57 protein-coding genes, 1 other RNA gene and 1 riboswitch (1 of these 59 cut by a window edge) are annotated in these 57,671 nt (G+C 32.6%); of the genes, 9 read left to right on the top strand and 49 right to left on the bottom strand.

Features of this window, described 5'->3' with window-relative positions; translation table 11 throughout:
- On the top strand, positions 1-676 hold the 3' portion of the coding sequence (locus JVU85_RS02190; RefSeq protein ID WP_021458789.1) for a queuosine precursor transporter. The gene continues 29 nt to the left of window position 1, outside the view; the window shows 676 of its 705 coding nt (coding positions 30-705); its start codon lies beyond the left edge, outside the window; it ends in the stop codon at positions 674-676.
- Positions 677-709: 33 nt separating this feature from the next.
- Here JVU85_RS02190 and JVU85_RS02185 read toward each other — a convergent pair whose 3' ends face one another.
- Positions 710-1,273 carry an RBBP9/YdeN family alpha/beta hydrolase gene (locus JVU85_RS02185; protein ID WP_021458788.1) on the bottom strand — a complete coding sequence of 188 codons (564 nt, stop codon included), beginning with the start codon at positions 1,271-1,273 and terminating at the stop codon, positions 710-712.
- 354 nt (positions 1,274-1,627) lie between these two features.
- Between JVU85_RS02185 and JVU85_RS02180 the strand changes: the two genes are divergently transcribed.
- Positions 1,628-2,044, top strand: a complete 417-nt coding sequence (locus JVU85_RS02180) for a ribonuclease HI family protein (RefSeq protein ID WP_021458787.1) — start codon at positions 1,628-1,630, stop codon at positions 2,042-2,044.
- An 18-nt stretch (positions 2,045-2,062) separates the two neighbouring features.
- On the opposite strand, the gene JVU85_RS02175 is transcribed toward JVU85_RS02180, so the two are convergent.
- From JVU85_RS02175 to JVU85_RS02135, 9 genes are all read right to left on the bottom strand, one after another.
- Positions 2,063-2,944, bottom strand: coding sequence for a 5'-3' exonuclease (locus JVU85_RS02175; RefSeq protein ID WP_021458786.1), 882 nt, complete (start codon positions 2,942-2,944; stop codon positions 2,063-2,065).
- 17 nt (positions 2,945-2,961) lie between these two features.
- Complete coding sequence (locus tag JVU85_RS02170) at positions 2,962-6,408, bottom strand: dynamin family protein (protein WP_204172064.1); 3,447 nt, start codon at positions 6,406-6,408, stop codon at positions 2,962-2,964.
- 192 nt (positions 6,409-6,600) lie between these two features.
- The gene (locus JVU85_RS02165) at positions 6,601-7,236 is read right to left on the bottom strand and encodes an NAD(P)H-binding protein (RefSeq protein ID WP_021458784.1); all 636 of its coding nucleotides are present in this window, start codon (positions 7,234-7,236) and stop codon (positions 6,601-6,603) included.
- Positions 7,237-7,548: 312 nt separating this feature from the next.
- A complete protein-coding gene (gene rarD / locus JVU85_RS02160; RefSeq protein ID WP_021458783.1) occupies positions 7,549-8,454 on the bottom strand; it encodes an EamA family transporter RarD in 906 nt (301 codons plus the stop codon).
- A 27-nt stretch (positions 8,455-8,481) separates the two neighbouring features.
- Entirely contained in the window at positions 8,482-9,618 is a 1,137-nt protein-coding gene (locus tag JVU85_RS02155) for a THUMP domain-containing class I SAM-dependent RNA methyltransferase (RefSeq protein ID WP_021458782.1), read from the bottom strand.
- Positions 9,619-9,761: 143 nt separating this feature from the next.
- Positions 9,762-10,144, bottom strand: an RNA gene (rnpB, locus tag JVU85_RS02150) — RNase P RNA component class B.
- 114 nt (positions 10,145-10,258) lie between these two features.
- Positions 10,259-10,594 carry a cell division regulator GpsB gene (gpsB, locus tag JVU85_RS02145; RefSeq protein ID WP_002511162.1) on the bottom strand — a complete coding sequence of 112 codons (336 nt, stop codon included), beginning with the start codon at positions 10,592-10,594 and terminating at the stop codon, positions 10,259-10,261.
- A gap of 13 nt (positions 10,595-10,607) precedes the next feature.
- Positions 10,608-11,174: an SLOG family protein gene (locus JVU85_RS02140; protein WP_204172063.1), complete on the bottom strand. Its 567-nt coding sequence runs from the start codon at positions 11,172-11,174 to the stop codon at positions 10,608-10,610.
- Positions 11,171-11,506 (bottom strand): DUF1798 family protein, encoded by a 336-nt coding sequence (locus JVU85_RS02135; RefSeq protein WP_002511164.1) that lies wholly within the window; start codon positions 11,504-11,506, stop codon positions 11,171-11,173. The genes JVU85_RS02140 and JVU85_RS02135 overlap by 4 nt, the downstream gene beginning before the upstream one ends.
- A 253-nt stretch (positions 11,507-11,759) precedes the next feature.
- Here JVU85_RS02135 and recU point away from each other — a divergent pair, with 253 nt between their 5' ends.
- A complete protein-coding gene (gene recU / locus JVU85_RS02130) occupies positions 11,760-12,386 on the top strand; it encodes a Holliday junction resolvase RecU (RefSeq protein ID WP_021458780.1) in 627 nt (208 codons plus the stop codon).
- On the top strand, positions 12,383-14,632 hold the full coding sequence (locus JVU85_RS02125) for a transglycosylase domain-containing protein (protein WP_021458779.1): 2,250 nt from the start codon (positions 12,383-12,385) through the stop codon (positions 14,630-14,632). Before recU ends, JVU85_RS02125 begins: the two co-directional genes overlap by 4 nt.
- A 29-nt stretch (positions 14,633-14,661) precedes the next feature.
- Here JVU85_RS02125 and JVU85_RS02120 read toward each other — a convergent pair whose 3' ends face one another.
- From JVU85_RS02120 to cmk, 25 genes are all read right to left on the bottom strand, one after another.
- A complete protein-coding gene (locus tag JVU85_RS02120) occupies positions 14,662-14,997 on the bottom strand; it encodes a YpoC family protein (protein ID WP_204172062.1) in 336 nt (111 codons plus the stop codon).
- A 3-nt stretch (positions 14,998-15,000) separates the two neighbouring features.
- On the bottom strand, positions 15,001-15,660 hold the full coding sequence (gene nth, locus JVU85_RS02115) for an endonuclease III (RefSeq protein ID WP_021458777.1): 660 nt from the start codon (positions 15,658-15,660) through the stop codon (positions 15,001-15,003).
- Positions 15,650-16,336, bottom strand: coding sequence for a DnaD domain-containing protein (locus JVU85_RS02110; protein ID WP_021458776.1), 687 nt, complete (start codon positions 16,334-16,336; stop codon positions 15,650-15,652). Before JVU85_RS02110 ends, nth begins: the two co-directional genes overlap by 11 nt.
- 87 nt (positions 16,337-16,423) lie before the next feature.
- Complete coding sequence (asnS, locus tag JVU85_RS02105; RefSeq protein ID WP_002511170.1) at positions 16,424-17,716, bottom strand: asparagine--tRNA ligase; 1,293 nt, start codon at positions 17,714-17,716, stop codon at positions 16,424-16,426.
- A gap of 95 nt (positions 17,717-17,811) precedes the next feature.
- Positions 17,812-20,496 carry a helicase C-terminal domain-containing protein gene (locus tag JVU85_RS02100; protein WP_002511171.1) on the bottom strand — a complete coding sequence of 895 codons (2,685 nt, stop codon included), beginning with the start codon at positions 20,494-20,496 and terminating at the stop codon, positions 17,812-17,814.
- A gap of 24 nt (positions 20,497-20,520) precedes the next feature.
- On the bottom strand, positions 20,521-21,492 hold the full coding sequence (locus JVU85_RS02095; RefSeq protein ID WP_021458774.1) for a biotin--[acetyl-CoA-carboxylase] ligase: 972 nt from the start codon (positions 21,490-21,492) through the stop codon (positions 20,521-20,523).
- A complete protein-coding gene (locus JVU85_RS02090) occupies positions 21,485-22,681 on the bottom strand; it encodes a CCA tRNA nucleotidyltransferase (protein ID WP_204172061.1) in 1,197 nt (398 codons plus the stop codon). Before JVU85_RS02090 ends, JVU85_RS02095 begins: the two co-directional genes overlap by 8 nt.
- On the bottom strand, positions 22,674-23,804 hold the full coding sequence (gene bshA / locus JVU85_RS02085; RefSeq protein WP_002511174.1) for an N-acetyl-alpha-D-glucosaminyl L-malate synthase BshA: 1,131 nt from the start codon (positions 23,802-23,804) through the stop codon (positions 22,674-22,676). The genes JVU85_RS02090 and bshA overlap by 8 nt, the downstream gene beginning before the upstream one ends.
- Positions 23,805-23,825: 21 nt before the next feature.
- Positions 23,826-24,137 (bottom strand): nucleotide pyrophosphohydrolase, encoded by a 312-nt coding sequence (locus tag JVU85_RS02080; RefSeq protein ID WP_002511175.1) that lies wholly within the window; start codon positions 24,135-24,137, stop codon positions 23,826-23,828.
- Positions 24,138-24,302: 165 nt separating this feature from the next.
- On the bottom strand, positions 24,303-24,998 hold the full coding sequence (locus tag JVU85_RS02075) for a zinc metallopeptidase (RefSeq protein WP_002511176.1): 696 nt from the start codon (positions 24,996-24,998) through the stop codon (positions 24,303-24,305).
- Positions 24,999-25,036: 38 nt separating this feature from the next.
- Positions 25,037-25,633, bottom strand: a complete 597-nt coding sequence (locus JVU85_RS02070) for a DUF1405 domain-containing protein (protein WP_002511177.1) — start codon at positions 25,631-25,633, stop codon at positions 25,037-25,039.
- 4 nt (positions 25,634-25,637) lie between these two features.
- On the bottom strand, positions 25,638-26,198 hold the full coding sequence (locus JVU85_RS02065; protein WP_002511178.1) for a YpiB family protein: 561 nt from the start codon (positions 26,196-26,198) through the stop codon (positions 25,638-25,640).
- A gap of 14 nt (positions 26,199-26,212) precedes the next feature.
- Complete coding sequence (locus tag JVU85_RS02060; RefSeq protein ID WP_021458773.1) at positions 26,213-27,454, bottom strand: tol-pal system YbgF family protein; 1,242 nt, start codon at positions 27,452-27,454, stop codon at positions 26,213-26,215.
- Positions 27,455-27,459: 5 nt separating this feature from the next.
- Positions 27,460-28,758, bottom strand: coding sequence for a 3-phosphoshikimate 1-carboxyvinyltransferase (gene aroA, locus JVU85_RS02055; RefSeq protein WP_204171457.1), 1,299 nt, complete (start codon positions 28,756-28,758; stop codon positions 27,460-27,462).
- A 9-nt stretch (positions 28,759-28,767) separates the two neighbouring features.
- Positions 28,768-29,835, bottom strand: coding sequence for a 3-dehydroquinate synthase (gene aroB / locus JVU85_RS02050; protein ID WP_204171456.1), 1,068 nt, complete (start codon positions 29,833-29,835; stop codon positions 28,768-28,770).
- Positions 29,836-29,896: 61 nt separating this feature from the next.
- Entirely contained in the window at positions 29,897-31,063 is a 1,167-nt protein-coding gene (gene aroC, locus JVU85_RS02045) for a chorismate synthase (protein ID WP_002511181.1), read from the bottom strand.
- Positions 31,064-31,294: 231 nt separating this feature from the next.
- Positions 31,295-31,744, bottom strand: a complete 450-nt coding sequence (gene ndk / locus JVU85_RS02040) for a nucleoside-diphosphate kinase (protein WP_002511182.1) — start codon at positions 31,742-31,744, stop codon at positions 31,295-31,297.
- A gap of 137 nt (positions 31,745-31,881) precedes the next feature.
- Positions 31,882-32,835, bottom strand: a complete 954-nt coding sequence (locus JVU85_RS02035) for a polyprenyl synthetase family protein (RefSeq protein ID WP_204171455.1) — start codon at positions 32,833-32,835, stop codon at positions 31,882-31,884.
- Between the two features lie 25 nt (positions 32,836-32,860).
- Positions 32,861-33,562: a demethylmenaquinone methyltransferase gene (locus tag JVU85_RS02030; RefSeq protein WP_204171454.1), complete on the bottom strand. Its 702-nt coding sequence runs from the start codon at positions 33,560-33,562 to the stop codon at positions 32,861-32,863.
- Positions 33,559-34,137, bottom strand: coding sequence for a heptaprenyl diphosphate synthase component 1 (locus JVU85_RS02025; protein WP_021458769.1), 579 nt, complete (start codon positions 34,135-34,137; stop codon positions 33,559-33,561). The genes JVU85_RS02030 and JVU85_RS02025 overlap by 4 nt, the downstream gene beginning before the upstream one ends.
- A gap of 293 nt (positions 34,138-34,430) precedes the next feature.
- Entirely contained in the window at positions 34,431-34,703 is a 273-nt protein-coding gene (locus JVU85_RS02020; RefSeq protein ID WP_002483248.1) for an HU family DNA-binding protein, read from the bottom strand.
- Between the two features lie 169 nt (positions 34,704-34,872).
- Positions 34,873-35,871 (bottom strand): NAD(P)H-dependent glycerol-3-phosphate dehydrogenase, encoded by a 999-nt coding sequence (locus tag JVU85_RS02015; RefSeq protein WP_002511186.1) that lies wholly within the window; start codon positions 35,869-35,871, stop codon positions 34,873-34,875.
- Positions 35,872-35,888: 17 nt separating this feature from the next.
- Entirely contained in the window at positions 35,889-37,199 is a 1,311-nt protein-coding gene (gene der, locus JVU85_RS02010) for a ribosome biogenesis GTPase Der (protein ID WP_002511187.1), read from the bottom strand.
- 267 nt (positions 37,200-37,466) lie between these two features.
- Positions 37,467-38,648 carry a 30S ribosomal protein S1 gene (gene rpsA / locus JVU85_RS02005; RefSeq protein WP_204171453.1) on the bottom strand — a complete coding sequence of 394 codons (1,182 nt, stop codon included), beginning with the start codon at positions 38,646-38,648 and terminating at the stop codon, positions 37,467-37,469.
- Between the two features lie 303 nt (positions 38,649-38,951).
- A complete protein-coding gene (gene cmk, locus JVU85_RS02000; RefSeq protein WP_002511189.1) occupies positions 38,952-39,611 on the bottom strand; it encodes a (d)CMP kinase in 660 nt (219 codons plus the stop codon).
- Between the two features lie 79 nt (positions 39,612-39,690).
- Here cmk and JVU85_RS01995 point away from each other — a divergent pair, with 79 nt between their 5' ends.
- Entirely contained in the window at positions 39,691-40,665 is a 975-nt protein-coding gene (locus JVU85_RS01995) for an asparaginase (RefSeq protein ID WP_204171452.1), read from the top strand.
- A gap of 42 nt (positions 40,666-40,707) precedes the next feature.
- Here the strand turns inward: JVU85_RS01995 and ypdA are convergent, their stop codons facing one another.
- The 4 genes from ypdA to JVU85_RS01975 form a co-directional block, all read right to left on the bottom strand.
- Positions 40,708-41,694 (bottom strand): bacillithiol disulfide reductase YpdA, encoded by a 987-nt coding sequence (ypdA, locus tag JVU85_RS01990; protein WP_204171451.1) that lies wholly within the window; start codon positions 41,692-41,694, stop codon positions 40,708-40,710.
- A gap of 161 nt (positions 41,695-41,855) precedes the next feature.
- The gene (locus JVU85_RS01985) at positions 41,856-43,454 is read right to left on the bottom strand and encodes a LysM peptidoglycan-binding domain-containing protein (protein WP_239441158.1); all 1,599 of its coding nucleotides are present in this window, start codon (positions 43,452-43,454) and stop codon (positions 41,856-41,858) included.
- A gap of 140 nt (positions 43,455-43,594) precedes the next feature.
- Positions 43,595-44,974, bottom strand: coding sequence for a RecQ family ATP-dependent DNA helicase (locus tag JVU85_RS01980; protein WP_204171449.1), 1,380 nt, complete (start codon positions 44,972-44,974; stop codon positions 43,595-43,597).
- On the bottom strand, positions 44,964-45,923 hold the full coding sequence (locus tag JVU85_RS01975; RefSeq protein WP_204171448.1) for a helix-turn-helix domain-containing protein: 960 nt from the start codon (positions 45,921-45,923) through the stop codon (positions 44,964-44,966). Before JVU85_RS01975 ends, JVU85_RS01980 begins: the two co-directional genes overlap by 11 nt.
- Before the next feature lie 110 nt (positions 45,924-46,033).
- Here JVU85_RS01975 and JVU85_RS01970 point away from each other — a divergent pair, with 110 nt between their 5' ends.
- Complete coding sequence (locus tag JVU85_RS01970; protein ID WP_021458763.1) at positions 46,034-46,282, top strand: ferredoxin; 249 nt, start codon at positions 46,034-46,036, stop codon at positions 46,280-46,282.
- Between the two features lie 391 nt (positions 46,283-46,673).
- On the opposite strand, the gene JVU85_RS01965 is transcribed toward JVU85_RS01970, so the two are convergent.
- The 6 genes from JVU85_RS01965 to JVU85_RS01940 form a co-directional block, all read right to left on the bottom strand.
- Entirely contained in the window at positions 46,674-47,219 is a 546-nt protein-coding gene (locus JVU85_RS01965) for an ECF transporter S component (protein WP_002511196.1), read from the bottom strand.
- A gap of 70 nt (positions 47,220-47,289) precedes the next feature.
- Positions 47,290-47,426, bottom strand: a riboswitch (FMN riboswitch).
- Positions 47,427-47,504: 78 nt separating this feature from the next.
- Positions 47,505-49,253, bottom strand: coding sequence for an ATP-binding protein (locus JVU85_RS01960; RefSeq protein WP_103387881.1), 1,749 nt, complete (start codon positions 49,251-49,253; stop codon positions 47,505-47,507).
- The gene (locus JVU85_RS01955) at positions 49,237-49,962 is read right to left on the bottom strand and encodes a response regulator (RefSeq protein ID WP_021458761.1); all 726 of its coding nucleotides are present in this window, start codon (positions 49,960-49,962) and stop codon (positions 49,237-49,239) included. Before JVU85_RS01955 ends, JVU85_RS01960 begins: the two co-directional genes overlap by 17 nt.
- Positions 49,963-50,101: 139 nt before the next feature.
- On the bottom strand, positions 50,102-50,836 hold the full coding sequence (locus JVU85_RS01950; protein ID WP_002511200.1) for a pseudouridine synthase: 735 nt from the start codon (positions 50,834-50,836) through the stop codon (positions 50,102-50,104).
- Positions 50,829-51,377: an SMC-Scp complex subunit ScpB gene (gene scpB / locus JVU85_RS01945; protein WP_021458759.1), complete on the bottom strand. Its 549-nt coding sequence runs from the start codon at positions 51,375-51,377 to the stop codon at positions 50,829-50,831. The genes JVU85_RS01950 and scpB overlap by 8 nt, the downstream gene beginning before the upstream one ends.
- Entirely contained in the window at positions 51,361-52,095 is a 735-nt protein-coding gene (locus tag JVU85_RS01940) for a segregation and condensation protein A (RefSeq protein WP_204171446.1), read from the bottom strand. Before JVU85_RS01940 ends, scpB begins: the two co-directional genes overlap by 17 nt.
- 92 nt (positions 52,096-52,187) lie before the next feature.
- Here JVU85_RS01940 and JVU85_RS01935 point away from each other — a divergent pair, with 92 nt between their 5' ends.
- Positions 52,188-52,697, top strand: a complete 510-nt coding sequence (locus JVU85_RS01935; RefSeq protein WP_002511203.1) for a DUF309 domain-containing protein — start codon at positions 52,188-52,190, stop codon at positions 52,695-52,697.
- Between the two features lie 43 nt (positions 52,698-52,740).
- Here JVU85_RS01935 and xerD read toward each other — a convergent pair whose 3' ends face one another.
- The 3 genes from xerD to JVU85_RS01920 form a co-directional block, all read right to left on the bottom strand.
- Entirely contained in the window at positions 52,741-53,628 is an 888-nt protein-coding gene (xerD, locus tag JVU85_RS01930) for a site-specific tyrosine recombinase XerD (RefSeq protein WP_204171445.1), read from the bottom strand.
- Positions 53,629-53,659: 31 nt separating this feature from the next.
- Positions 53,660-54,106 carry a ferric iron uptake transcriptional regulator gene (fur, locus tag JVU85_RS01925; protein WP_002511205.1) on the bottom strand — a complete coding sequence of 149 codons (447 nt, stop codon included), beginning with the start codon at positions 54,104-54,106 and terminating at the stop codon, positions 53,660-53,662.
- Between the two features lie 103 nt (positions 54,107-54,209).
- Entirely contained in the window at positions 54,210-54,752 is a 543-nt protein-coding gene (locus JVU85_RS01920) for an NUDIX hydrolase (RefSeq protein ID WP_002511206.1), read from the bottom strand.
- A gap of 182 nt (positions 54,753-54,934) precedes the next feature.
- Between JVU85_RS01920 and JVU85_RS01915 the strand changes: the two genes are divergently transcribed.
- Entirely contained in the window at positions 54,935-55,849 is a 915-nt protein-coding gene (locus tag JVU85_RS01915) for an aldo/keto reductase (protein ID WP_204171444.1), read from the top strand.
- An 89-nt stretch (positions 55,850-55,938) separates the two neighbouring features.
- On the opposite strand, the gene JVU85_RS01910 is transcribed toward JVU85_RS01915, so the two are convergent.
- On the bottom strand, positions 55,939-56,697 hold the full coding sequence (locus JVU85_RS01910) for an SDR family NAD(P)-dependent oxidoreductase (RefSeq protein WP_002511208.1): 759 nt from the start codon (positions 56,695-56,697) through the stop codon (positions 55,939-55,941).
- 138 nt (positions 56,698-56,835) lie between these two features.
- Between JVU85_RS01910 and proC the strand changes: the two genes are divergently transcribed.
- Entirely contained in the window at positions 56,836-57,654 is an 819-nt protein-coding gene (gene proC, locus JVU85_RS01905) for a pyrroline-5-carboxylate reductase (protein ID WP_002511209.1), read from the top strand.
- The last annotated feature ends 17 nt before the right edge of the window (positions 57,655-57,671 follow it).

Below are 57,671 nucleotides of genomic sequence, written 5' to 3'. Positions count from 1 at the left end.
TTTTTTAGTTACTTTCATATTGTTAGTAGCTATGTATCGATTTTTTGGCAAACATGGACTCATAACTTGGGTAGCTATAGGTACGATTATTGCTAATATTCAAGTGATTAAAACAGTAGATTTATTTACTATATCGGCTACATTAGGTAATGTGATGTTCGCTTCTATTTATTTAGCGACAGATATTTTAAATGATATCTATGGCAGAAAAATAGCCAAAAGAGCTGTATGGTTAGGATTTAGTTCGACGTTAGTAATGATTATAGTGATGCAAATGTCATTACATTTCATCCCTTCTTCAGTTGATAGTTCTCAAGATGCACTTGTGACAATTTTTAATGTTGTTCCACGTATTGCATTAGGTTCAATTATTGCGTATATTATCGGCCAACATTTAGATGTAATGATTTTTAATCTAATTAAAAAAGTATTTAGTTCGGATAAAACATTTATAGTGAGAGCTTACGGCAGTACTATTATTAGTAATATTATAGATACAGCATTATTTGTGTCTATCGCATTTCTTGGCACAATGCCTAATAGTGCGGTGTTTGAAATCTTTATCACTACGTATTTATTAAAATTAATTTCTACAATTTTCAATGTTCCATTTGGTTATTGGGCTAAATCTATGTATAGAAAAGGTAAAATTAAGAACCTAGACGAAGGTTATTAAAAAGTAAGACTGAGGTTGAATGTTTATTCGACCTCAGTCTTTTTTGTTATTTAATATATGCTGTAGTTGAGTCCACAGAAATTCAAAAGAAGTATAACCTTCTTCAGCTAAAAAGTGACCGTCATGTTCAATGTTTATAGTATTAATATTTAATAGTTGGGAGAGACGATTAGAAGCGGCGTTATCGACAATAGGATCATTTGTAGCTGCAAGCGCCAAAATATGTTGAGCGTTGATGTTACTTACGATGGTTTGTGAGATAAAAGCATCCAATTCGGGTAAATTGCGTAATTTTTCGTGAAAGCCTGAAATTAAAATTAATGCTTTAATATTTGGTGCTTTTGACAAACGCGCAAGGTAATTAAGCGTTGTAATAACACCTAAACTATGAGCAATTATAATCGTTTGATCATTTAATTCATGATCCATATGATGTTTTAAAGTATCATACCAAGCATGATATTCAGGTTTATGAGGATTTGGTAATTCAATAATATCGGTAGTATAGCCATAGTGTTGTATTTTTTGTGCGATCCAGTTAAACCAATGACTATTAGGATTGGCTTGATAGCCATGTATTATAAATAACTGTTTCATGATTTACCTCCTTAGGTGGATAATCCTACTAAGCATTATACTCCATTTTCCGACGTTATATAGACTATAGTGCCTAATTATAATTTATAACAGTTAGTTCTCATTAAGGAGCATTGGTTAAATTGTAATAAATAAAGTTTTATGATTTCACAAATATTTGATCTACTTATGAGAAATGCCTTGATTAATAAAACTTACAGTCTGTTATTATACACATCAAACTAGTCTAAGTTGTAACGCTTGGAACTATAGTTAAGTGTAATTATTATTCAATACTCAGTTTGTATTTAGCTTTTGAAAAACTTTATGCTAGTCTAGTAATAGATAGATTATAACAGTAAGGTGGCAAGACATTTGGCTAAAATTTATTTTGATGCTGCAACAGCTGGTAATCCAGGTGAAAGTGTTGGAGCAGTAATTATAGTGACTGACGATGAGCATTTAGTATTTGAACAATATTTGGGTGAATTAGATAATCATAGTGCAGAATGGGCAACCTTTGATTTTGCACTATCGTGTGCGCTAGAACATAACGTGTCTAATGCTCTAGTATTTACGGATTCAAAATTAATCGAAGATAGTATGAATCAAGAAGCTGTTAAAAATGAAAAGTTTAAACATTACTATTCACAAATAATGACTAAAGCACCTATGTTTGAGTTAATGTTTGTGAAATGGGTACCAAGAGCGCAAAATAAAGAGGCTAATCATTATGCGCAACAAGCGCTATATAAAATGGTTACGCAAAGCAAAAGAAGGAAGTCAAAATAACTGACTTCCTTCTTTTTATTATTTGAAATGTGTTGCTAAATATTTTTGTGACACATGTAATTCATGTTGCTGACAAATATTTAAAGCATTTGTCAGAGTTGTACCAAATTGCATATCAGTTAACAACTGCTGTAAGTTAAGTGGTACTTCTGTATGAATTGCAGCTAATGATTTGGAAATTTTAAGGTTATCCATATCGTTTTCAATTTTATTACGTTGGCCAACTGTCAATTGGTCTATTGCATTGATAACATTTTCCACTGAGCCATGTTGTTGAATTAACTTAATAGCAGTTTTTTCACCAATGCCTTTTACTCCCGGATATCCATCTGCAGTATCACCCATAAATGCTTTAACATCAATTAATTGTTTAGGTTGAAGTCCATATTCATCTGTAAAACGATCTAACGTATAGCGATTATAAATATTGAACCCTTTTTTAGTTAACCATATTTCAACATTTTGGTTAATACATTGTAAGATATCACGATCACCTGTAATGACAAATACCTCATCTGTTTCAGAATAATGTTGAGCTAACGTACCGATGACATCATCGGCTTCATAATTTGTTACTCCCACATTAACGAAGCCGAACTGATCAGAAATCTCTTTAACAAAATCAAACTGTGGTATTAACTCTTCTGGAGGTGCAGGACGGTTTTGTTTATATCCTGTAAACATATCGTTTCTAAAAGTTTGTTGTCCCATGTCCCAACACACGGCCACGTGCGTTGGCTCAATGTCCTTAAGTGCAGTGAATACATGTCTAACAAAACCTTGAACGCCATTCGTTGGTATACCTGCTGAATTACGCATGAATTGTTTGTGTATACTCGTTGCATAGAAATGACGAAATAATAACGCCATACCGTCAACAAGCAATATTCTATTTGCCATATAAGTGCCTTCTTTCTTTATTGTGCTAACAATGTTTGTAATTTCTTATTGGTGAATTCTAGTTGCTTAATTAAGGAATCATCAATATCGAATGATAGTAGTTCGTTAATTTGAGCTTGAATTTCTAATTCTAATTGTTTTAAATTTGTTTCAGCTATTTCAGCCATTGTCGTCACTGAATCATTTAATGCTTCTCTAAAGTCAGCAATATCGGATGTTAATAAGTTTATTGTTGCAACAGTTATGTCTTCTTGCAACGTTTGTTGCGTATTGGCTTCTAATAGTTTTCTTTTAGTTAAAGATTTCGGTAACGCAGCTAACATATCTTGTAACTCTATTCTTAAATATGGATGGTCAGTTTTTATATGAGTCAAATCGATTTCTGGTGAAATGAAAACATGTAACTGTTCTAATGATTGCTGTATAGGTGCAACTTCTTGATTAAACTGCTCTATAAAGTGTTTTTTGATACGTTCAAATAATAGTGTTTGTTCCAAATAGAAACGCTGATGTATTTGATTTAAATAAATTTTTGTCGCATGTGTTTTTGCTTCGTTAAAGTTTTTATTTTTAGTCATTTGACTATTGTAAACTGATTTCACTTCATCTTTAAGTTGTAATTTTAACCGTTCATTTAAATGGTAAATTTGGTCTTCTACTTCATTATCTGTACGTTGTTCTGTATTTTGAATGATGTTGTGTGGTAAGACCGCTGTATCTTTTAATTGCGCTAATTTTTGTGTTCGTTGTTCAATTTGAGCTTTGTTGTTTTTAAATTCTTCTATAAGTTCAGTGTATGCTTGTGAGACGTGAGTTAATCGTTGTAACATCTGTTGTTGTAAAATATGCTTAGATTCGACTAAGGCAAAGTGTGAAATATCATCGCGTAATTTTTGCATTGATGTGTCATCACCTTGTAATGCCTGTCTACTAGACACTGGATAGATTTTTGATGCCAAATTAACTTGTGCTAAAGCATGATCTACGTATTCGAACACTGCTGATAAATCTTCGTCTGATTCAGCCAAATCAGTAGCATTAATAATCATTTTAAATGCTTGATTTGAGTTTAGTTGATTCATTTCTTTCATATGCTCGATGAATTTTTTATCATTATCTGTGAATGCATGATTAAAGTAACTTACATACAAAATTAAATCTGAAGATGTTAATACTTTCTCAGTTTCATTGGTATGTCTTTGGTTATTAGAATGTAAACCTAAAGAATCTACAATAATTTTATTTTTTAACCATTCTAACGGCAATTTTAAATGTACTGTATTAACGAAGGCTGCATATTCATCAACGGCGCTCCACTTACGAATTTCATCATTTTCTATTTGATGAACTAAACCAGAAGCGGTTTTAGCTTTATAAGCATCGTAATGATTTTCTAGTGCGTTGACAAATGCGAGTTGGTTTTTCTCTAATTGATGTTTTAATTTTTCGATATCGGTATTAAAAAATTCAGAGAATGATTGAAATGACGTTGCATTAATTTCAAACATATTATTAAGTTCTTCTAATAATTGCTCTTCCGATTTAAGTGTTATCGCACTGTCATGTCCATAAGATATTTCTGTCATTGCAGCAGTTGTTGGATTAGGTGAACTAATCAAGTACTGCTTACCTAGTAGTGCATTAATTAAACTGCTTTTGCCGGCGCTAAAAGTACCGAAGACCCCTATTTTAACTATTTTTTGCTCCATGCGTTCAACAGTTGATTGGATATCTTGTTTCGTTTGATCAAACATTGGTACATCACTGATTAACTTTAAGCCTTCTAATATTTTATCGCTTTGATCATCGGTTACAACTTGAGACATTGAAGCATCATGCTGTGCATTGTTTGATAAATTTTGTTCTTGTTGTGGTGTAAATGTAATTTTTGTTCGATCGATTAATTTATCTAAAGAATCATCAATGTGAATATAATAATGACGGTAGTTTTTAGTTTCTAATGATTCCCTTAAATTTCTAAGCTCCATAAATTTTTCATAATCATTGTAATCATCTACTTCATCCGAACCAATATCTTGTGCTTTGGATAATTTGATCGCTTTGTCGAAAAGCGGTTCGGTTTCTTTTTTAATATGTTGCTGTATCGTTTGTATAATTTCATCACAAAATGTAAGTACATACTGATTACTAATATTAATTTGTGGTTTATATAAATCACTAATCATACTCGCAGTTATATCATAGTGCTGATTAAGTATTGCCTCATTTACCGAGGTTGAATTAATAAATCTTGTTAAGAAAGACATATCTTCTCTTAATGGTTGGCGAATTTGTTGATTGACTTTATCTTGTAAATTAGAAATCACTACGGATAATCTTTTATCTTGCTCTTCTTCAGTTTTTTTACGTTTATTAAATAGTCCACCAACTTTAAAATTCTTAGTTCGACTTTCAAGATAGTTACGAATTAATTCACGCATATCATGTGTCATAATATATGCATTATCTAAAATATCTTTACGTTTGTGCGCTAAAAAGTCATAAAGTTTCTCTGGATTATTTAATAATTGAGCTTCCTCGCTTACTTGTTGATGTTGTTGGAAGTTTAAATATGCTTGATCAAAATCCTCTTCGTCAATCGCTAGTTGTTCTAAAGTATCATGTATTTCATGTTGGATATATGATAACTGTTCATCAGTAATAAACTTAACTATTCGATCTACATAAGTATCTAATGCTTCACGGTTATTGTCTTGTTCAACGAGAAAATCAGATAATTGTGAGATTTCATTATGTGGATTGTCGAATTTAGAAACGTAAAAGATTTTTTCTATATCAAGTTGCCAGTCCGCAAGCGATTTATTTATTCTATCTTGGAATGTTTCGAAGGCTAATTCTTCATCGTTATGTTTATCTACTTGGTTGATTACAAAGACAACAGGAATACCAGCTTGATTCAGTTGTTTCATAAATTGAAAATTCAGTGCCGATTGAACATGATTATAATCTACCGTATAAAAAATAATGTTACTAGTATACATAAATTGTTCTGTACTCGTTTGGTGTGTAGAAACATTAGAATCAACGCCAGGCGTATCTTGCAAAGTAAACCCTTTGTTAAATTTCGTTGATGGAAACTTAATTTCTACAGATTCTACATCAATATTGGCTTTGTTCATAGCTTTTACTTCGTCGTAAGTAGTCAGCTCTGTGTACTGTTGATTACTTAAATTAGCAATGATACCTTCACGCTCATCGACAGAAACAATGGCTGTATTACTTGTTGTAGGTACGGGTGAACTTGGCAAAATTTGCTGTTCAAGCAATAAGTTAATTAATGTTGATTTACCTGCAGAAAAGTGCCCAACAAATGTTGTTGTAAATTGATTAAGATACACTTTTTTAATCACTTGATTAATAATATGTGTTAAACGTTCATTTTTAGATTTTGCTACTTCCTTTTTTAATTTATATAAAATGTCGAGTTGCTGTGTGTTTGACATTATTTGCAATCCCCTTTTTAACCTGTTTAATTATCTTCATTGTATAACAAATTACTGTTTGTCAAAAGACAGTGATAACATTATTTTTAATAAACTGTATAAATTTAGTACATACGTTTTATGTATAAGAAAACCTATAATAACTATCCTGTTAAATTGATAGTATTATAGGTTTCATACTTTATATTGTGTTTATGCCCAAGCTGGTTTATCGCCATCCGTATTAGGTTTATTAATACCAATACTTTGTCGTAAATATAAGTTCGGATCTTTTGCGATATTTACTGCTACTTCTGCTACACTTTTGCGTGATACTTCAGTCCCTTTAAATTTTTCTGCTTTGTCTGTAATTTCATAGTCAACTTCGTTTTTCTCAGTTAACCATGCAGGGCGTAATAATGTGTAGTCTAAAGAAGAAGTTTCTATCGTATGAGCAGCTTGTTTATAAATGGACAGTTTATCACCAATTTTTGCTGCACTCCATTCCCCAAAATTGCCTGGGACTTCGTCGTGTATCCCTAGTGCAGTTACAAATATAAGTCTTTTAACTGTGCTAACTTCCATTGCTTGAACGATAGTTTGAGCTTCTTTGTCTAATTCACCTGATAAGCTAGCAAAAACAATATCAACATCTTCCATCGCATGTGTAACATCATCTATATTAGTAGCGTCGCCTTCTCTGACCCTTATACGATCTGACGCATAATCAGGTAAGCGGTTGGCATCTCGTAAAAATAATCGTAAAGTATAATTTGTGTTTTCTAAAAAAGAGTTTATAGCTGCCTTGGATACTGCACCATTGGCACCTATAATTAATACTCTGCTCATATAATCACTCCAATTGTTTTAAATTTTTGTTTATCAATAGCAATGTTTCAGTACTTAAAAGTTAGCAAATATTTATTTATAACAATGATTGTTTGTTAAGACTTATTCGAGTTTTTGTTACTTTATCTCTACCATAATACAGTTAACCGCTTAAGGCTAGTAATAAACGCATAAAAATTACACTTATTGTACGTTTATAATTTGATAGTCAGAGGATAACAAAATAAAAAGTTACTTAACTATCGACTACACAAGTAGTAAATGTTAAATAACTTTTTAATCAATGTTATTAATAATAATACAAGTCAGCTGTTAATTAACAACTGGGTTTTTTGATTTCTTGATTTTTAAATATTGTGAAATGCTATAGACAATAATACCTAACCAGATAAATACAAATGTGATTAGTTGGTCGACATCAAATGGTTCTTTAAATACAAAAATACCTAAAATAAACATAAGTGTAGGACCGACGTATTGTATAAAACCTGTAAGAGATAATGGTATACGTCTTGCTCCAGCTGAAAAGAGAATAAGTGGCACTGCAGTTACAGCTCCTGAAAAAATAAGCCATAACGATGAACTATTTATTCCAAATGACATTTGCTGTTGTTGCCATATATACCATAAATAAATAAACCCAGCTGGTGCTGTTACAATACATTCTATAGTAATACTACTGATGGCATCAATGGGTACTAATTTTTTGATTAGACTATAAATTCCAAATGAAAAAGCTAGCAATAAAGAAACAAATGGAAATTCACCGATTTTAATAGTCATATATAAAACACCAATAAAAGCTAAAATTATTGCTAACCATTCAAATTTATTAAAACGTTCTTTTAAAAAGATGAGCGCAAGTAATATGCTAACTATTGGATTGATATAATAACCTAAACTGGATTGTAGTACATGACCATTAGTTACAGCCCAGATGAATGTTCCCCAGTTTATGGTAATAACATACCCTGCGACTATAATGGCTATGAGTTTGATTGGGCTACCTATTAAGCTTTTTAAATCACGTACAAAGGCCTGCCTATTCTTACCAATAAGTACTATAAAGACCATGAAAATCATTGAAAATATAATTCTAAATGCAAGGATTTCAAAGGCACCAAAGCCTTGAATAAGTTCCCAATATAAAGGTAAAATCCCCCATAAAATATATGCACCGAAGGCAAAAATTATTCCGCGTTTAAATTCGTTATTCATCTCTATCTACCCCCGGTATGTTTTGTGTTAAGACTTCTTTGGAGTTTTCTCTCCCCAATATTGATAATAGGTACATTCGATATAGCCATTAAAGAGCTTACGTCGTTTTGTTGCTTTTTTATCTACTAAGTACTCGAATTCTTTGTTACTTGTTAAAATATATGTGGATAATTGTGCATGTTGTTTCATTAATGTGCCAATATATTTATACATTTCTTCTACTTCTTCACGATCCCCTATACGTTCTCCATAAGGTGGATTACCAATGAGCGCAATTGCTCTATTCGCTTCAACGGTTAATGTATTTACATCTTTAACGCTAAACTTAATAATATCGCCTAAACCTACTTCGTCAGCGTTACGTTTAGCAATTTCAACCATGTCAGGATCAATGTCGGATGCAAGTACTTCTACTTCACGATCATAATCAGCAGCTTGATCTGCTTCGTCACGCATTTGATTGTATAAATCGTTTGGCATAATGTCCCATGATTCCGAAACGAAGTCTCTATTAAATCCTGGTGCGATATTTTGTGCTATTAAACACGCTTCAATTGCGATAGTACCTGACCCGCAAAATGGATCGATAAGTGGTGTGTCTCCGGTCCAGTTCGCTAATTTAATTAAACTTGCCGCTAAAGTTTCTTTTATCGGTGCTTCACCTTGAGCTAAACGATAGCCTCGTTTGTTTAATCCAGAACCAGAAGTATCAATTGTCAGTAATGCTTTATCTTTTAATATAGACACTTCGATAGGATACTTAGCTCCTGTTTCACTTAACCAACCTCGTGTTTGATATGCAACTTTCAAACGCTCAACAATTGCCTTTTTGACAATTGCTTGGCAATCAGGAACGCTATAAAGTACAGATTTCACACTTTTACCTTGAACAGGAAAATTACCATCTTCTGCTATGATTGCTTCCCACGGTAATGCTTTTGTTTGTTCGAATAAATTATCGAATGTTGTTGCAGTAAACTCTCCTACTACAATCTTTACTCGGTCTGCAGTTCGTAACCATAGATTACATTTCACAATAGCTGTTTCATCGCCCTCGAAAAATATCTTACCGTTTTCAACTGTTGTTTCGTAACCTAACTCTTGTACTTCTTTAGCTACAATGGATTCTAATCCCATAGGACATACAGCTAGTATTTTATACATGTTTTTGCTCCTTCACTCAAATATATAGTTATATCGTATCAAAAGTTTATTTAAATAGATATAAGTTGATATGTATCTTTAAATTTAATAAAAACAAGAAAAAGCTCTCCGTGTTAGGAGAGCTTTGGAACTAGGGATGATGCTTTTATAAGCCATGTTCTGTACCGTTGTACTCATAACGTGTACTAGTTACACTGGTACGTCGGTGGTAACCATCTGTCTACACATCTTTTTCTCGCAAAAGTATGTCTCGTTTATACGTTGAATTCCGCTAAACAAGTGCTCCTACCAAATTTGGATTGCTCACTCGAGGGGTTTACCGCGTTCCACCTTTTATATTTCTATAAAAGCTACGTCACTGTGGCACTTTCAAACTAATTTAACCATATTTTATAAACTTAGGTTATTTCGTTGCCGTCAACTTAATGCCTTGACTTATTGTTTCATCAAGCACGAACACTACAATCATCTCAGATTGTGTGAGCATGGACTTTCCTCTATATCACTATAGCGATTACCCAAAACACCATCTGAATGATTATATCATTTTATAGAAATATAAACAAATAAAAAAAGTAAGTTTTGAGAAAATCAAAACTTACTTATTATGTACAAAAAAACAGGCACGTATTAGTAACGGTTATTTACCAAATACAGCTTTTTCTAAATTAGATATACGTTTCAAAATATCAACATTGTTGTTATTGTTGCTACTATTTGAAGAAAAGTTTTTATTTTCTTGTGGTCTTGATGTGGCAACACGTAATCTTAATTCTTCTAGTTCTTTTTTTAATTTGCTATTTTCTTCTGATAACTTCACGACTTCACTATCAAGGTCTGCCATTTTTTGATAATCTGCAATAATATCATCTAAAAAGGCATCTACTTCTTCCCTTCTATAACCACGTGTCATTGTTTTTTCGAAGTCTTTTTCGTAAATATCTTTTGCTGATAATTTTAATGAAACATCTGCCATATTATTCTCCACCTCATTCGAAACTTTGTTCTTGAGACCATTGTATGTCATTAATGAATTCAGTTAATTCATCGAATGTTACTATGTCACAAGTATAGTTTGTTTTTTCCATAAATTCAACTAACATTAGCTTGAAATATTTTGGGCTACCTTCTTGTTCTTCATCATAAATTAGTAAGCTTTGGTCACTATGGTCTAACATAAATTGATCTGTTTGTTTAAATTGATAAGGACCCTGATACGTCGTATGGAATACGCTATCGACAAAATCGGCATGTTCCTCAATGTAACGGTATTTGTTTTGATTAAGCTCATTCCATTTATCTGTATGGCCATAGAATGGTGTTATTATACCCAATTTTAAGTCGGGATAATCTTCTTTTAATGAAATTACTACTTCTGCAGCCCATAATTCAATACCAAGTTGCCCTTGTATTAATACCCATTCTAAGCCTTCGTCAATCAATTGAGTTAATTTATGAGAGATAAACTTTTTCAAATAGCTTACTTCCGGTGCGTCATCTTTAAAAATATTGAGTTCAAATGATTTATAACCTGTAACATATATTGTTTTAATCATAAATTAACACCATTGTCTTGAATATAACTCAAATCGTAATGTACAGCTTTTAATTTTTCTGTAAAAAGTTTGCGACTAGTTCTTTTGAAATGACATTCAACCGAAAGCTCTTCAATGTTAGACACTAAGATATCAAATTTCATTTTATTCATATATGGTAATGCTAAAATATGAGGCTCATAACTCTTCAGCACAGCAATATGTTGATCGACCAAATCAGTGAATGGTTTAACAATTTCATAAAAATCGAATAGTTCTCCTGCTTTAGCTTTTTTGTATTGCTCTTCCATATGTTGTACATCATGGATTAGTTGTTGTATAAATTGCGGCATGAGAATACCTCCTACTCAATAAACTTACCATAAAATGATTTTATAGTCATTGATAATGTTGTGTATAAAAATAACCTTTACAACCAGTTAAATTGGTTACATTTATTGTTTAATTCAAGAAAGAGCGTTAAAATGTATTTGGTGTATTTATGATATAATAAATACACTATTTTGTTTTCGCAATTTGGATTTATTACACTTCATCATGTATAATGAATGAAGTTTTGAAATTAAAACTAAAGTGGTGAAAACAATGAATTATCCAAATGGAAAACCATTTAAAGTAAATAAGGCTCAAGTCGGAAGAACTGGGACACTGAAATCTAGTAAAATTGATTATGGTGGCCGAGGGATGTCACTTGAAAATGATATTGAACATTCAAACAGTTATTATTTAAAACATGGGATAGCTGTCATACATAAAAAGCCTACCCCTGTGCAAATTGTTAATGTTCATTATCCTCAACGAAGTAAAGCTGTAATTAATGAAGCTTATTTTCGTACGCCTTCAACAACTGATTATAATGGACTTTATCAAGGGCATTATATCGACTTTGAAGCAAAAGAAACTAAAAACAAAACATCTTTTCCATTAAGTAACATTCACGAACATCAAGTTACACATATGGATGCATGTTATCAACATCAAGGTATTGTTTTTTTGTTAATTCGTTTTAAATCTTTAGATGAGGTGTATCTTTTACCTTATGCTAAATTCCAAAAATTTTGGAAAAGATTTAAAAATGACGGTAAAAAGTCGATAACGGTTGAAGAATTGAGAAAAAATGGTTACTATATTCCTTATCAGTATCAACCACGATTGAATTATCTCAAAGCAGTTGATAAGTTGATATTAGATGAAAGTGAGGACCGCGTATGACGGAAAAGAAAAGGACTACCGAAGAAAAGAATGGTCAGTCCGAAGGAAAACAGAATAGGAATATTAAGCGAACGATTATTAAAATCATCGGGTTTATAATTATCGCCTTTATCGTATTAGCATTGGTTGGAATTTTATTATTTGCTTACTATGCTTGGAAAGCACCAGCATTTAATGAAGCCAAACTACAGGATCCAATGCCTGCTAAAATTTACGATAAAGATGGTGAATTAGTTAAAACTTTGGATAATGGTCAACGTCGTGCACATGTCGACTTAGAAGATGTGCCAGAAAATATGAAAAATGCAGTATTGGCAACTGAAGATAGTCGATTTTATGATCACGGTGCATTAGATTATAAACGTTTGTTTGGTGCAGTACTTAAAAACTTTACAGGTGGTTTTGGTTCTCAAGGTGCCTCAACATTAACACAACAAGTTGTTAAACGATCATTCTTGACCGACCAAAAGTCAATTGCTCGTAAAGCGCAAGAAGCATACTTATCGTATCGTTTAGAGCAAGAGTATAGTAAGGATGAAATTTTCCAAATATACTTAAATAAGATTTATTACTCTGACGGTGTATACGGTGTTAAGGCTGCTGCTAAGTATTATTTCGATAAAGACTTGAAAGATCTCAGCCTAGCGGAATCAGCTTATTTAGCAGGTTTACCACAAGTACCAAATACTTATAATGTTTATGACCATCCAAAACAAGCTGAATCAAGAAAAGATACTGTGTTGTATTTAATGGAATATCATAATAAGATTTCTAAGAAAGAAAAAGAAGAAGCACAGAAAACATCATTACAGGATACCTTAGTACAACGTTCAGCAGAAGATAGAGAAGTAAGTGATGAAAACAAGAACCCGGAATATGATTCTTACATCAACTTTGTTAAATCAGAACTAATGAACAACCCAGAATATAAAGACAAAGACTTAGCTGAAGTATTAAATAGTGGTATTAAAATTTATACGAATATGGATAAAGATGTTCAATCAACTTTACAAGAGCGTATAAATAATGGAGGTTACTATAAAAACCAAGATCAACAAGTAGGTTCTTCAATCGTTGATAGTGAAAATGGTAGTTTAGTTGCAATTTCTGGTGGACGTGACTATAAAGATATCGTTGATAGAAACCAAGCAACTGATGCACACCCTACTGGTTCATCATTAAAACCATTCTTGGCTTATGGTCCAGCCATAGAAAATATGAATTGGGCAACAAACCATGCAATCCAAGATGAGGAATCTTATCAGGTAGACGGTGTCACATTTAAAAACTATGATACTGAAAGTCACGGTGAAGTTAAGTTATATGATGCTTTAAGACAAAGTTTTAATATTCCAGCATTAAAAGCTTGGCAATCTACAAAAGAAAATGCCGGTAATGATGCACCGAAGAAATTCGCTGAAAAAGTCGGTCTAGACTATGAAGCTGATTTAGGACCTTCTGAAGTACTTGGTGGTTCAGCATCTGAATTCTCACCTACGCAACTTGCTTCTGCATTTGCTGCTATTGCAAATGGTGGTGAATATAACAACGCACATTCAATTAAAAAAGTTGTTAAAGAAGACGGTGAAACAATAGAATTTGACCATTCAAGTAATAAAGCGATGAAAGATTCTACTGCTTATATGCTTGCAGAAACACTAAAAGGTACTTTCGAACCTTATGGTTCTGCATATGGACATAAAGTAGATGGAGTGAATATGGGAGCAAAAACTGGTACTGGTACGTACGGTGCACAAACATATCAACAATACAACTTACCTGACGATGCAGCGAAAGATGTATGGATAAATGGCTTTACACCTAAGTACAGTATGTCAGTGTGGATGGGCTTCAGTGAAGTTAAACAAGGTGGTACAAACTCCTTCGTTGGTCATGAAGAACAAGAATACCCACAATTCTTATTTGAAGATGTTATGAGTGATATTGCACCTAGAGATGGCGAAGACTTCTCTAAACCTGATTCAGTTAATGGCAGCGAGCCAGACGACTTATCAGTTGACGGTCATAAGGATGACAATACGACAGATAAAGATCCTAAAGGCCAAGGTAGCAGTAGTAGCAGTGATGATGATGATGACTCATCATCAAGTAATAGTTCAAGCAGTAGCTCAAACAGTAGTAGCACTTCAAACAACTCTGGTACAAGCAATAATGCAACTACGACAAATAGAAGTGGTACCACTACTCAACAAAATCAACAAAGTCAACAAGCAGTTGCTAACTAAGCAACATTAATAAAAAGCTCCAATCTCAACTATTTGAGATTGGAGCTTTTTTGTCTTATTTGATAAGCAGCGTTCATTTTAATTAACTCTGTTTTTAAAGTTTTCATTTGTCTATAGCCCATAAAATGATGCTTACGAGCAAGAATATATTCATAGCGCTCTTGGAAGTTCATAGGTACAACATTTAAACTAACTAATGTATTAAAATCAATTTCTTCAATTTCGTTGATTTGTTTAAAGTAATCAACAATTAATTGTAAATATTGATCGAGATACTCTTGTGCTTCGGTAGTTTTTAGTTGTTTTTGTTGTGCATAGACATCGATTTTTTGTTCTAATTCTATAAATGTTTCTTTCGTAATCATTAATCACCCTTCTTTCAAGGCTGCTTTATAACGCTTTTGCCCTTCTCGACAATCAGAAAATAACGGACAGACATCACATTTAGGACTGCGCGCTAAACAATGATAGCGTCCAAAAAATATAAGCTGGTGATGTGTTTTATTCCATCTTTCTCTAGGAACAATACTACATAATTTGTCTTCTACTTGTCTGACGTTATCTTTCCAACGACAAATGCCTAAGCGTTTAGAAATTCTTTCTACATGTGTGTCTACTGCTAATGATGGCTCACCAAAAGCAACACTCATAACGACATTAGCTGTTTTTCTTCCTACTCCTGCTAAACTTTCTAATTCTTTGTGCGTTTGTGGGATTTCACCGTTAAACTTTTCTAATAAAGATTGACATAATTTTTGGATATTTTTAGCCTTATTACGATAAAGGCCAATAGTTCTAATGTCATTTTCTAACTCTGTTAGTTCTACTGATAAGTAATCTTCTGGTGTCTTATATTTTTTGAATAGTGAGCGTGTAATTTTATTTACTGATATGTCAGTAGTCTGTGCAGATAATAAGACGGCGATAGTAAGTTCAAATGGATTATCATGGATTAATTCACATTCAGCATTAGGAAACATATCAGCAATTGTGTCGACCATTGCTAATGCTTTTTTATTACTTATCATTGGGTGTACCTCCATTTAGCCAATCAAATTTGGGAATATCTTTGACCGTTTGTTTCATTTTTGGTTGGTTATATTGTCTGCTAATTTGTTTAGAATCTTCTATAGTTTTAACATTGTGTTTTTTCCAATTTAATAAAATTCTATCTAAATATTTAAAGTTTAATTTATCTTGGCTCATTGCCTCATCAAGGGCAGCTTGAATAACTGTTAAATCATGTTGATCAACGTCAATCCATTGATTTAAAGTTTCCATTTCATAAGGTGAAAGTGGTCTACCAAATGCTTGTTCAATTTGTTGGAATAATGTATTAAAAGCAAGTTCATCTGTATCATTCTGGATAGCGATCGTCTCTTGTTCTAGAATTTGACTGAGTTTTTCATAAAATTGCTCTAAATCCATATACTCTGTGAATTTGCCTTCTTCATTTTTGTGTACTTCAAGTGATAGTAAATCACGTTGAATTAAATTTTGAATCACCGCAGTAATTTGTCGTGCTTCTAATGAAGTCCCCTGTTGTAATGATTCTATAGGGGGTTGTTTATTTGAAGTTTCAGCAGCGTATAATAATTTTATTAAAATGACTAATTCAGTTTCATTGATACCTAATTCATTATAATGATCCAGTAATTCTTTTCTAATTACGACAGGTCGTTGTTGCAATTGTCTTTTATTCATTTAGTTACACGCCTCCTTTTATAACATAAACAACTATGAAAAAAGTCCAGTCGTTTACAACATGACTGGACAATGTGTTGTGAAGTTTTATGGGTATAAACGATTTAATAGACGTGGGAATGGAGAAGTTTCTCTAACGTGTTCCACACCAGAAATCCATGCTACTGTACGTTCGAGACCTAAACCAAAACCACTATGAGGAACACTACCATAACGACGTAAGTCTAAATAGTAACTATAACTTTCAGCATCTAGACCGTGTTCTGTAATACGTTGTTCCATTAACTCTAAGTCATTAATACGCTCTGACCCACCAATTATTTCACCGTAACCTTCAGGTGCGATTAAATCTGCACATAATACAGTATTTTCATTCTCAGGGTTAGGCTGCATATAAAACGGTTTGATTTTAGTTGGGTAGTTGATGATAAACACTGGTAAATCATAATGATTTGCGATAGCTGTTTCATGAGGTGCACCAAAATCATCACCCCATTCAATATCATCGAAACCTTGTTCTTTTAAGAATGTCACAGCATCATCGTAAGTAATGCGTGGGAATGGTGCTGTCACTTTTTCTAATTTAGATGTATCTCTATCTAATGCTTTTAATTCAATTTTACAATTTTTGAGTACAGATTGAACAACATGAGACACGTATTGCTCTTGAACTTCTAAACTATCTGCATGATTGTAAAACGCCATTTCTGGTTCAATCATCCAAAATTCAATTAAATGGCGACGTGTTTTTGATTTTTCTGCTCTAAATGTTGGACCAAAAGAGAAAACTTTACCGTGAGCCATTGCTGCAGCTTCCATATAAAGCTGTCCACTTTGTGATAAGAAAGCATCCTCATCGAAGTACTTCGTATGGAACAATTCACTTGTACCTTCAGGTGCACTTGCAGTTAAAATAGGTGGGTCTATTTTGGTGAAATTATTTTCATTGAAAAATTCATATGTTGCACGAATAATTTCATTTCTGATTTTCATTACAGCATGTTGTTTTTTAGAACGTAGCCATAAATGACGGTGATCCATTAAAAATTCTGGGCCGTGATTTTTAGGTGTAATTGGATAGTCATGTGCTTCATCAATTAGTTCAATAGATTGCACTTGCATTTCATAACCTAAATCCGAACGTGTATCTTCTGTGATAGTACCAGTCACATATAAAGATGATTCTTGTGTAATATCTTTAGCAAGTTGGAATGTCTCTTCACTCACTTCTGCCTTGACGACCACACCTTGCATAAAACCTGTGCCATCACGCAATTGTAAAAAGGCAATTTTACCACTTGAGCGTTTATTATGTAACCAACCGCCAATCGTTACTTCTTGGTTAAGGTATTTTTTTGCTTCGTTAATTGTTGTTTTCATAACCAGTCTCCTAATTTGTATTTCATTTATCCTTATATATTTTAACAAAATCGATAGTTAACTTCTAGTTACTAACTTAGGAATTATACAAACTTTTAACGTTTTAGGTGTTTTAAGACATTACGAAATTGTTTAATATCACCTTTGCGTTGTTGATAGTTTTCTAATGATTGTTCAAAGAATTGTTTATAGCTGCTATTTATTAAGCGATCATCAAACGAAACCAAAATACCTTTATCATGTTCATTACGTATTAAACGTCCAATACCTTGTCTAAATCTAGTTACAGCATCTGGTAAAATATAGTCTTTGAAAGTTGATGAGAATTCAGATTCCATTAGCCAAAATTTGGTATTATTTTGATTCATAAATGGAAGCTTAGCAATCATGACACATTTGATGCCGTCAGATTGGAAATCAAAACCTTCAAAAAACGTTCCAGTACCTAATAGTATAGCTTTATTAAAGTTATTAAATTGTTGTACAATTTTGTAATTTTGATTTTGCTGTTGCGTTAAAATGACATAATCGTCAAATTCAGGTAGTTCGTTTAGTAATTCTTGAACCATGTGCATCATTTTATAACTCGTAAATAGTATCAAACATTTAGACCCTACTATAGAGACATATTCAGCAACATAGCTAATAATAGAAGCCACGTAATCATCTATATTTTTATAATTATAAGATACGACATCATTTGGCATAAACACAGTTGTCTTGTTGGCAGAATAGACTTGATTATCTATTTCGTAAGTATTAAAGTCAACATCCTCATTAAACCAATTTTTGAAGTGGTTAAACGAATGATTAAAAGTCAAAGTTCCTGAAATAAACGTTAACGAGTTGAATTTTTGTAATACTTGTTTTGTAAGAACATCTTTAACGTTATAGTCTTTAACATTAAGTTTAATAGTTGATTTTTGATTAATATTTTTAATTGATAAATAACTTGTGTGTCCATGTTTTAAACTGTTTTCAATAGCTCGAAATTGATCATTAATATACAACAATTGCTTGCGTACAGATTTAATAACTTTGTGACTCATACCATTAAAATATTCTAATGTCATATTTAATTTATGCGTTATGGCATGTAATGCACGTAAAATTGGTTCATGGTCAAAATGATAAACAAAATGTAGTTTATGCATTTCGTCATCGTAGATATCTGAAGCTTTAATAATGTCAAAAATAGTAGTGAACAACTGCTCGTTCAACTCATGTATTTCGTTTATTGATGTTTTTAAACCAAAGACATCTATAGGTGGGATATCTAATTTTTCTAAAATACGTTGTTGTTCTAAGTGGTCTATTGATTTTAGTAATTTATCATTTTCAGTTTTACCAATCAGACCTAGTTGATATTTAATATCAGCGTAATTTAGCTCATTGGTTACTTGATTTAACGCATAATCAGGCAAGCGATGTGCTTCATCGATAATACAATCATCAAAAAGTTGATAAATTGAATTATCTTGTGCTGAATGTATAAGATGTGCGTGATTGGTAATACCAATTTGAATATTGTGTGCATTACGTTTTATAAAGTTGTAATAATGCACATCTCCTCGTACTGGAACATAAGTTTCTAACTTTTGTTCAAAGTACATCTTTTGTCCGCCTTTTAAGTTCAACTCTTGTATATCACCTGTATTTGTAGTTGTCACCCAGATAAGTAATTGCATCTTCAAGATGTTGACTTCATAATTATTAGACTCGTCTTTTAAAATTTGACTAATTAGACCTAGTGAAATATAGTCGCGTTTACTTTTAATTAATGTAGCATTGATTTTATAATTTAAAGCACGCTTTAACATAGGTATATCTTTTTCTAATAATTGGTTTTGTAACAGTTTGGTGTTAGTGGAAATCATAACGTGTTTTCCTGTTTCAATATTGTACATTAGTGCAGCGAGTAAGTATGCTATAGATTTACCACTACCTAAAGGTGCTTCAATCATTGCCTTTTCACTTTGCATTAATTGTTCCAAAATTATTTCAGCTAAATAAAGTTGTTGCGGTCTATAAGTTAAGTTTAATTTAGCAGTAATGTCAGAATACAACGTTTTTAATGTGCCAGAATAATTCAACGATGGTGCTTTAAAGTCTTTTTGCTTTTTATAAATGATTTGTTCAAAACGTTCAAAGTCTTTAGGAATTTCTGTTTGATTATGTAGTCTGACCATTTCAAATAAGATATCAAATAAATCGTACTTTAGATTTTTACTTAAGTAATATAATTGCTTTAAAGTATCTAATGGTAATTGCTCAAACTTTTTAAATGCTACAATCATTAATTTAGCTGTTGTTGTAGCGTCTTCATCTGCGCGATGCGCATTATTTAAAGGTATATTATGTGCTTCTGCAAGTTCACTTAGCTGGTAGCTTTTATCTGTCGGAAAAGCTACTTTAAATAACTCTAGTGTATCCATAACTTTACGAGGTTTGAATTTTATACCACATGATTTGAATGATTTTTTGATAAAGTTTAAATCAAACGCAACATTATGTGCTACAAAAATACAATCTTTTAATTGGTTGTATATATCATGTGCGATTTGATGAAAATAAGGTGCCTGACTTAGCATATCTTCTTCAATAGAAGTAAGTGCCTGAATGAATGGAGGAATATCTAAATCTGTTTTTATCATAGAGTGATACGTACCAATTATTTTATTTTCACGAACAAAAGTAATACCTATTTGTATAATTTCATCAAAATCTAATTGGTTACCTGTTGTTTCTAAATCCACAACTGCATAACATGGTTGAGTCATAGTGTTATCCTCCTTTCTTAGATATTAAAAGTCAATGTCTGCGCTCATTAATTTTCTCGTTTGATTGTTTTCATCTGTTACTAGTAAAAAGCCATTATTATCAATATCTATTACTTCACCATAAAACTGTTCTTTATTTTCTGTAAAACGTAAACGTTTATGCCAAATATTCGATGCAGCAATATACTCATCACGAATAGTGTCAAAAGAATTATTAATAAATTGATTGTAGCGATATTCTATATTTTTAATTAGTGATTGTAAAAAGTAATAGCGATTAAGTTGTTCATTTGTGTGCATACCGATACTGGTAGCTTTGTCTGCTAACTCACCAGTGAAATCGTTGTGGTCATGGTGCATGTTGATGCCAATACCACAAATAACCGCTTCAATACCATCACTATTCGCTACCATTTCGGTCAAAAAGCCACATACTTTTTTGTCTTTAATATAAATATCATTGGGCCACTTCACTGATACCTTTTCATTGCTAAATTGTTGAATCGCATCACGTATGCCTAAAGCGATAAACAAATTAAATGTAGTTATCATACTAAACGGGACATTTGGTCTCAAAACGACAGACATCCATAAACCTTTATGTTTTGCAGAATTCCATGGCCGATTAAACCTACCTGTCCCTTGTGTTTGCTCATCACTGAGTATTAAAAAGGTATCTTTATTCCCTACTAATTGTTGTTTCGCTTCTAATTGTGTTGAAGGTAAGGAATCATAAACCGCTACATGATCAAATAGTTGCTGTGCTTCGATAATTGGTAATACAAGTCCACTATACCATTTGTCTGGTAGATTTATTAAGCGATGACCTTTATGGTTTACAGATTCAATTTCACAACCTTCAGTTTTCAATTGATCCATTATTTTTTTCACTGAAGTACGTGAAATTTTTAATTGTTCGGCAATGTATTGACCTGAAACATAATCTAAGTGATGTTGATATAAAATTTGTATCACATCTTTGCTATATTTAGACATTATTATCCACCCATTCTAAAATTTCAGTTTTGCAATTACTCACTTCACCTTGTATCACAGCGAGTTCTATCTTTCTTAATATATCTTTCATCCATGGACCACTAGGTTGTTGTAAATGTGCTAATAGATCTTTGCCAGTAACTGCAAGTGCTTTACGTGTATCAATTGGCAATTGTTTAGCAGTTTCAGCTAATGTGGCTTTATTAAATATAAGTGGCGAAGGTAACTTAATTTGATTCGCTTCAAGTAGTGTTCTATGTGTTACTAATTCTAATAATAATTTCATGTCATAATCATAGACGATACGTTTTAATGTAGCTTTACTTTGTAATTCACCTATTTCTGACATTAACTGGCTAAGAGCGTGAATCGTATGTTTTTCTTGATTACTAATTTTTAATTGTGCTAACGACAGTTCTGTAGATTGTTTAACTTGGATTATCGCGATAAATAAGTTAAAAGATATAGGCTCTATTATTGTAATAGAGTCCATATTTGATTGTTGGAAAAATGGAATATACGTAAAAGCCTTTAGTTGTTTCATATTTTCAAAGCTTACTGAAACGTGTTGACCTTGCACAAGTTTTTTTAATTCTACTACAATACGTTCAATAGATAAAAAGGAAATGTGACTCATTTGCTGTTGCATCGCTCGATATGTGTTTGTTTCAATATGAAATGCTAACTGTGCTTGAAAACGTAATCCTCTAATAATACGTAAAGCATCTTCTTCAAAACGCTCGCTCGCTTCACCTACCGTTGTAATAATACGCTCTGCAATATCTTGCTGCCCATGAAAATAATCAATAACATGATAATTTTCATCCATAGCTATTGCATTCATAGTAAAGTCTCTACGTTTAACATCTTCATATAAATCACGAACAAAGGCAACATCATTAGGACGACGATGATCATCATAGTCACCTTCAGTACGAAACGTCGTTATTTCATAGGCTTCATCCTGATACAATACATTAATTGTGCCATGTGCTTTACCTATAGGAATAGTTTTACTAAAAATAGATTCGATCTCATCAGGCGTCGCACTTGTAGTAATATCTATATCATGGATATCTTTGTTCATTAAATAATCACGCACGGATCCACCTACAAAATAAGCTTCGTAGCCTTGAGATTTAATATGTTGAAGAATGGGTTTGGCTTGTTCAAATAATAAGTTACTCATGATTTCCCTCTAACATTTTTTTGTAGTAGCTTTCATATTGATCTGTAATTAAATTGGATGCAAAACGAGCGTCAATATCTGCTAACATGGCAGTTTGCATCTTATTGTATAAGTTTTGATCTGTTAGTAATTGCAAGGCGTATTCACTTGCTGTATCACTATCTCCAACATCTACAATAAAACCAGTTTCATCATGTTTTATGACTTCTTTTATACCACCAGCATTGGAGCCAATTGGTACAACTCCGGATTTCATTGCTTCTAATAGTGTTAAACCGAAACTTTCTTTCTCACTGAGCAATAATACTAAATCCGACATTTGGTAAAATTCACTGACCCAATCTTGTTTTCCTAAGAAGAGCACATGATCTTCAACGCCTAAACTTTTTGCTTTTTGCTTCATATCCATTAATTCAGGCCCATCGCCTAATAAAAGTAATTTTGATGGTAGTTGAGCATGAATTTTGGTAAACGTTTCTATAATAGTATCTATCCGTTTGACTGCTCTGAAATTTGACACATGAATAATAACTTTTTCATGATCTGCAATACCATAAGCGGATTTCAGTTGATTATCTCTTTTTGTAGGAAACTCCTGTTCACGTACAAAGTTATAGATTGGCACAATGGGTTTATTAGTATTAATAATATCTTGAGTTTGTTTGGCTAAAGATTGACTCACACTCGTTACTAGGTCACTACCTTCTATACCAAACTTGATTGCATTTTTTAACGTATGATCATAGCCAAGTACCGTAATATCAGTACCGTGCAGTGTAGTCATTATTTTAATATCTTTACCTGACATTTGTTTTGCTAAGATACCACATACAGCATGCGGTACTGCATAATGCATATGTAAAATGTCTAAATCATATTCATTAATGACTTCTGCTATTTTCGTACTTAAAGTAATATCATAGGGTGCATATTGAAAAACGGCATATTGATTAACTTCTACTTGATGAAATGTAATGTTTGGTAATGGTTTACGTATTCGAAATGGTATATTTGAAGTAATAAAATGGATATCGTGACCACGTTCAGCTAACATAATACCAAGTTCTGTAGCAATGATGCCTGAGCCTCCCATTGATGGATAACATGTAATTCCAATTTTCATTAGGATGATTCACCCTTTCTATTATTCAAATCTATTTTTATCTCGACCATTATATTTATCTAATGTTTCATTAAAACTTTCAGTCATATCTATATCTAATGAATTAGCAATACATAGCAATACGAATAGGTTGTCACCTAATTCTGCTTTAATTGTATTATCTGCTTCACTATCTTTCTTTTTCTTTTCTCCGTATAGATGATTAATTTCACGAGATAATTCTCCTACTTCTTCAGTTAAACGAGCTAAATTGGCTAATGGAGAAAAATACCCTGTTTTAAATTGACTTATATAGGTATCGACTTCTTGTTGCATCGTGTTCATAGTTTTCATATTAATCGCTCCTTTTAAATCATTTCTTATATAGTATAGACTAAAATATACAGCCATGCATTAATGTTGCAATGTTCTTTATTGTAATTAGTAACTATATAGTAAGAAAGAAAATTGGACATAAGAAAACACCTTTTCTTGACGAAAAGGTGTTTAATATTATTATTAGTCGCTTGAACGTGCAATTAAAATAAATCTAGCAAGTTCTGCTAATGCAACAGCAGTAGATGCTACGTAAGTCATAGCAGCAGCTGTTAATACTTTTTTGGCATGCTTATATTCTTTTTCATTTACAACATCTAATTGTTGAATTTGCTGCATAGCTCGTTTACTAGCGTTAAACTCAACTGGTAACGTAATAATAGAAAAGAGAACTGCGAATGACATTAATGCAATACCTATCCATAATGCTGTTGAACCTAAGGTACTTTGCAGACTTGTCAAAATAATACCTGCAAAAACAGCTAAATACCCTATAGAACTCCCAATATTAGCAAGTGGCACTAAAGCAGTTCTAAATCTTAAGAAGAAATAGCCTTGCGCGTGCTGGATTGCATGTCCAATTTCATGGGCTGCAATTGCAGTTCCTGCAACTGAAGGTCTGCTGAAGTTAGCTGGTGAAAGCACGACGACTTTTTTACGTGGATCATAATGATCAGTTAAAAAGCCTTGTCCTTCTACTACATCAACATCGTAAATACCGTTCGCATGTAATATTTCTAATGCAACTTCCTGACCAGTTTTACCACTTGTAGATCTTACTTGTGAATATTTTTCATAATTTGATTTTACTTTATGCTGTGCCCAAAGTGGTAACACCATCAAAATAACAAAATATATTATCATATAAATAAAAGACAAGAAAATTCACTCCTTTGTTTATCATTTTACTGTGAACGTTAAGAATGGTCAAATGTTTTACATTGCTTCAAGCGTATCAAATACAATAGTAATGGAATTACCGATAACCAAAAAGCAAGATAGGCTACACTTGCTAAATGAGACTCAATAAAATCATAATATGGATACTGCATAAAGACATAGTCAATAATATCATTGTGAAACGCCCAAATCATAGCAACAATAAAACCGACTAGTGTAATTTTAAAACGGCGATAAAATAAGAAAGCTTCTAATGCCATAATACCATGAGACATTATTAACATACATCCGACTATAGTTATATTATCGTATTGAATAAACATAATGATATTCATTATAACAGCCCAAATACCATATTTGATAAGTGTGACAAAGGCTAATGCTTCAATAATAGGTAGATTTTTATCAAATAAATAAGCAATCAATACTATACAAAGAAAAAGTGAAGCGGTAGGACTATCAGGAACAAATATTTTATATTGCCAATCAGTTACACTTAGTTGTCCCCCGTACCATATATATCCATACAAAGTACCTAATATGTTACATAGCAATATTAACCATAGCATTTTTTTATTGTAAGTAATTAAATTTAATAGTGAATTAATTGGCATCTTATCAATCCCTCATTGTTGAATTATGATTTCTATGTTTGAAAATATTTAAAATTTGAGTTAGTTGGTAAAAAAGATCTTTATCGTTCATTTGCAAACTTAAATCAATATTTTCTTGCAAATTGGCTATAATCGTATTTTCTTTATGCTTTGATAAAGGAATTGTATATATATCATTGAAATAGGTAATGTAGTATGGAGATTGTAATAATTGCGCTACCAGTAATTCATCTAAACGACGTTCTCTACGTAATTGCGTACCAAAATCTATTTTAATATCAATTGCAAACGAAGAATTAGCAATGAAATTAAAAATTTCATTGCTATTTTTGTACAATTGGGTATTCGTTTGTAATGTAATGGCGTTTGAATTAGATTGAATGGTAGCTAGTGTTAATGTAACGTGGTTGTTTACGATTGAATCTACAAAATGAATACGTTCTGCTTGTTGTAAAGAGCTTTTAAGATAATTTAAAGTCCAGACACTGATTCTTGATTTAAACTCATATTGAAATAGTAAATATTCAATAAAGTCTATTTTCAATTGATTTAAATTGTCTGTCATTTTAATCACCTCATTTATTGAATTCTGTCTAATTCATCCTGCCACGTATCATTACTTGGCTCTAATTCAACTAACTGTAATAGTAATTGTTTCGCAGTAGTTATATCGCCGATTTCAATTAAATAAAAATAATAGTCACTTAAAAAGTCTACTTGTGTTTTTAAAGTTGGATATGCTAATGCAAAGAAATGTTGAGCTTCTTTATCTCGTTCTTCTTTACCTAACGCATGTGCAAGATGCCACATAAATACTGGGTCCATATCTTCTTCATCAACGTATTGTATCAACCCAATAAGGGATTCGTAATCTTCTTCGTTGCGATATAAGTCGCTTAAAATTAACAATGGTTCTTGGTAGGCATTATCTACATCTAATGCTTGTAGTAATAATTCAACGCCTTCATTTGCATCTCCGTGTTCAAGCGCAATTGTACCTGTTGAAACCATCAGTTCTTTATAAAATTGACTTAATCGTAACCCTTCTTTACCAATTTCAATGGCATCTGGATAATTTTTTTCTTGTTCATATAATTGTTGTAAGTAAAAGTAGCCTTGTAAATAATCAGGGTCTTTAGAAAGTAATGATTGTACCAATTTTATAGCTTCTTGAGTTAAATCATTTTTTTCATAAGCAATCGCTTTTTTAAAGAAGTCTTCAGAATTCATTTCGTCTTCATTCATTTCATCAAACATTTTGATGGCGTCGCTGTAGTTTCCACTTTGTAAACTACAGTCAGCTAAGCGTGAAAATAAATTAACACCATTAATTTCGTATTCACCAGTTTCAAGAACTGTTTCATATTCTGCTGTAGCACGTAAGTATTGGCCATCAAAATAAAGAAGTTCTGCTAAAGCAAAATGGATAATAGGATCATTAGGCTCTAAATCAATCGCTTCTGTTAGTTTATCTATCGCAACCTCTAACATGTTTAGTTGTTGATATAAATCCGCTTCTAACATTAAGCGTTCAGTAGATACACCTACTTCACTTAAATATTCAAGCGCTTCGTCAGTTTGGTTTTCTGCGATTAAACAATCAATTAAATAAATTAGTAATTCACTTTCATCAGGGTATTTATGATACAAAGTACGAAAGACTTCAACGGCTTGTGGTGTTAAACCAAAATTGAATAAAGTTTCGCCTAAGATGAATAATGCATCGTCATTTGGTGAACTCAGTGCATCATTCACACGTGTTTCTAAATTGTCTAATTTTTGTAAGTTGATATCATCAATAAGCTTATAGATATCTTGCATCTTAATTATCCCTCGTTTTCTAATTGTTTTAACTTCGGCAAGAATCCTGGGAAAGAAACATTAACTGCATCAAATTGATTTATTGGCAATGTTTCAGTTGTAAGTAATGACGCAATGGCCAACATCATACCTATTCGGTGATCGGTAAAACTATCGACTGTTGCTGTTTGTTCTAACTGAGATGGATGTATAATCATACCATCATTTGTAGGTTGTAACATGAAACCTAACAAGTTTAACATATTTGCTGTTGTGTCGATACGATTGGTTTCTTTGACTTTTAACTCTTCGGCATCTTTAATCACACTTGAACTGTTAGCTTGTGTACATAATAAAGCAATGATTGGCATTTCATCAATAGCTTTAGGTACTAAATCACCTTCGATATGCACACCTTTCAAGTTAGGTGTATATTGTACTCGAATTGATGCAGTTGGTTCTGCCCCATCAGTTTTGTTAAACAAAGTAATGTTGCCTTCCATTTTTTGTACGATATCAATGATACCTGAACGAGTATCGTTTATGCCAACATTATGAATTGTAATATCACTGCCTGGGGTAATTAATCCTGCAACTATAAAGTAAGCTGCTGAAGAAATATCTCCTGGTACATGGAAATCTGCAGGCTGTATATGATCAATAGCATGAGGTTTGATATTGATTGTAGTCCCTTGTGAGTCAATAGGAATTCCAAAATGGCGGAACATTGTTTCGGTATGGTTACGTGAAATATCGATTTCATTTATCGTTGTTTCACTGTCTGCAAACAAACTTGCAAATAAAATAGCACTTTTTACTTGAGCACTTGCTACTTCCATTTGGAAATCAATACCAGTTATTGTTGCAGGCTTGATAATTAAAGGCGTGTAATTATCGTTAATACCTGAAATATTTGCTCCCATCATTTTTAATGGTTTCATGATACGATCCATTGGTCTCTTACCTATAGATGTGTCACCTGAAATTACAGTTTCTATACCTAATCCACACAACAAACCTGCCACCAATCTTGTCGTTGTTCCAGAATTACCTGTATATAAGACTTGGTGTGGTGTGACAAAATGTTTATAACCTGGAGAATTTATCGTTATGACTTCTGCACTAACAGTAATATCAACACCTAAGCGACGGAATATTTCAACTGTTCGTAAGCAGTCTTCACCCAATAAAGGTTTATAGATGCGTGAAGTTCCACTTGCTAGAGAACCTAAGATGATACCGCGATGTGTCATGGATTTGTCACCTGGCACTTCAATTTCGCCTATTAAAGGGCCATTGACATCAATTATTTCTTTATTACTCAAATGGGTCACCTACTTTTTAAAATATGTTTGTAATTCGTGAAATGCTTGTTTGAGAACGGTTTTGTCTACGTGTTGAACAATTGGTTGTCCATAGTTTTGTAATAAAACCATTTGTACTCCGGCATCGTCATTTTTTTTATCACTTAACATCAATTGATATAGTGAGTCAAAATCAAAGTCACTTATAAATGTTAAAGGATAATCTAAAATATGAAGATAATTAATAAACCGTTGAATATCAAAAGTTGTATTCAAATTAATATTAGATACTATAAATTGATATATTAAGCCAATCATAATAGCGTGACCGTGTGGAATTTTGAATTTATATTCTACTGCATGGCCAAAAGTATGACCTAAATTTAAATGTTTACGGACATTATTTTCTTTCTCATCTTGAATAATGATATTTAATTTTGTATTAATTCCATTGTAAATATAAGTTTCGATATCTACTAAGTCACTTAAACGTTGTCTTGAGTTGTACTGCTGTTCTATAGTTTGGACAGCATGACTATCATTTAAAAGCGCATGTTTATAAACTTCAGCATAACCACTAATAATTTCACTATACGGTAATGTTGATAAAAAGTTTAAGTCATAGATAACAGCTTTAGGTCTGTAGAAAGCACCTATTAAATTTTTACCATGTTTAGAATTAATTCCTACTTTTCCACCGACACTTGAATCATGCGCTAGAATTGTAGTTGGGATTTGTATGAAATCCACGCCACGCAATAATGTAGCAGCTAGAAAACCTGTGAAATCACCTGTTGCACCACCACCTAATGCAAGTAAACAAGTATTACGTGTTAGATTTTTACTTAGTAATTCCTCTATTATTTCATTATAATATGCTAATGTTTTCGTAGCTTCCCCTGAAGGTATAACAAGTTTATGCGCGTCATATTCAGAGGTAATGAAATCCAAAGTCTCGCCCCATTGTTCTTCTACTTTAGCATCAACTACGAGCACAATATCTTTGTAGGATTGCACAAATGGATGTAATTGCTGTATAGCATTATGCTCAACAATTATTGGATAATTATTGGATTGATATGTTGTTTCTAATTTCATAGTCTCACCTATCTTATAAATCGATATTTGAAAATTAAATTGCGTGTTAAATATTTGGTGATTAATATTCGATATTTAAAGCGCGACGTTCTTCAACTTGTGCTTGTAATTGCTCAATGTGATTAGATTGGAATTCCTCTAATAGTGCTTTTGCAACTTCAAAAGCAACAACATTTTCAACCACTACACTTGCTGCTGGTACAGCTGAACTGTCTGAACGTTCGATAGAAGCTTTGAAAGACTCTTTAGTATTAATATCTACTGAGTTTAAAGGTTTGTATAACGTAGGAATAGGTTTCATTACACCGTTAACGATAATAGGCATTCCGTTAGACATGCCCCCTTCTAATCCACCTAAATGATTAGAGCCTCTGTGGTATCCATTTGTTTCATCATATAATATCTCATCTTGAATTTGACTGCCTGGTTTTTCAGCAGCATCAAAACCTTCGCCAAAACTTACACCTTTAAATGCATTGATACTCACGACGCCTTGGGCAATTTTGCCATCTAATTTACGATCATAGTGTACATAGCTTCCAATACCAACAGGTAATCCATCTACAATAACTTGTACTACACCACCTAAGGTATCTCCTGCTTTTTTCGCTTCATCAATTTTATCTCTCATAGACTGAGCAATACTTTCATCGATTACACGTACATCATTTTTATCAACGTTAGATTTAATTGTTTCTAAGTCATAAAGACCTTGGTCTTTAACGCCACCAATTTCAACTACACGACTATAGAAATCAATATTTAATTGTTTTAAAAGAATTTTAGAAACTGCACCTACAGCTACTCGTGCTGCAGTTTCTCGTGCAGAAGAACGTTCTAACACATTACGTAAATCGCGGTGGTTATACTTCATACCTCCTACTAAATCAGCGTGCCCCGGACGAGGTTTAGTGATAACACGTTTCATATTTTCTTGCTGTTCTTCGCTTATTGGATCTGCACCCATGATATTTTTCCAATGTGTAAAATCGTCGTTTTTGACGATTAGAGTGATAGGGCTCCCTAATGTATAACCATTACGAACACCAGAAACGATTTCAACCGTATCTTTTTCAATTTGCATTCTACGTCCTCTACCATAACCACCTTGGCGTTTAAACATTTGTTCGTTTATATCTTCAACATTAATTGTTAAATTAGCAGGTACTCCTTCAATAATCACCGTTAATTGTGGGCCATGTGATTCGCCTGATGTTAAATATCTCATATATGCACACTCCGTTCTTTAATACTTTAAATTAATGATATGTTTTCTATCTTACCATATTCAGATAATCATATTAACAGAAAATTTAATAAATAATTAGCTCGATATGATTATTTTAGTTCCAGTGTAACATTGAAAGCTATAAAACGGATATGATATTACTGTTTTAGGCATAAAAAATAAAGGCGAGAATACTGAATTGTATTCCTGCCTTTATACTAATTATTTATATTATTCATAAATCCACGGTTCACGTGTTTGTTGATAATCTGTCAACTCGTCTTCATTGAACCATAAACTAATTTCTCTTTTAGCAGACTCAACTGAGTCAGAACCATGGATAATATTTCTACCTACTGTTAAGCCTAAATCTCCTCTAATTGTTCCAGGTGCCGCTTCAGTTGGGTTTGTAGTACCAATGATATGTCGTGATACACTTACAACATCTTCACCTTCAACAACCATCGCAAATACTGGCGCAGATGTAATAAACGATACTAAACTCCCATAAAATGGTTTATCAACATGTTCAGAGTAATGTGTTTCGGCTAAAGATTTTGGTACTGACATTAACTTAGCCCCTACTAATTTAAGTCCTTTATTTTCAAGGCGAGTAATAATCTCACCAATTAAATTACGTTGTACCGCGTCCGGTTTAATCATTAAGAATGTTCTTTCCATTGTGCGTAAATCCCCCTGTGTTATGTATCACGCTGAATAATTGTTAAATTAACCGCATGAATTATGTTATACGATATATAATCAACATAACACTATAATAACAGGATGTAAAAGCGCTTTCAATGTTTTTGCATAACTTACATACTTCTTTTACTCATTTTTTGTATCAATTTTTTAAATAAACTTTTAGCTTCTTTATTTTGTAAGGACTCAATAAGTGTTAGTGCTTTATTTAAATATTGATCACTAATGTTTTGAGCCACTTTAATACTGTCAGAGTGTCTTATAATTGAGACACATTCGTCAAAAGCTATTCTTGGACTATCACTATGTAACGCTTCAATTTTTGCTTTAAACATTGGGTTACTGCGCATCTCAAGTAAAACTGGTAATGTGAGATGGCCATTCATCAAATCACTACCTACTGGTTTTCCTAATTGTTTTTCTGTACTAGTAAAATCTAATATGTCGTCTACAATTTGGAAACTCATACCAATATAATGGCCAATCATCTTTAATTTACGCACAGTTTCTTCGTCTGCTCCAGAAGAAATGGCACCGACTTCAGTTGATAATTGAATCAAAAGAGCTGTTTTTCTATTGATACGGCGTAAATAGTTAGTTATGGATTGTTGAGCATTAAATTGATCTCGAAATTGAAAGAGTTCCCCTTTACAAACATCTATAATCGCATTAGAGATAACAGCGTGTACATGATTATCAGGAATATACGAAATATAATCCAAAGCAAGTGCTAACAAAAAATTCCCGGTTAAAATTGCTGTGTTTTGGTCCCATTTTTTAGAAATTGTAGGTCTGCCGCGTCGTTTATCACTTTTATCAATTACATCATCATGGACTAGTGTTGCCATGTGAATAAGTTCCAACGCTACTGCAACTCTGTAGGTGTACTCAGTTCTATCTTCACCAAACTGGCTACTTAAGATAACAAATGCAGGTCTAACACGTTTACCCCCAGAAGACAATAAATGGAAAGCAGCATTTTCGAGTACTTTGTCTTTACTAGTGATTGCTAGTTGTAATCGTTGTTCAATTTTCTTTATTTCACTGTTTATATTTAACTTTGCCACGCTAATCACCTTTGGTTGTTTCGTATTATTTATAGCCAAGGTGCATTGCAGCAACGCCACCTGTATAGCTACGTACTTTCATATTGCTGAAACCAGCTTGATTAAATAAACGACGTAATTTCTCTTTGTCTGGGAAATTAAATGTAGATTGTTGTAACCATTCGTATTCATCTTTAGATTTTGCAAAAATTTTACCAAAAATTGGCATTACAAATTTGAAATACATTTTATAAAATTGTTTGAACACAGGTAACGTCGGCTGACTTGTTTCTAAACAAACCACCATACCTCCAGGTTTTAGTACTCGATTCAATTCTTTTAATGTAGCCAAATAATCTGGAACGTTTCTTAAGCCAAAGCCAATAGTTACGTAATCAAATGAATTTGTATTAAACGGTAAGTCCATAGCATCTCCATGAATAAGTGTGATATTATCTATATCTTTTGTTTTTTCTTCGCCCACTGCGAGCATATTTTCACTAAAATCGACGCCATAAACTTCACCAGTAGTGCCGACTGCTTTGCTTAAAGCAATTGTCCAATCAGCTGTGCCACAGCAAACATCTAATGCTTTTGCTCCTTTAGTTACAGCCATTTCTTTCATCGTATGTTTACGCCATAAAACATGTTGCTCAAAACTTATGATATTGTTTAAACGATCATACTTATTTGATATATTTTGGAATACTGTATGTACTTGTTCTTTTTTAGCATTGTTTTCAGTCATTTTAAATTACCTCTTTTATGAATATAATTTTGTTTTATATTCTTGAAAAATGTATTTTGTTCCTCTTTCGAATATTGTCTTAAATAGAATGATAAATGTGCATCATCATGATTGAACATTTTTGCTTGAATATCAATCGTATTAACATCAGCAATATAATGTTGAATGGTCACAATAGGAAACAGACATTCAATGGTCAATATAGTTTTTTCTATTTGCTGTTTATCTATTTGGTTATGGTGAATAGAAGATTTCAATTCATTTACTTCAACGATTGCTTGGCTAATTTTTGCTTGATAACTAGGGTTGTTTAGTTCAGCTAAAATCGTGTAAAAATGTGCGCTCAACAAATCACCAATTAATATGGATTGTTTAGAAAGATGATCACCTGGAACGGCATCTAAATGACACATTGCTGTGTCAATAGTGAGGCAAGCTAGTTTCGCTTTTTCAGGTATGTCATATGAATCAAGTACGTCACTTAATGCGCGATTAATATGTATAGGTTGATGTAAAGGTACATCAGCAAGTCTTTGTGTAATTTGTTTTTTTAATATAGTATATGTTGATTCCATGTTCACACCTCACGTTATAATCAATATACATAGTAACATTATATGATAGAAATTAAAATCAAGGATGACTAAAGTATTTAAGAAAACTTTTTATTCTATATGATCAGCCTAACTATTATAACATTAAACAAAAAGTTGGTTGCCCAATATGCACTTTCTAACTTATCAATGTTAACAACTTATATATATTTAGACAAAAATAACGTTTTATTTATTGATTTTATATTATATGTATTAATTTATGTAAAAAGAAAAAGCCCCTTTATTAAAGGGCTTTGATGTAAAGTAAAGAATTATTTTACTGCGTCTTTTAAAGCTTTACCAGCTTTGAATGCTGGAACTTTGCTTGCAGGGATATCAATTTCTTTACCAGTTTGAGGGTTACGTCCTTTACGTGCAGCACGTTCACGTACCTCAAAGTTACCGAATCCAATTAATTGTACTTTTTCACCTTTAGAAAGTGATGATTGAATTGATTCGAATACTGCATCCACAGCTAAACCTGCTTCTTTTTTAGTTAAATCAGCTTGTTCTGCAACAGCGTTGATTAAATCAGTTTTGTTCATTACGAATTCACCTCCCCTAGGGTTAATAATGATATCTTAATATCATTATGCTATGACTTTAACACAACAAATATTGCTACTGCAATGATTTATATACGAAAAAGCTTGAATTAAAGGGATTTTTATTTGAAAAAGTAATCTATTTTCTTAATAGTGTAAAATTACTTCGTTATTCGGCTTTTTTTCCACGCTCCATTAAGTACTTAACACTTTCTTCAACAGGTGTATTTTCAAACAACACATTGTATAAAGCTTCGGTAATAGGCATGTCGACATTATACTTTTTAGATAATTGATAAACAGATTTTGTTGTATAGACACCTTCTACTACCATATTCATTTCATCAAGTGCTGTATCTAAAGATTTACCTTCGCCTAGTTTATAACCTAAAGTATAGTTTCTTGAATGGGTAGATGTACATGTAACTATTAAATCACCAATGCCACCTAAACCTAAAAAAGTCATTGGGTCTGCACCTAATGTTTCGCCTAATCGACTAATTTCTGCGAGACCACGAGTCATAAGAGCTGCTTTGGCATTGTCACCAAAGCCCATACCTGCTATTACGCCACTGGCAACAGCAATGACATTTTTTAAGGCGCCACCGAGTTCTACACCGATTAAATCACTATTTGTATACACACGTAAATAATCATTCATAAATAAATCTTGAATTAATTTACTAATAGTTTCACTATTGGAAGAAGCTGCTACTGTAGTTGGTTGTTTGATGACAACTTCTTCGGCATGGCTAGGTCCAGATAAAACGCCAATGCCATCATTATGTTCTGACGAAATTGTATCTTCTATCATTTCTGAAACACGTTTAAAGGTATTGTTTTCAATCCCTTTAGCAACATGGATAAAAATCTTCTTATTAGTGATTAACGCATCGATTTGTCCTAAAACCTCTCTAATTGCTTTAGTAGGTAGGGCAATTAAATATACGTCTGCAAATGTAACTGCTTGCGTTAGATCGTTAGTTGCTTTTATTTGGTGGTTTAATTCTGCATTTTTTAAATATTTGGTATTTACATGTTGCGAATTTATTTGTTCAATTGTTTCATTATTTTTTCCCCACATTAAGACATCATGTCCATTTTCAGCTAAAACGTTAGCTAATGCAGTACCAAAACTTCCAGTTCCATATACGGTAACTTGTACCATAAGTAAATCCCCCCGATTTAATTTCTTTTTCTAGGTAAGATGTGCACTGGTGTGCCCTCAAAACCAAATGCATCACGAATTTGATTTTCTAAATAACGTTTATACGAAAAATGCATTAATTCTACATCGTTAACAAAAATAATAAAAGTTGGCGGCTCTATAGCTACTTGAGTAGCATAAAATACATTTAATCTACGTCCTTTATCGGTTGGAGTAGGATTCATAGAAATTGCATCTGTAACCACTTCATTAAGTGTTGAACTTTTGACACGTTTTTTATGATTTTCACTTGCTTCTTTGATATATGGGAATAACGTTTTTAATCGTTGGCGTTCTTTTGCAGAGACGAACGCGATTTCGGCATAATCTAAGAATTGAAACTCTTTTCGCACTTCATCTTTAAATTTTTTCATTGTATTCGTTTCTTTATCAACAGTGTCCCACTTATTGACAACGATGACAATGGCTTTTCCTTCTTCGTGCGCATAACCTGCGACACGTTTATCTTGTTCTATAATACCTTGCTCAGCATCTATGACTACGAGTACAACATTTGAGCGTTCTATTGCTTTTAAAGCACGTAAGACAGAATATTTTTCTGTGGATTCATAGACTTTTCCTTTTTTACGCATACCAGCAGTATCTATAAGGACAAAATTTTGATCATCATATGAATATTCTGTATCAACCGCATCACGTGTTGTACCAGCAACATTCGACACAATAACACGATCTTCACCTAAAATTGCATTAACTAAACTAGATTTACCGACATTCGGTCTACCAATTATAGAAAGACGAATTGTATCCTCATCATAAGGATCTTCCACATCTTCTTTAAAATGTGTAACAACAGCATCTAATAAATCGCCTAATCCTAAGCCATGTGAACCAGAAATTGGATAAGGTTCACCAAAACCTAATGCATAAAAGTCATAAATTTCGTTGCGCATTTCCGGATTATCAACTTTGTTGACTGCTAATACTACTGGTTTTTTGGATTTATATAATAATTGTGCGACTATTTCATCACTTTGTGTTAAACCTTCGCGAATATTCACCATGAAAATAATCACATCTGCTTCATCAATCGCAATTTCTGCTTGTGCTCTAATTTGAGTTTGGAATGGAGCATCTCCAATTTCAATACCACCTGTATCAATGATATTGAAGTCATGAGTTAACCATTCTCCTGTAGAATAAATTCTATCACGAGTAACACCTGGAGTATCTTCGACAATAGATACACGTTCACCCACTACTCTATTAAAAATTGTAGATTTACCGACATTCGGTCTACCGACAATTGCTACTATAGGTTTAGTCATTACCTAACTTCCTCTCTATATTAAATCTCTATAATTCTATCATATGGCATCACTAAAGAAAAAGAAATTTTGAAACAACTTTCCTGAAATTAATTCGGCAGTTTTTTATAAATACCCTTTAACGACGTATATACTTACATTACTAATATTAATTGTTTTATCAACAAAGTTAATAAATTCTGAAATTATTATAATTTTGAACATAAAATAAATCTTGCCCTTCTGTCAATCAGGACAAGATTTAAGTTTAATATTTAATTGAAAACTTTAAAATTTGAAGTCTTTTAATTTATCTCCAAATACATCTCCTAATGTAGGATTGTCTTCTTCATCGTCACTTGTATCTAAATATGATTTCGTCGTTTCATCATCACTTTCGACAACATCTTCATTTGGTAATGTTGCTTTGATTGATAAAGAGATACGTTCATTTTCGACATCGACACCAAGGACTTTGACACTCACTATGTCACCAGCTTCTAATACTTCGCCTGGAGTACCGATATGTTTGTGACTTATTTCTGAAATGTGAACTAAGCCTTGCACACCAGCTTTAATTTCCACAAAAGCACCAAAACTAGTTAAGCGTACGACTTTACCTTCAATGATATCACCTTCATTGAATTCGCCACGGATAGATTCAAACGGGCTAGGTAAAGTGTCTTTAATAGATAAGGAAATACGTTCACTATCTTTATCTATAGATTTAATTTTAACTTTAACGTCGTCGCCAATAGCAACTACATCTTCAGGTGTTTTAACATGTTCATGTGCTAATTCAGATACATGCACTAAACCGTCAACACCGCCAATATCAATAAAGGCGCCAAAGTTAGTTAATCGTGCGACTTTACCTTCAATGACATCACCTTCAGTTAGTGATTGGAGAAGTTGATCTTTCTTTTTAGCATTTTCAACTTCTTGTACAGCTTTACGACTAAGAATGACACGATTATTTTTTGGATCTAATTCTTCGACTTTTAATTCTAGAACTTGTCCATCAAAATGAGAGAAATCCTCAATGAAATCAGTTGATATTAATGAAGCAGGAATAAACCCACGTTGTCCAACATCTACTACTAAACCGCCTTTAACTACTTCGGTAACTTTAGCTTCAATAGTTTCATTACTATCTAGTTTTTCTTGTAAATAGTCATAAGATTTCTCTGTTTCTAGTTGTCTTTTAGATAAAATGTAAGCACCTGTTTCGTTTTCGTCGTCTAATTCGACTTTCGTAACATATGCTTCAATTTCATCACCTACGTTTACCGCATCACTTGGATTATCGATATGATGTGTTGATAATTGACTAATTGGGATAATTCCGTTAAATTTACCGCCATTGACATGGACAATCACTTGTTTGTCTTCTAATGATTGAACTTCACCAGTAATTTTATCTCCCTCTTTAATGTCATTAATCATTGATTCATTAAATTCTTCAGTCATCTTGTCTGCCTCCTTATTACACTACATAATTATAACATCTTACAAAGTAACCAAATTGTCAAGAAATACCACAGCAACCCATGTTTTGTATAAAAACTATGTAAAAGTGAAGTTAGAACTCCACAATTTATCAATTATTTTAGTAGTATATAACAAAACGAATTAAACTATTCTTGCAATTTTTGAAACATATAGTTTCTAAGTACCCTATTTTAATTAAATTATAAACGTAGAATAAGAAAATTTTGAAAAAAAAGACGAAATTCTATAAATCAACTATGAAAATTAATTTAATTGACTTATTTATTTAATATTATTGACCATTTCTAAAATTTCGTTAGTTACTGTTTCAATAGATTTACCTGTAGTATCTAAAGTCAGTGCATCGTCTGCTTTTTTTAATGGTGAAATTTCACGATTCATATCATAATGATCTCGCGCTTCAATTTCAGCTTTTAGTTGTTCGATATTTGATTCGATGCCTCTTAGTTCATTATCTTTTTGTCTACGTTCTGCGCGTTCCTCTACAGAAGCAATCATATAAACTTTTAAATCAGCATTTGGTAAAACGACAGTACCGATATCTCGCCCATCCATGACAATACCTTTGTTATTCGCAAGTTCTTGTTGTTTTTTTACGGCAAAAGTTCTTACAGGCTCTTTTGAAGCAACATATGATACATGATTTGTAACATCATTTTCTCGTAAGAAATCAGTTACATCATTGTCATCAAGTATAATGCGTTGGCCTTTGTCTTCATCATACGTTAAAGACAATGTTGTTGATGCAATTAGCTTGGCAAAATCTTCTGGCTTATTTTGTTGTAAATATTTATATGTTATAGCGCGATACATAGCACCTGTATCTACGTAAATCATTGCTAACTTAGCTGCTACTAATTTAGCAATTGTACTTTTACCAGCTGCTGCTGGTCCATCTAATGCAATATTAATTAAATTCATTGTACGAAACCCTTCCTTGTTGTATTATGAATTATATTTTATCATAAATACGTAGTTTATAAATAGGAGGAATGCAGTCATGAAAAATCTTCTTGTCATCCATACAGGCGGTACTATTAGTATGTCGCAAGATGAGTCAAATCAAGTTGTTACCAATGCTAATAATCCAATATCAAATCACGTAGAGGTAATTGAAAAGTATGCAGATGTAACCGAAATAACCCCAATGAATGTACCATCACCACATATGCAAATTCATCATATCCAACAATTGAAACAAATAATTGAAGAAGCACACAGTATACATGAATATGATGGTTATGTAATTACTCACGGCACTGATACATTAGAAGAAACTGCCTATTTGCTAGATTTGTCAATGGATATAACACAACCAGTTGTGATTACTGGAGCAATGCGCTCATCAAATGAAATAGGTTCAGACGGTTTATATAATTTTATTTCCGCTATTCGAGTTGCATCTACAGATGAAGCAGCAAATAATGGTGTTATGGTTGTCTTTAATGATGAGATTCATACTGCAAGAAACGTGACAAAGACACACACATCTAATACTAATACGTTCCAAAGTCCTAACCACGGTCCATTAGGTGTTATTACTAAAAATAGTGTTCAGTTTCATCATCGCCCATATGACCATATGATCTTAAATAATATTAATGCTGAACTCAATATTCCTCTAATCAAAGCTTATATGGGAATGAAAAGTGATGTGTTATCATTTTATAGTAACGAAAATGTTGATGGAATTATCATTGAGGCATTAGGACAAGGTAATTTACCTCCTACATGTTTAGAAGGTTTGCAACAATGTTTAGCTAAAAACATTCCAATTGTATTAGTTTCTCGTTCCTTTAATGGTATAGTCGGCCCCATTTATGCATATGAAGGTGGCGGAGCAACATTAGAACAAAAAGGTGTTATTTTCTCAAATGGTCTAAACGGTCCTAAAGCTAGGTTGAAATTATTAGTTGGCTTAAGTAATAATTTGTCTTATGAACAATTAAAGAAATATTTTGAATCACAATTATAATAAAAAAGCTAGTGTCTATATATTATAAGACACTAGCTTTTTTTAAGATTCTAAAGGTGTTTGCTTTTTAGTTAAAATACTTTGAGTAATTATACCGCCGTGGTATTTACCATTTTCAATAAATATTGTATTTGCATCATTTCCTGCTGCAATCACACCGGCGATAAAACAATTGATTACATTTGTTTCAAATGTTTCTTTGTTATATACGGGAGCAGTACCAAACTCATTAGTATTAATATCGATACCAATAGATTGTAAGAAAGTATAATCGGGATGATATCCAATCATTGCAAAGACGTAATCATTTGGAATTTCATATGTGTGACCATCGTTTTCATATTGAACAGATGTTTCTGTAATTTTGGTTACTTGAGCATTAAATACCATATTGATTTTTTCGTTTCTCACTAATGATTCAAAGTTTGGTAATATCCAAGGTTTAATAGCATTAGGATAATCTTGACCTCGATATAAAACGGTAACGTGTGCGCCCGCTTTTTCTAATTCTAAAGCCGCATCAACCGCAGAGTTTTTCCCACCAATAATAACAACGTTTTGTCCAAAGTAAGGATGAGCTTCTTTAAAGTAGTGATTTACTTTAGGCAATTCTGCACCTTCAACTTCTAACTGGTTATGTTGGCCATAGTAACCTGTTGCGACAGTTAAAAAGCGACACTGATATACATCCTTAGTTGTTGTAATAGTAAAACGATTATTGATTTTTTTAACAGTTAATACTTCTTCAAAAGGATTAATATTAAGTTGATGATGTTTTACTACTTCTCTATAATAAACCAATGCTTGGTTTCTACGTGGTTTACTTTCTTCTACAATAAAAGGAATATCACCAATACTTAATTTATCACTGGATGAGAAAAATGTTTGATGTGTAGGATAATTATAAATAGCTTCTACAACATTACCTTTCTCTATTACTAATGTTTCGATTCCTTTTTTCTTTTGTTCGATTGCGGCACTTAAACCACATGGGCCACCACCGATAATTATGCTTTCTACAGTTTGCATTATTGTCTGCCTCCTTTAACCACTAATATATTATACCAATAGTATAGAAAAATCCAAATAATCGAATTGAAATTGTGTTGCAAGTCGCTGAATTTTTATAAAACTTATATTAAAATTGCACAAAAAAAACCGAGCAATTACTGCTCGGTCTTTCATTTTCATTATTGAGGTATTACTAGACGTTGACCATTATGAATGTCATTGCCTGAGATACCATTAGCTTCTCTAATTTTTTCAACATTTTCTGGTGAGCCTTCACCGTAATATTGAATAGCAATACGATATAAGTTTTGACCATTTACAACATGTGTACGTTGACCTTGTGAATCATTGTTTGTGGCTTGACTACTATCGTCTGTAGAATCGGACGTATTACTGTTTGCTTGATCTGATTGTTGATTATCAGAGCTTTGCTGACTTTGTTGTGATTGACTTTGACTATTTTGATCAGAAGAACTACCAGCATTACTAGCATCGCTAGTATTTTCGCCACTAGTGTTAGCAGTACTTTGACCATCTTGGTCTGATGATTGTGAGTTGCTTGAGTCACTTGAATTGCTTGAGTTGTTAGCTGAATCATTAGCATTAGAATCATCAGATGTTGCGTTATCACCATTATTGTTTTCGTCTGATGATTGTTCGTTGTTTGAATCATTGTCATTTTCACTATCTGAAGCTTTGTCTTTATCTTTGCTATTGTCTTTGTCATCAGCATTTTTATCTTTATCGTCTGATTTATTTGAAGCTTTATTGTCGTTATCGCTATTACCATCATCATTGTTACCAGTTAAAGCCATTCCTGCAAAAATAGCAATAGCTGCTAAAATTAATATCGCGGCAAGTATAGGCAATAATTTACCAAGTAGTCCTTTTTTCTTCTTGCCGTCGTTATCATGTTGACTATTATCACCGGATCCGTTGCCACCATTGCCACCGGAGCCATTGCCTCCATTACCACCAGAATGTGAAGCTTTGGAAGCGGCAGCAGCACCACCCGCAGCACCAGCACCTGCAGCGGCTGCACCGGCTTTCTTACCTTTTCCATCTTTTGATTCATTTTTGTTTGATTCTTGTTGTTTGCTGTTATCTTTATCATGTGATTTCGCACCAGCTACACCAGCAGCTCCCGCACCTGCACCTGCAGCGGCTGCAGCACCAGCTTTCTTACCTTTATGATTTTTAGAATCATTATTGGTGTCATTGTCATCATTTTGCTGCTGATCATCTACCTGCTTGTTCTCTTGATCTTGCTGTTTATCACTATCATCATGTGATTGAGCATCATCGTGTTGTCCTTCTTGATTGTTGTCATGATGTTTTTTGGCAGCGTATGCACCTCCGCCAACAGCAGCAGCACTACCTGCAACAGCGGCCCCTTTTTTCTTGTTGTTACTTGATTCATCTTGTGAATCAGGCTCATTGTTTGAGTCCTGTTGCGCATCACGGTCAGTATCATGTTCATCATGTTGACGTTCTACATCTGAATCGTTGTTGTCTGTTGTAGGATGTTGTTCATCATGATCTTCTTGATTCACAGTGTCTTGTTCTGAATTTGGTTGATTTGTAGCAGTACTACGACTACGTTGTCTACGCTGTGAATTTCTTGGTGGAAATTGCTCGTCAGCCTTATCTGTGACTTTTTCCGTTTCATTGTCTACAGAACCTTTCGCTTTATCTGTATCTAGATGTTCTTTCGGGTCAATAGATTGACGATTTTTTTCGAAATCATCTTTAAAATTATTATTAGACAAACCGCTCATCCTTCCTTTTGCTTTTTTGCATACAAAGCTATACCCTATACAATGGTAGATATGTATAACAATTTAATGAAAATAAAATTATACTTGTTATATGCTTTATTATAGCTTGATTAAAAAAGTGAAGTAAAGCAATTACTCATTTATTTGAACAAACTTTGTAATTTTTCTAAATAATCCATTTTTCGTTTTACTTTTTTTCTATTTAATTGTTTTAGGTCTAATTCTTCACTGTCTATATCGCAACAATAAGTGGGCTTGTTAATAAATGACTCACCAAAAAATTCTAGTAAGTATTTTCTTCGACATTGATCAAGATTTATATAACCAAGCATTCTATAATAGCTTAACTGTTTTCGTCGAAATACTGTGTTAAAGATACGTTTAAGCGTTTGGATTGTATATATTTCATTTAACACTGTTAATATTTCATGCTTATTCATATCAATTAATTCACCAAGTTCAAATAATTGAATATCATTTTCTGATATGGCGTCAGTAAACAACAAGGTTTCTAATAAGAAACTATCGTCTGGTTGATATAAACTAATCGCTTGGCTTAAAGTACCATCTCTACCAGCTCTTCCTATTTCTTGTAAATAGTTTGAGGGGCTCGTTGGTAAATGATAATGAATAATAGTTCTTATGTCTTTTTTATTAATTCCCATACCAAAAGCGCTCGTAGCTACAATAACCGGAATTTCATTGTTAATAAATTGATGTTGAACAGTATGCCTTTCTTGGTAAGACATATCTCCATGATATATTCCAGTTAAAAAGCCATGTTCATATATAGCATGTGCAAGAGTGGCACACATTTTTTTAGAAGATACATAAATAATTGTGGGCCCAGAATTTTCTATAAACGGTAATAGCCATGTTAATTTTTCGTCATCGTTACTAAAATTTTTATGAGACAACATAATATTATTTCGATTCATAGTTGTTTTAATTTGATGGAACTTTGTTTCCAACATATCATTTAAATCATCGATTAAAAAAGGTTGAGCTGTAGCAGTTAACGCTAACAATGTAGCTTGTGGAAAGTATTTTGTTACCTTTCTAATTAATGCATAATGAGGTCGGAAATCATAGCCCCATTCAGATAGACAATGTGCTTCATCTAAGACAATCATGCCGAGATTTATATTTTTTATGAGCTTAATATTAGTACCTTGTAATAAGAATTCGGGACTTAAAAAGATAAAGCGACTAGATGATAACTTGTCGATGTTTTGACGTTTTTCTTTAGCGTCCATCCCAGAATGTACACAACTGACAGATGATTCTCCTTGTGCTTTCATTTGACTCACTTGGTCATCCATTAAGGATATTAAAGGTGAAACGATAAGTGTTGGTTGTCTTTTGATATAAGTTGGCAATTGATAACATAAACTTTTGCCACTTCCTGTTGGTAAAATACCTAATGTAGGTTGATTTTTTAAAACGCTTGTAATGATCTCTTCTTGTCCTTCATTAAAATGATCAAAACCAAACCAAGTTTTTAGTGCCTTATGTAGCATTTAGTTCACCTCTTTGATAACCGACAATCAGTAGTTTAAGTTGGAAATAACTTAAATCAGAAAATCTTGCTTTCATATCTCTCAATCGTTCATTTGAATGCTCAGGATAGTAGTGACTAAAGTCCCCCATCATTTGAGTAGTTACATATGTTTCATAATCAGATAAATAACCTTTGATAAATAATTCAATGAGGTGATCTTCAATTGTATTTATTTTGACGTTTTGCTCTCGTAAAATATCATTTAAAGATTGCTGCGCCAGTATACTGTGCAAAGTTTGTTCAGTTTTATTTAATAAAGATGGACGCAAAACGAGTTGATGAAGTAATGGATATTTTGAATTATTCTCTAATTGGGTAACCATCTCAACTAAATCATTGTATTCTAACTCCATTAAAAGATGTTGTGGGATATTCTCTATTAAACTAACTTGTTGTCGCGTATACATACTTTCATTATAGCCTTGTAAATAATAATGTATGTAAGTTTTACCGTTTGTATCATGAATGGCAGTCAACAATTGTTGTAGTTCGGCTAGAAAATTATCTGTTTCTTGTTGCTTTTTAATAGTATTAAATAGTTTTTTAACCTGTTTTTGAACTTGTAGTTGTTGAGATACTGGTGTGAATTGATAAAATTTGTGTATATCACACGAAATAGTTTGGATAAGTAATTGTAAGGCATTAAAAGTGTTACGCATACTGTCATAGGTATGCTTATTGTTGCACTTTAATGTTAAATTAGTATGATTATCATTAGTTTCCGTTAAAATTCGCTCGAATGACTGATATTTTAAGTTGGGTAAACTATGATAAAATGATAGTAGATGTTGGCTAGAAGCATCAAAAAAGGTTTGATGAGACTTTTTGCCTGTGATAATATTAAATATGCTTTTTTGAGTTTTGTAATCATGTGCTTGCGAATGCACAAAATTTAATATATTATACATGTTTTACTCCTCTTATTTATTAAACAAAAACATTTGAAAAAAATAAATGGGATGATTACAATATTAGGTATGATATTATTGTAGCATTTTTGTCAAAGGAGGCGAAAGAAATGGCTAAATATACGATAGTAGATATGGATACATGTATAGCATGTGGTGCATGTGGCGCCGCTGCCCCTGATATATATGACTACGATGACGAAGGTATAGCATATGTTATACTTGATGACAACCAAGGCACAGCGCAAGTGCCTGAAGAATTATATGAAGATATGGAAGATGCATTGGAAGGTTGTCCAACAGATTCTATTAAAATTGAAGAGGAACCATTTGATGGGGATGCTTTAAAATTTGAATAAGTGCTTGTTGATGACGATTGACAATCACGGTAAGAATTGAGAATGGGACGTAAATCCTTATTCTCAAAATAAGAGGAGGCTGGCACAACATTGATTCGTTCCAGTCTCCTCTTATATTTAAAACCTACGATTTTGATCGTGCATGCTTGCCTAGGGTATGGTTCGAGCCTGTAGTCTCTCACTTATACTATTCCTCCGGGCGTCAGCACATTTCAAAATCACTACCATAAAGTAAAATTTGGTGTTCCTAAATGATAATATATATACGAAAGAAAATAGTACAGCGAGCTAGAAAATTTCATAAAACTAAAATAAACGTCAATTTCTATATCTTCTTAATAGAAATTGACGTTTATTTTTTAGTCAGAAATATTTATATCCCGTGCACTTTTTATGATTCTATCACTTTACTAAGACGACGATATAATAAGATAAAGATAATTGAAATTACAATACCTTTAATAATATTGAATGGTATAACACCAGAAACAATAATAATTTTCAAATTATGCATAATGTCTGTTAAATTCATTATCATGCCATATAGTGGCAACAATACAAAGTAATTGAGTATACTTAAGACTATCGTCATAGCAATTGTGCCACTGATTAATCCAATAATTAAGGATTTAGTATTATGTTTATTTTTAGCTACAAGATAAGCAACCACTAAAAATGATGTTGCTGCAAAAAAGTTTGCCATAGGACCAATTGGATCCCCAATATTAAATAAGAAATTAAGTAAATTTTTAACAAACTCTACAATGATACCTGCTACAGGTCCAAGTGTGAAAGTTGCTAATAGTGCAGGTACATCACTTATATCTAATGTTAAATACGGTGGCAGAAATGGTATAGGAAACTTTAAAAAAGTTAAAATAAACGCTACCGCACTTAACATACTTATAGTGATAAGCTTTTTTTGATTATTACGCATTATTTAGTTTTCTCCTTCCATTCATCTTACTTCGAATAGGAGGAAAAATGCTAAATAAAATGCCTAAATCCTCCATCTTCTCCCATCCAGACTTTACTGTCGGCTCTAGATTTTCACTAGATCAGCCATATTGTCTAAAAACAACAATATGGGTCGCAGGCTTTGATTACTGCCGGTTGGGATTTGCACCCTACCCCGAAGATGAATATACAAATTTTATAGATATATCATAGCTTATTACTCGGTTAAAAACAATACTATTGCTCAAGATAGATTAATAATTAATTATGCTTTAGGTAATTTAATGATAAACGTTGTTCCAACGCCTAGTTCGCTTTTTACTGATATGTTACCACCATGTTCTTCGATAATCATTTTACAAATAAATAAGCCTAAACCAGTACCTTGTTTACCACGCTTTCTAGATGTATCAACTTTATAAAATCGATCGAATACTTGGTTTAAATGTTCAGGTGCGATACCTGTACCTGAATCATTGATATATAAGATATCTTCAGTGTCAGTTTCGCCATAATTAATAGTAATAACATCACCTGGTTCAGTGTAACGAGTAGCATTGTCAATTAAGTTTGTCAGTACTTGTTCAATTCGATCTAAATCAAATAACCAATATTGACCACCAGTGTTAGCATTTAAATACATTTCTAATTGCAAATCAATTGCTTGTTGTTTATATTTTTGTTGCATTTTTTCTAATAACTCATCTATAGAATGTAGCTCTTTTTCGACTGTTAAACCTTCTGCATCCATACGTGCAACATTTAACAACTCATTGACTAATCTGTTTAAACGATTAGTTTCATCCAATACAATAGATAATGACTCTTTAATTTCTTCAGGTTCAGTTACGATACCGTCGACTATGGACTCAGTATAACCTTGAAGCAGTGAGATTGGTGTTCGTAATTCGTGTGATACATTAGCGATAAAATCTTTTTTCATTTGATCTAAATTATGCTCATTAGTCATATCACGAATAATAGCAACGATACCACTGCGGCCATCAGGTTGAATTTGTTCAATATAACTCATTATTATAACAAAATAACGGGTGTTAATTTCATATTCTTCAAATTGTGTCGTTTTATTTCTTAATGTTCGCTCATTTTGTTGATCTAGTTTTTCTGAGCTGTATTCATCCATAGAGTGAATAATATCTCGAGCCATTTCATTAGACAGAATAACTTCTCGTTTATCATTAAAACCTAAAACACCCTCAACCATAGAGTTAATGAGACTATCTCTAATATTTTTGGAAGATGATAAGGCCTCGATATGTTGTCGAATTTCAGAACTCATTGTGTTGAATGCGCGTGATAGCTCGCCTATTTCATCTTTGGAATTTACTGGAGGCGTTTGGGTATACTCGCCTTGTGATACTTTAAGTGCTTGTGTTTGTAACTGTCTTAATGGCTCAGTGATTCTTGAAGATAAAAAGAACGCAAAGACAGTAGTAATAGCAAGAAAAATAACAGCAATAATAAGAATAATGACAGTAATAGCATTATTTGTTTCTTCTATACTTTTTAAGTCTTGATAGATGAATACACCGCTATATTTACTGTCCGACTGGCCATTAATATGCTGAGTTGGATAGCCAATAAGCACATAAGTACGTTGTTTTCCATTAACGGTAATATTAATATGTTCAGATTTTTGTTTACCGTCATCAAATACTTGTTGATAGTCTTTGTCTGTTTGTATAATTTCATACATTTGTTTTTTGATTTGATTTTTATTGGATTGTGCTTTGTCTTTATCAGGCATAATAATTAAGCCCACTGGTCCTTCAATTAACTTGCGACTATGTTCAATAGCAATGTCTTTATTATCGGAATCTGCGACAAGTTGGCTAATTTGTTTAGCGTCCTCAAGTAAAGAGTTTTCAGTTTCTTGTGTGAAGTATGATTGAATAAAAGTGATGAGAGCGGCACTTAATAAAATTAAAACTGTCGTTACTATAAAGATAATAGTTAACCACAGTTTTATGACAACATTATTCAGTCGATTCATTGTCTGTTTGTACCTCAAATTTATAGCCTACACCCCACACAGTTTGAATCATATGAGCCGCATCGTTAGAGACACGATTCAATTTCTCTCTAAGACGTTTGACATGAGTATCTACAGTTCGTAAATCTCCATAAAATTCATAATGCCAAACTTCTTTTAATAGTTGTTCACGATCAAAAACTTTATTTGGAGTTTTAGCGAGAAAGATTAATAATTCATACTCTTTAGGTGTTAAATTCACTTCTTTGTCATCAGCTAAAACACGATGTGCATCATTATCTATCACCAGATGATCAAATTCAATCAAATCCTTAGCATGTGGTTCACTTTGTTCTGTGTGTGCTACTTGAGTACGTCTCAGCAATGCTTTGACACGTAATACAACTTCGCGAGGTGAAAATGGTTTAACAATGTAATCATCTGCACCAGATTCAAAGCCTTCAACACGATTAGTTTCTTCGCCTTTAGCAGTAAGCATTATAATAGGTGTTTCCTTATATTCTCTTAGTCGAGAAGCGACAGTTATACCATCCATTTCTGGCAACATTAAATCTAATAAGATACAAGCATAGTCATGGTGAATAGCCATTTCCAATGCTTCTTTACCATCTTTCGCTTCATGAATTTCAAAAGATTCTCTTTCTAAGTATAATTTTAATAATCTTCTGATTCTATCCTCATCATCTACGACGAGTATTTCGTTTGGCATGTTTAATACCTCCCACACATGATTACTTTATAATTTAATTGTATTATATCACAGTAATTAACGAAAAACTTCACAAACAGAACAAGTTTGTGAAGTTTTTCTCAAAGATTTTGCTAATGTCATAGATTAGTCACATTAATTAGCCGTTTTCTGCCATGTGACGTATAGTTTTAACTTCATGAGGTGTCATGACACGACCTTCACCTGCATTTAAGCCTTTCAAATTGAGCGGTCCAAATTCAATTCTTTGTAGTTTGCTTATTGTATGACCAAAGTGTTCAAACATACGTCTTACTTGGCGATTTCTACCTTCTGCAATAGTAATTTCTACTAATGTTGTATTCTTTTCTTTGTCTTGATTTTTAACTTTAACGATTGCTGGTTGAGTTAAACCATCTTCAAGCATAATACCTTTTTCTAATGCTTTTACCTCTTCACGCATTAAGTAGCCTTTAAGTTTAGCAACATATTTTTTTTGAATTTTGTATCTAGGATGCGTCATCAAATTGGTAAATTCACCATCATTTGTCAGTAATAATAGCCCTGAAGTATCATAGTCTAATCGGCCTACTGGATAAATACGCGTATCAAGTTCTTTGAAATAATCAGTAACAACTGTACGGCCTTTATCATCAGAGACACTTGTTATGACTTGTGATGGTTTATAAAATAAAATATAAAGCTTGTCTTCTTGCTCTAATTTAATACCTTCTACTTCTATGACGTCAGATGGTTTTACTTTCGTTCCTAACTCATCAGTTACTGTTCCATTAACTTTAACCTTGCCTTCAACTATTAATGTTTCTGCTTTACGGCGTGATGTATAACCACTATTTGCAATACGTTTTTGTAATCTTTCGAACTCTTTACTCATTATATTCTCCTTTTTGGTTAACTAAATTACTGAAAAATTCTTCTATTTCTTCGTCTTCTTCATCTGTTGTAGGTAAAGCTTCTAAACTGTCTAAACCAAAGACATTTAAAAATAAATCTGTAGTATAGAGTTGTTGGCTACGTGAATTATCTTCGTCTTTTGCCTCGATGATTCCTCTTGCAATGAGTGTTTTAACTGCACCATCAGAATTAATACCTCTAATCATTTCAATGTCTCCACGTGTAAGGGGTTGGTTGTAAGCTATAATAGACAACACTTCCATAGCAGCTTGTGATAATTTCATATTTGATTTTTGTTCGATTAGTTTTTCAATATAATGCGCAGCAGCTTTTTGTGTTGTTAAGACATATGTCGTCCCAAATTTTTGAATCATCAGACCTTCTGACTCATAATTATTGATTAACGTTGTTAATTGATCTTCTGTAATTTCCAAAATTTCAATTAGTTGTTTAGTCTCTAGGCCTTCATCACCAGCTGTATATAACAGGGCTTCTAAGATGCCTTTATCCGTTAATGCCATAGTTTACTCCCCTTATAATGTGAATATCTTCAAAACTTTTTATTTGTTCTATATTTATAATTCCCGATTTTGACATTTCCAATATTGCTAAAAAGTGTGTAACGACCATTTCTACGGGTTCGGTAAAATTAAATAAGCTAAAAAAATTGAATGACTGTTCTTGTTGCAATCTTGATTGTACTTGCGTTGTTGCTTGTTGAATTGTGAAAGTTTCTTTATGTATGTCTACAGTCTTAGGTGTTTGAAAAGCGATTCTATTTTTTACTTTTTGATATGCAATAATAAGTTCTGTTAAATCAATAGTTTGATTGCTATCCCACGTTTCATTGCGCTCTAAATGAGATAAATCAGTTGGATGTTTTGAAAAATAGCAAGTACGTTCTGCTTTTTTAGAGTTTAACAGTTCTGTATACTCTTTATAATTTTTGTATTCAATCAAACGTCCAACTAAATCTTCACGGGGATCATCTTCTAATTCAATTTCTGTTTCAGTTTGTGGTAATAATAATTTACTTTTAATCATTAATAATTCGGAGGCCATAACGAGATATTCACTTGCAACATTGATTTCTAATTGGTTCATTGCATGAATATATTGCATATATTGCTCTGTTAAAGACTTCATAGGAATATCATAAATATCTATTTCAAATTTTTGGATAAGATGTAATAACAAATCTAAAGGTCCGTTAAAAGCATCTAATTTCACTTCATACATTTTTATCTACCTCATATTGCAAGTTATGTGCGTAATTCACTAAAATATTATACCATGTTTACGAAGAAGATTAAATTTTGGAGCGATATAAAATGAAAGAAGCATTGAAATTATTTTATTTTCAATTTCATACTGAACAACATTATTTTTTATGTCATGATATTTTAGAAGAAGCGTGGAAAGAAAATCCCCATTTTAATAAAAATGATGCAATTGTAAGTTTAATATTATTTTCTACAGGTTGTTACCATTATCGTAGAGGCAATTTAATAGGAGCAAAACGATCATTTATAAAAGCATTGTCCGTAATAAATTCAGTTAACATTAAACCAGATTTAGGCTTAGATATAACTACCTATAAATCATTAGTTCAAAATATGATAGATAACGTGAGTCAAGAGCAGCCTTTTGCACCTGTCCATTTACCTCTTAACACTGCGTTTGAGCAACAGATAATCCAACAATTTCCTAATTATATAGTGACACCGTATGTAATTGATGACGACTATATTGTTCATCATCATATAAAACGTGATCGTTCAGAAGTAATTGCTGCTAGAAAGCAAGCTTTGCAACAACGAAAATTTCACGGTTACAATTAAAAATCCACAAGCGCTGTTTTCAGTGCTTGTGGATTTTTAATTGTTATGCTCTTGGATGAAATTCATTATACATTTTACGAATTTGTGATTTTGACACGTGCGTATATAATTGTGTGGTTGATATATCCGAGTGACCTAACATTTCTTGTACGGCACGTAAATCAGCACCATTTTCTAAAAGATGCGTTGCAAATGAATGGCGCATCGTATGAGGAGTTAAGGTTTTATTAATATTAGCTTTGATGCCGTTTTGTTTTATCATTTTCCATATACCTTGGCGTGACAAAGGCTTGCCATGTAAATTTAGAAACAAAGTATTAGTTAAAGTTGTTTTTAACAATTGTGGTCTAACTGTTTCAAGATACGTAGATAAGTAGTCAATTACTGTATCTCCTAAAGGGACAATACGTTCTTTGCCCCCTTTGCCAAACACTTTGACAAATCCCATAATTAAATTAACATTTTCAACCTCTAAATCAATTAATTCTGTAACTCGCATACCAGTAGCATACAATAATTCCAATATCGTTCGATCTCGATAGCCATTATTTTTACTTAAATCTGGAGCATCTAACAATCTTAAAATTTCATCTTCTGCAAGTACGTCAGGTAATTTTCGATCATACTTAGGCGTTTCAATAAGAACTGTAGGGTCTTTTGCGGCGTATTTCTCTCTTAAAGCAAATTGATGAAAGCTACGTACGGTTGAAATAAATCTTGCTAACGATTTTGTTGATGCACCTTCATCATGCAAAAAACCTAAACATTGTTGTAAAGTTTGACGATCTACAAAGTCTATATGTGTAATTTTATGATCTTGTAGATATGTAATGTATTTATTTAGGTCCCTACGGTAAGCGCCTATAGTATTACTACTTAAGCCCTTCTCTAACTGTATGAATTTCAAGTATTCATCTTTGATTGTTTCCATATTCACACCTCAACATTTAAGTGGTTGTGATTTACTTTTCTTTTGATTGGCAAGTTTCACACACACCGTGAAAAGTTAATCGGTGGTCTAAAATTTTAAAGTTAAAATCGTGTTCTACTTTTTCTTCTACTTGTGGCAACAAATCTTCTTCAATTTCTTCAACTTTTCCACATTCCATACAAACTAAATGATGATGAAAATGTTTAGCCCCTTCTTTACGTAAATCAAAACGAGCAACGCCATCGCCAAAATTAATTTTGTCTACTACTTTTAATTCGGCTAATAATTCTAATGTTCTATAAACCGTTGCTAAACCTATTTCAGGTGCTTTATCTTTTACTTTTAAATAGACATCTTCAGCACTTAAGTGATCTTTTTCATTTTCAATTAAAACTCTTAAAGTTGCTTCACGTTGTGGAGTTAATTTGTATGATGACTGTTGTAATTGTTGCTTCACGCGATTTAATCGTTCTTCCACGGAAGCCTCACTCCTCTACTAATAATTATAATCATTTTAATTTACATAATGATTCATATATAAAATACCAATAATTGATAAAATGTGCAAGTTTAAATACTTTTTATTTAGAATGATTATAATTAAGTAATAGGTATTGAATGGCTATAATGGTTTTGGCATCTGTAATTTCGCCGTTTTGTAATTTTGTGGTTGCTTCCTCAATTGATAATTCATGTAATTCTACAAACTCATCATCATCTAAATTCATTTCACCAATTCTCAAGTTATCAGCAAAATAAATTGATATTTTCTCATTTGTAAACCCTGGAGAACCATACATTTCTGTGATTAACTGTAAATCGTCAGCAATATAACCAGTTTCTTCTTCTAATTCGCGTTGTGCTGCCGATGTTCTGTCTTCATTTAGTTCTAGTTTACCTGCTGGTATTTCTAATAAAGTATTTTCTATAGGTTTTCTAAATTGCTTCACTAATATGATTTTATTATTAGGTGTTATAGCACATACTGCAACAGCGCCATTGTGCTTAACAAGTTCACGTTTTGACGTTTGTCCGTTGGGTAAAGCTATATCGTGGACTTCTAAATCTATAATCTTGCCATTATATATCGTAGTTTTGGCAATTGTTTTTTCGTTTAGTTCCATTGTAATCACTGTCCTTTTAATTAGTATAAGTTATTGTTAAGATTAATTTATTGATAATTGAGGTGTAGTATAAACACATGGGCATATTTACATTATGTCATACGTTAATTATTCAGTGTTTTGCAACGACTAAATGGCACCTCTTTATCTTATTTAATTAGTGTATCGAAAGGAGTATTAACATGCAAAAGAACATATTAAAAAGTGGCATAGAATTATCAGAAATTGGTTTAGGTTGTATGAGTCTTGGTACAGCATATGATCATGCTGAAAGTATCATTGAACGTGCAATTGAACATGGTATCACTTATTTTGATACAGCTGATATTTATGATAAAGGTGTGAATGAAGAAATCGTAGGTAAAGCACTTAAAAAATACCAAAATAGAGATGATATTGTTGTAGGTACTAAAGTAGGTAATCATTTACAACAAGATGGTTCGACATTTTGGGATCCATCAAAAAAACACATAAAATCTTCTGTTAAAACGTCGTTACACAGATTAGGCTTAGACGAACTACAACTTTATCAATTGCACGGAGGCACAATTGATGATCCGTTAGATGAAACGATAAGTGCATTTGAGGAATTAAAGCAAGAAGGTATAGTTCAAGCTTATGGTATTTCTTCTATTCGACCAAATGTTATTCGTTATTATTTAGAGCATAGTGACATTGAAACACTCATGTCTCAATTTAATTTAATTGATAACAGACCCGAAGCGCTTGTAGATGAAATACATGCACATAATGTTAAAATTTTAGCACGTGGTCCTGTTTTTAAAGGATTATTAACAGCAAACAGCAATCAAGCGTTGGATAACAAATTTGCTGACGGTATTTTTGACTATAGTTATCAAGAACTTGGAGAAACAATCGCTTCTGTTAAAGAAGTAGAAAATAACCTGACAGCACTAACTTTTAACTATTTACAATCACAAAATGCGTTAGGTTCCATTATTGTAGGTGCAAGTAGCGTTGAGCAATTAGATGAAAATATTGAAAATTATAAAGCTGCTAAAGCCATTGGTGTCGATCAATTAAAAGCAGCACGTGAACGCGTAAAAGATTTAAATTACACACAACACCTACAGTAAAAAGTCATATTTTGAATATCAATCCATTAATATAAAAATATTATTATGGTCACATCGTAAACTATCATTTGTTTAGATGTGACCATTTTTTATTGTTTGTTTTTGAATAATTTAGGTAACAATCGCTCGAACGTACGAGGTGCTAAATTATAAAATTTAAGTAATACATTCATCCAATAAGGTTTATTGATTTCTGTCTTTTTCCAAATGATACCATTAATAATATCTTTTGCTAATGTATCCGCATCAAGCATTATTGATTGATATTTTTGGGCGTATGTTAATGAAGGATCAGCTTTTTGATGAAATGCAGTATCAATCGGACCGGTATTCACAACCATGACATGGTAATTAGGATGCTCGAGACGTAATGCATTGAGTAATTGATTAAAAGCAGCTTTGCTAGCACCATAATGAGCAGCATATGCCTGTGTAATATGACTAGCTTGACTCCCTATACCGACAATTGTAGCTTTTGTAGCTAAATGAGGTTGCAAAACTTTAAATAGTAAGTTGAAATGGACTACATTCAAATTATATGTGTCAGTGATTTCTTGGACATTATGGTCAGATATAGATTTAAAGTAACCCATTCCTGCACTATAAATTAAGCCAGTAATCGTGGTGTTTTGAAAATATTGGTGCAATCCATTAATATCATCCATATTAAGTAAATCACATTCTATAATTTGCAATAAATTGTCTTCGTCTTTACTTTTTAATGCTGTTAATTTTTGTGGCGACCGTACTAATACAGTTACTCTAACTTTTTGTTGTAGCAGTAACTTTAATAAGGATAGCCCTACACCACTCGTAGCACCGGTCAAAACAAAGTGTTGACTACTCATTATAACGCTCCTTTATTTGTAATGATTTAATTATAGGATAAACGACATTGATATGTAAGTATCGACAGAAAATATTAGGAATATTCATTATCTATGTTAGTATAGAAACATCAAAAGATAAGGAAGTGTTGAAACTACATGAAACTAGTATTTTATGGGGCAGGCAATATGGCACATGCTATATTCACCGGCATAGTAAACTCAAATGTTATTGAGTCGAACGACATTTATCTAACGAACAGATCAAATGAAGGTGCACTAAAAGCATATGCAGAAGAATTAGGTGTGAACTATAGTTATGATGACCACGCCCTACTTGCTGATGCCGATTACGTTTTTTTAGGTACAAAACCATATGATTTTGAAAATTTAGCTGAACGCATAAAACCACATATTGCTCAACAAAATAAATTCATCTCAATTATGGCTGGCTTACCGATAAGCTATATCCAAGAATTACTAGATACAAAAAATCCAGTAGCACGAATAATGCCAAATACAAATGCACATGTTGGACATTCGGTGACTGGTATAAGTTTTTCAAACAACTTCGGCCCTTCTTCAAAAGAAGAAGTAGATGAACTAATTAATGCATTTGGCTCTGTTATTGAAGTATCAGAAGATAATTTACACCAAGTAACAGCAATTACAGGAAGCGGCCCAGCATTTTTATATCATGTATTCGAACAATACGTAACTGCAGGTACGCGTTTAGGTTTAGAAAAAGACCAAGTAGAAGAATCAATTAGAAATTTAATTATTGGGACAAGTAAAATGATTGAACGTTCTGAATTGAGCATGGAACAACTGAGAAAAAATATTACTTCTAAAGGCGGTACTACGCAAGCAGGTTTAAATGCCTTATCTGAATATGATATTGAAGGTATTTTTGAAGATTGTCTACGTTCTGCAGTTAATAGAAGTGTAGAATTATCAAATCAAGATGACGAAGTTTAAGGGAGTGGGACAGAAAT

The organism is Staphylococcus sp. GDY8P72P, from assembly GCF_016890655.1.
GTDB lineage: Bacteria > Bacillota > Bacilli > Staphylococcales > Staphylococcaceae > Staphylococcus > Staphylococcus arlettae.
The sequence above is the reverse complement of the archived record's forward strand: the minus strand, read 5'-3'. Positions and strand labels throughout refer to the sequence as shown.

Excerpts from the sequence above, each read along its gene's own strand:
- JVU85_RS02185 (WP_021458788.1), bottom strand. The coding sequence starts at position 1,273 with ATGAAACAGTTATTTATAATACATGGCTATCAAGCCAATCCTAATAGT.
- JVU85_RS02175 (WP_021458786.1), bottom strand. The coding sequence starts at position 2,944 with ATGGCAAATAGAATATTGCTTGTTGACGGTATGGCGTTATTATTTCGT.
- JVU85_RS02170 (WP_204172064.1), bottom strand. The coding sequence starts at position 6,408 with ATGTCAAACACACAGCAACTCGACATTTTATATAAATTAAAAAAGGAA.
- JVU85_RS02165 (WP_021458784.1), bottom strand. The coding sequence starts at position 7,236 with ATGAGCAGAGTATTAATTATAGGTGCCAATGGTGCAGTATCCAAGGCA.
- rarD (WP_021458783.1), bottom strand. The coding sequence starts at position 8,454 with ATGAATAACGAATTTAAACGCGGAATAATTTTTGCCTTCGGTGCATAT.
- JVU85_RS02155 (WP_021458782.1), bottom strand. The coding sequence starts at position 9,618 with ATGTATAAAATACTAGCTGTATGTCCTATGGGATTAGAATCCATTGTA.
- gpsB (WP_002511162.1), bottom strand. The coding sequence starts at position 10,594 with ATGGCAGATGTTTCATTAAAATTATCAGCAAAAGATATTTACGAAAAA.
- JVU85_RS02140 (WP_204172063.1), bottom strand. The coding sequence starts at position 11,174 with ATGATTAAAACAATATATGTTACAGGTTATAAATCATTTGAACTCAAT.
- JVU85_RS02135 (WP_002511164.1), bottom strand. The coding sequence starts at position 11,506 with ATGCCGCAATTTATACAACAACTAATCCATGATGTACAACATATGGAA.
- recU (WP_021458780.1), top strand. The coding sequence starts at position 11,760 with ATGAATTATCCAAATGGAAAACCATTTAAAGTAAATAAGGCTCAAGTC.
- JVU85_RS02125 (WP_021458779.1), top strand. The coding sequence starts at position 12,383 with ATGACGGAAAAGAAAAGGACTACCGAAGAAAAGAATGGTCAGTCCGAA.
- JVU85_RS02120 (WP_204172062.1), bottom strand. The coding sequence starts at position 14,997 with ATGATTACGAAAGAAACATTTATAGAATTAGAACAAAAAATCGATGTC.
- nth (WP_021458777.1), bottom strand. The coding sequence starts at position 15,660 with ATGATAAGTAATAAAAAAGCATTAGCAATGGTCGACACAATTGCTGAT.
- JVU85_RS02110 (WP_021458776.1), bottom strand. The coding sequence starts at position 16,336 with ATGAATAAAAGACAATTGCAACAACGACCTGTCGTAATTAGAAAAGAA.
- asnS (WP_002511170.1), bottom strand. The coding sequence starts at position 17,716 with ATGAAAACAACAATTAACGAAGCAAAAAAATACCTTAACCAAGAAGTA.
- JVU85_RS02100 (WP_002511171.1), bottom strand. The coding sequence starts at position 20,496 with ATGACTCAACCATGTTATGCAGTTGTGGATTTAGAAACAACAGGTAAC.
- JVU85_RS02095 (WP_021458774.1), bottom strand. The coding sequence starts at position 21,492 with ATGTCTAAATATAGCAAAGATGTGATACAAATTTTATATCAACATCAC.
- JVU85_RS02090 (WP_204172061.1), bottom strand. The coding sequence starts at position 22,681 with ATGAGTAACTTATTATTTGAACAAGCCAAACCCATTCTTCAACATATT.
- bshA (WP_002511174.1), bottom strand. The coding sequence starts at position 23,804 with ATGAAAATTGGAATTACATGTTATCCATCAATGGGAGGCTCAGGCATC.
- JVU85_RS02080 (WP_002511175.1), bottom strand. The coding sequence starts at position 24,137 with ATGAAAACTATGAACACGATGCAACAAGAAGTCGATACCTATATAAGT.
- JVU85_RS02070 (WP_002511177.1), bottom strand. The coding sequence starts at position 25,633 with ATGCCAATTAATTCACTATTAAATTTAATTACTTACAATAAAAAAATG.
- JVU85_RS02065 (WP_002511178.1), bottom strand. The coding sequence starts at position 26,198 with ATGACAGACAATTTAAATCAATTGAAAATAGACTTTATTGAATATTTA.
- JVU85_RS02060 (WP_021458773.1), bottom strand. The coding sequence starts at position 27,454 with ATGCAAGATATCTATAAGCTTATTGATGATATCAACTTACAAAAATTA.
- aroB (WP_204171456.1), bottom strand. The coding sequence starts at position 29,835 with ATGAAATTAGAAACAACATATCAATCCAATAATTATCCAATAATTGTT.
- aroC (WP_002511181.1), bottom strand. The coding sequence starts at position 31,063 with ATGAGATATTTAACATCAGGCGAATCACATGGCCCACAATTAACGGTG.
- ndk (WP_002511182.1), bottom strand. The coding sequence starts at position 31,744 with ATGGAAAGAACATTCTTAATGATTAAACCGGACGCGGTACAACGTAAT.
- JVU85_RS02030 (WP_204171454.1), bottom strand. The coding sequence starts at position 33,562 with ATGACTGAAAACAATGCTAAAAAAGAACAAGTACATACAGTATTCCAA.
- JVU85_RS02025 (WP_021458769.1), bottom strand. The coding sequence starts at position 34,137 with ATGGAATCAACATATACTATATTAAAAAAACAAATTACACAAAGACTT.
- JVU85_RS02020 (WP_002483248.1), bottom strand. The coding sequence starts at position 34,703 with ATGAACAAAACTGATTTAATCAACGCTGTTGCAGAACAAGCTGATTTA.
- JVU85_RS02015 (WP_002511186.1), bottom strand. The coding sequence starts at position 35,871 with ATGGTACAAGTTACCGTATATGGAACTGGAAGTTTTGGTACTGCATTA.
- der (WP_002511187.1), bottom strand. The coding sequence starts at position 37,199 with ATGACTAAACCTATAGTAGCAATTGTCGGTAGACCGAATGTCGGTAAA.
- rpsA (WP_204171453.1), bottom strand. The coding sequence starts at position 38,648 with ATGACTGAAGAATTTAATGAATCAATGATTAATGACATTAAAGAGGGA.
- cmk (WP_002511189.1), bottom strand. The coding sequence starts at position 39,611 with ATGAATTTAATTAATATTGCATTAGATGGACCAGCAGCAGCTGGTAAA.
- JVU85_RS01995 (WP_204171452.1), top strand. The coding sequence starts at position 39,691 with ATGAAAAATCTTCTTGTCATCCATACAGGCGGTACTATTAGTATGTCG.
- ypdA (WP_204171451.1), bottom strand. The coding sequence starts at position 41,694 with ATGCAAACTGTAGAAAGCATAATTATCGGTGGTGGCCCATGTGGTTTA.
- JVU85_RS01985 (WP_239441158.1), bottom strand. The coding sequence starts at position 43,454 with ATGAGCGGTTTGTCTAATAATAATTTTAAAGATGATTTCGAAAAAAAT.
- JVU85_RS01980 (WP_204171449.1), bottom strand. The coding sequence starts at position 44,974 with ATGCTACATAAGGCACTAAAAACTTGGTTTGGTTTTGATCATTTTAAT.
- JVU85_RS01975 (WP_204171448.1), bottom strand. The coding sequence starts at position 45,923 with ATGTATAATATATTAAATTTTGTGCATTCGCAAGCACATGATTACAAA.
- JVU85_RS01970 (WP_021458763.1), top strand. The coding sequence starts at position 46,034 with ATGGCTAAATATACGATAGTAGATATGGATACATGTATAGCATGTGGT.
- JVU85_RS01965 (WP_002511196.1), bottom strand. The coding sequence starts at position 47,219 with ATGCGTAATAATCAAAAAAAGCTTATCACTATAAGTATGTTAAGTGCG.
- JVU85_RS01960 (WP_103387881.1), bottom strand. The coding sequence starts at position 49,253 with ATGAATCGACTGAATAATGTTGTCATAAAACTGTGGTTAACTATTATC.
- JVU85_RS01955 (WP_021458761.1), bottom strand. The coding sequence starts at position 49,962 with ATGCCAAACGAAATACTCGTCGTAGATGATGAGGATAGAATCAGAAGA.
- JVU85_RS01950 (WP_002511200.1), bottom strand. The coding sequence starts at position 50,836 with ATGAGTAAAGAGTTCGAAAGATTACAAAAACGTATTGCAAATAGTGGT.
- scpB (WP_021458759.1), bottom strand. The coding sequence starts at position 51,377 with ATGGCATTAACGGATAAAGGCATCTTAGAAGCCCTGTTATATACAGCT.
- JVU85_RS01940 (WP_204171446.1), bottom strand. The coding sequence starts at position 52,095 with ATGTATGAAGTGAAATTAGATGCTTTTAACGGACCTTTAGATTTGTTA.
- JVU85_RS01935 (WP_002511203.1), top strand. The coding sequence starts at position 52,188 with ATGAAAGAAGCATTGAAATTATTTTATTTTCAATTTCATACTGAACAA.
- xerD (WP_204171445.1), bottom strand. The coding sequence starts at position 53,628 with ATGGAAACAATCAAAGATGAATACTTGAAATTCATACAGTTAGAGAAG.
- JVU85_RS01920 (WP_002511206.1), bottom strand. The coding sequence starts at position 54,752 with ATGGAACTAAACGAAAAAACAATTGCCAAAACTACGATATATAATGGC.
- JVU85_RS01915 (WP_204171444.1), top strand. The coding sequence starts at position 54,935 with ATGCAAAAGAACATATTAAAAAGTGGCATAGAATTATCAGAAATTGGT.
- JVU85_RS01910 (WP_002511208.1), bottom strand. The coding sequence starts at position 56,697 with ATGAGTAGTCAACACTTTGTTTTGACCGGTGCTACGAGTGGTGTAGGG.
- proC (WP_002511209.1), top strand. The coding sequence starts at position 56,836 with ATGAAACTAGTATTTTATGGGGCAGGCAATATGGCACATGCTATATTC.